Here is a 57671-nt window from a genome sequence, read left to right as displayed (position 1 = left end):
CAGGGCATCAAGGCCCGTCGCACCCGTAACGAAGGCCGCGTGCGTGCCCTGAAGGCCCTGCGTGTAGAGCGCAGCGAGCGTCGTGAGCGCACCGGCAAGGCCAATATCCAGCTGGACACCGCCGACAAGTCGGGCAAGCAGGTGATGGTGCTGGAGAACGTCAGCTTCCACCACCCGGATGGCCCGTTCCTGATCAAGGACTTCTCCATGGTCCTGCAGCGCGGCGACCGTATCGGCCTGCTGGGCGCCAACGGTACCGGCAAGACCACCTTGCTCAAGCTGATGCTCAGCGGTCTGCAACCGACCAGCGGCACCGTGGAAGAAGGCACGCGCATCGACGTGGCCTACTTCGACCAGCTGCGCCACCAGCTGGACCTGGAAAAAACCGTGATCGACAACGTCGCCGAAGGCCGCGACTTTATCGACATCGACGGCCAGAGTCGCCACGTGCTGAGCTACCTGGGCGACTTCCTGTTCAGCCCGCAACGTGCACGTACGCCGGTGAAAGCCTTGTCCGGTGGCGAGCGTGCGCGCCTGCTGCTGGCCAAGCTGTTCAGCAAGCCGGCCAACCTGCTGGTACTCGACGAACCGACCAACGACCTCGACGTGGAAACCCTCGAACTGTTGGAAGAAGTGCTGTTGACCTTCAACGGCACCGTGTTGATGGTGAGCCACGACCGGGCATTCCTCGACAACGTGGTCACCAGCACCCTGGTCTTCGAAGGTGAAGGCAAGGTGCGTGAATACGTCGGTGGTTACCAGGACTGGCTGCGCCAGGGTGGTTCGCCGCGTTTGCTGGGTGTGACCGAAAGCAAGTCCGGCAAGGCTGACTTGACCTCGGCAGTCGTGGCGCCTGTGGTTGCCGAGGCTGCACCGGTCCAGGACGCTGCACCGGCGGCCAAGAAAAAGCTCAGCTACAAGCTGCAACGGGAACTGGAAGCCTTGCCGGGTGATATCGACGCCAAGGAACAGCAGATTGCCGCGGTAGAGGCGCAAATGGCTGAGGCGAGCTTCTACCTGCGTCCCGCGGCGGAAACCGCCAAGGTCATCGCCTCCCTGGAAACATTGAACCAGGAGCTGGAAGCGTTGGTTGAGCGTTGGGCCGAGCTGGATGCCTGAGTGATTCCAGTGCATTAAAAAACCCGGTGTTCATCTGATGAACACCGGGTTTTTTATAGGAACCTATAGGAGCCGGCTTGCCCGCGATTGCCTTCTGTCAGGCCATACATCTGGTGGCTGATAGTCCGCTATCGCTGGCAAGCCAGCTCCTACAAGGGGTTATGCGTTTTTGATCAGTTTGACGGCCAGCACATCGCACGGCGCACCGTGCAGCACATCATTGGCTGTAGAACCCAGCAACAACGCCAAACCGTGACGACCATGGCTACCCACCACGATCAAGTCGCAAGCCTTTTCCTTGGCCAGATGGTGGATTTCCTGGCGCGGTTGGCCGTACGTCAGGTGGCAGTCTTCCTTTTTCAGGTGCGGGTATTTGAGAATCAAACGGTCCAGGCGCTCCTTGGCCTGGTCAAATTGTTGTTGCTGCAACTGGGAAAGGTCCATGGGCACGTCGCCACCAAAGGCCATGGCCATGGGCTCGACGATATGCACCAGCGACAGTATGGCGCCATTGGCCAATGCAGATTCCTGCGCGCGCTTGATCACCGGATCGCACTCTTCGGTCAGATCGACAGCGACCAGAATATGTTGGTAGGGCATGAGGCGTTCCTCCAAGGGACTGCAATATGTTCAGTATGGCTGCTTTCAAGCGGATGGGGTTGCGTCAGGTCAAATCCGCTCATCTAGAAATTCGGGAGTACACATATGACGGTCTGGATAGTGGTGTCAATCCTTGTGGTGGTTCTGAGCCCCCTGGCATGGCTGCGCCCGTCGCGCCACCAGAGCGGGCGCATGGCCCTGCGCATGGAGGCACGCCGCATCGGCCTGGCCATGCAATTGGCACCTCAGGAGTGGCCGCACTGGCTCAAGCCAGAGCCGCCGAGCCCCTGCGCTCAGTACTGCCGGCCACGGCGGGGCAGCACCCCGGCGATCTGGAGTTACTGGCAGTTGGAGCCGGGGGTGTGGGTCAATCAATGGCGCGAAGTGTGCGTGGATGAGAAGTTGTTGCCGCATTTTGCAACGCTGCCGGCCAACGTCTACAAGGTCGAGGCCGACAAGCAGATGATCGCCTTGTATTGGGGCGAGAAGGGTGAGGCGAGCGTGTTGAAGGCTATCGATACGCTGCTCAAGGCCTTGGCCTGACACCGACCCTGGCGGCCTGCAACAACCCCCTGTAGGAGCCCGGCTTGCCGGCGATGGCATTCTCAAGATTGGCGCAATGTTTGCGGACCCCATCGTCGGCAAGCCGGGCTCCTACAAAGGGCGTGCAAATCATGGAAAGCGGCAGGCAATAAAAAGCCCGACATCATCATCGGGCTGGAGTTGGCCAGGCAGGCCGGTAAACCTGTGGTACCCGCGTCGGATGTTCATCCAGGCGCGTTACGGTTGTCGCTAGCCTAGCGGCATATCCGCTTCTGTACAGCTTTTTCCCGCATCTTTTCTATTATTGATTTCGTGAATATTTGAATATTGATGAATCACGGGCTTAGGGCCGGGGTTCTGAAATGACTGGAAAGTCGCGTTTTTCCTAGCCTTTCGAGCGATTGACAATTGTCCGGAATTGGATGAAGGTGGGCGTACCCAAATCAAACGGGCGTATGAATTGAGCGTTTGTCTGTCAGACTGCTCATACAGAACCCCGACTATCGCATTGGCGGGTGTGCCTGGCGGATTGGCATGAGCATTGACGCAACGGTCAGTGTCCAACCAGAGGCCAGCGTCCAATGTGTACTGTTCAGCTTCCATATCGTGGAGATCAGTTGATGATTTACGAAGGTAAAGCCATCACGGTTAAGGCTCTTGAAAGTGGCATCGTCGAACTGAAGTTCGACCTCAAGGGTGAGTCCGTCAACAAGTTCAACCGTCTAACCCTGAATGAATTGCGTCAGGCCGTAGACGCCATCAAAGCAGATGCTTCGGTCAAGGGCGTGATCGTTTCCAGCGGCAAGGACGTGTTTATCGTCGGCGCTGACATCACCGAATTCGTCCACAACTTCAAGCTGCCCGATGCCGAGCTGGTGGCTGGCAACCTCGAAGCCAACAAGATTTTCAGCGATTTCGAAGACCTCAATGTTCCCACCGTGGCTGCCATCAATGGCATCGCGCTGGGCGGCGGCCTGGAAATGTGCCTGGCTGCAGACTTCCGCGTCATGTCGGCCACAGCCAAGATCGGCCTGCCCGAAGTCAAGCTGGGCATCTACCCAGGCTTCGGCGGCACCGTGCGCTTGCCGCGCCTGATCGGTGCCGACAACGCCATCGAGTGGATTGCCGCTGGCAAGGAAAACAAAGCTGAAGACGCCCTGAAAGTCGGTGCCGTCGACGCTGTGGTTGCCCCGGACAAACTGGCCGAAGCCGCACTGAACCTGATCAAGGGCGCCATCAGCGGCGAATTTGACTACAAGGCCAAGCGTCAGCCGAAGCTGGAAAAACTCAAGCTCAACGCCATCGAACAAATGATGTCGTTCGAAACCGCCAAGGGTTTCGTGGCTGGCCAGGCCGGCCCGAACTACCCGGCGCCGGTTGAAGCGATCAAGACCATCCAGAAAGCCGCGAACTTCGGTCGCGACAAAGCCCTGGAAGTAGAAGCTGCTGGCTTCGTCAAACTGGCGAAAACCTCGGCGGCCCAAAGCCTGATCGGCCTGTTCCTGAACGATCAGGAGCTGAAGAAAAAGGCCAAGGCCTACGACGAGATTGCCCGCGACGTGAAACAGGCTGCCGTACTCGGCGCCGGAATCATGGGCGGCGGTATCGCCTATCAGTCGGCGTCCAAAGGCACGCCGATCCTGATGAAGGACATCAACGAGCACGGTATCGAGCAAGGCCTGGCAGAAGCCGCCAAGCTGCTGGTCGGTCGTGTGGACAAAGGTCGCATGACTGCCGCGAAAATGGCTGAAGTGCTTAACGGCATTCGTCCTACGCTGTCCTACGGTGATTTCGGCCACGTCGACCTGGTGGTCGAAGCGGTTGTCGAGAACCCGAAGGTCAAGCAGGCGGTACTGGCTGAAGTGGAAGCCCAGGTCAAAGACGACACCATCCTGGCCTCCAACACCTCGACCATTTCCATCTCGCTGCTGGCCAAGGCCCTCAAGCGTCCGGAAAACTTCGTCGGCATGCACTTCTTCAACCCGGTGCACATGATGCCGCTGGTGGAAGTGATCCGTGGTGAGAAGTCCAGCGAGCTGGCCATTGCCACCACCGTTGCCTACGCCAAGAAAATGGGCAAGAACCCGATCGTGGTCAATGACTGCCCGGGCTTCCTGGTCAACCGCGTGCTGTTCCCGTACTTCGGCGGTTTCGCCAAGCTGGTCAGTGCCGGTGTGGACTTCGTGCGCATCGACAAGGTCATGGAAAAATTCGGCTGGCCGATGGGCCCGGCGTACCTGATGGACGTGGTTGGCATCGACACCGGTCACCACGGTCGTGACGTGATGGCTGAAGGCTTTCCGGACCGCATGAAAGACGACCGCCGTTCGGCGATCGACGCGCTGTACGAGGCCAAGCGCCTGGGCCAGAAGAACGGCAAGGGCTTCTACGCCTACGAGGCGGACAAGAAGGGCAAGCAGAAGAAAGTGGCCGACCCTTCGGTGCACGAAGTACTGGCGCCGGTCATCTACGAACAGCGTGAGGTGTCGGACGAAGACATCATCAACTGGATGATGATCGCCCTGTGCCTGGAAACCGTACGTTGCCTGGAAGACGGCATCGTCGAGACCGCTGCCGAAGCCGATATGGGCCTGGTGTACGGTATTGGTTTCCCTCCATTCCGTGGTGGTGCGCTGCGTTACATCGATTCGATCGGTGTGGCTGAGTTCGTTGCCCTGGCTGACAAATACGCTGATTTGGGCCCGCTGTACCACCCGACCGCGAAGCTGCGTGAAATGGCCAAGAACGGCCAGAGCTTCTTCGGTTAAGCGCCCAGACGACTAGAGCGAGAATATTTATGAGCTTGAATCCAAGAGACGTGGTGATTGTCGACTTCGGTCGCACACCGATGGGCCGCTCCAAGGGCGGCATGCACCGCAACACCCGTGCCGAAGACATGTCGGCACACCTGATCAGCAAGTTGCTGGAGCGCAACGTCAAGGTCGACCCGAACGAAGTCGAGGACGTGATCTGGGGCTGCGTCAACCAGACCCTGGAGCAGGGCTGGAACATCGCGCGCATGGCGTCGTTGATGACCCAGATCCCGCACACCGCCGCTGGCCAGACCGTGAGCCGCCTGTGCGGTTCGTCGATGAGCGCACTGCACACGGCCGCCCAGGCGATCATGACCGGCAACGGTGATGTGTTCGTGGTCGGTGGCGTGGAGCACATGGGCCACGTCAGCATGATGCACGGCGTCGACCCTAACCCGCACATGTCGCTGTATGCGGCTAAAGCCTCGGGCATGATGGGCCTGACTGCGGAAATGCTCGGCAAAATGCACGGCATTACCCGCGAAGCCCAGGACGCATTCGGCCTGCGTTCCCACCAGCTCGCCCACAAGGCGACCGTGGAAGGCAAGTTCAAGGATGAAATCATCCCGATGAACGGTTATGACGAGAACGGTTTCCTGAAACTGTTCGACTACGACGAAACCATTCGTCCGGACACCACCCTGGAAAGCCTGGCGGCGCTCAAGCCGGCCTTCAATCCAAAGGGCGGCACCGTGACAGCCGGTACTTCGTCGCAAATCACCGACGGTGCCTCGTGCATGATCGTGATGTCGGCGCAGCGTGCCCAAGACCTGGGTATCCAGCCGCTGGCCGTGATCCGTTCGATGGCGGTGGCGGGTGTGGACCCGGCAATCATGGGCTATGGTCCAGTACCGGCCACACAAAAAGCTTTGAAGCGCGCAGGCCTGACCATCAACGACATCGACTTCTTCGAGCTCAACGAAGCTTTCGCTGCGCAGGCCCTGCCCGTGCTGAAAGATTTGAAAGTGCTCGACAAGATGAATGAGAAGGTTAACCTGCACGGCGGTGCGATTGCCCTGGGCCACCCATTCGGTTGCTCCGGTGCACGGATTTCTGGCACTTTGCTTAACGTGATGAAGCAGAATGGCGGCAACCTCGGGGTAGCCACCATGTGCATTGGTCTCGGCCAAGGCATTTCCACCGTCTTCGAACGCGTCTAAGCGTTGGGTTGACGGAAGCCGGGGCCCAGTGCCCCGGTTTTTGTTTTTGGGCAGATTTGAATTTTTTTTTAATAAATTTTGTAAGAGGGCCAGAGCGTGAAAGTCGAACCAGGGCTCTACCAGCATTATAAAGGTCCGCAGTACCGTGTTTTCAATGTGGCGCGGCACTCCGAGACCGAAGAAGAAGTGGTGTTTTACCAAGCACTGTATGGCGATTACGGCTTTTGGGTGCGCCCATTGAGCATGTTCGTGGAGACCGTCGAAGTTGACGGCGAGCAGGTCCCGCGCTTTGCTTTGGTCCAGGCCGAACCCAGTCTTTTTTCAGGGCAATAACGGCAGGTCGCGCAGAATGCTGCGCTTGACCTCACCTTGTTGCCACTATATATAGCGTTGCCGCGACAGGCGCCAACTGCCTTTCACTTCTCGAATTCAGGAATTTTCCGATCCATGGGCAAATCGCTGGTCATTGTGGAATCCCCGGCTAAGGCCAAGACCATCAACAAGTACTTGGGCAACGAGTACGTGGTGAAGTCGAGTATCGGCCATATCCGAGACCTGCCCACCAGCGGTTCGGCTAGCGCCAGCAAGGAGCCAGCCGCCAAGCGCGGCAAGGCGGCTGCGGGCGAAGGTCCGGTACTTACCCCTAAAGAGAAAGCGCGCAAGCAGCTGGTCTCGCGCATGGGGGTGGACCCGGACCATGGCTGGAAGGCCAAGTACGAAATCCTTCCAGGCAAGGAAAAGGTCATCGAAGAGCTGCGCCGGCTCGCCAAAGATGCCGACACCATCTATCTCGCAACGGACTTGGACCGCGAAGGGGAAGCCATTGCCTGGCACCTGCGGGAAGCCATCGGCGGTGATGACAGCCGCTACAAGCGTGTGGTGTTCAACGAGATCACCAAGAAAGCCATCCAGGAAGCCTTCTCCAAACCGGGCGAACTGGACATCGACCGCGTCAACGCCCAGCAGGCCCGGCGCTTCCTCGACCGCGTCGTGGGCTACATGGTTTCGCCACTGCTGTGGGCCAAGATCGCCCGTGGCCTGTCCGCCGGCCGTGTGCAATCGGTTGCGGTGAAGCTGGTGGTTGAGCGTGAGCGCGAGATTCGTGCGTTCATCCCCGAAGAGTACTGGGAAGTCCACGCCGACCTCGGCACCGCCAAGGGTGCCAACGTGCGCTTTGAAGTGGCCCGCGAGAAAGGCGAGGCCTTCAAGCCGCTGAACGAAGCCCAGGCCATGGCCGCGCTGGAGAAGCTCAAGTCTTCCAGCTACAGCATCGTGAAGCGTGAAGACAAACCGACCAGCAGCAAGCCATCGGCGCCGTTCATCACGTCCACCCTGCAACAGGCCGCGAGTAACCGCCTGGGCTTTGGTGTGAAGAAAACCATGATGATGGCCCAGCGCTTGTACGAGGCCGGCTACATCACTTATATGCGTACCGACTCCACCAACCTGTCGGTGGACGCAGTCGCGATGGCGCGTACTTATATTGAAAGCGAGTTCGGCAAGAAGTACCTGCCGGAGAAGCCAAACGTCTACAGCAGCAAGGAAGGCGCACAGGAGGCTCACGAAGCGATTCGTCCGTCCGACGCCAACACCGAGCCAAGCAAGCTGAGCGGCATGGAGCGCGATGCTGAGCGCCTCTACGAGCTGATCTGGCGCCAGTTCCTGGCCTGCCAGATGCTGCCGGCGCAATACCTGTCCACTACGGTGAGCGTGGGCGCTGGCGACTTCGAGCTGCGTGCCAAGGGCCGCATCCTCAAGTTCGACGGCTACACCCGCGTGATGCCGCAAATTGCCAAGCCAGGCGATGATGACGTGCTGCCGGACATGGCCCAGGGCGATACGTTGAAGCTGATCAAGCTTGACCCGTCCCAGCACTTCACCAAGCCGCCGGCACGTTATTCGGAAGCCAGCCTGGTCAAAGAGATGGAAAAACGCGGTATCGGTCGTCCTTCGACCTACGCGGCGATCATCTCGACCATTCAGGACCGCGGCTACGTGGCGCTGCACAACCGTCGTTTCTATTCGGAAAAGATGGGCGATATCGTCACAGAGCGACTGTCCGAGAGCTTCTCCAACCTGATGGACTACGGCTTCACCGCCGGCATGGAAGAGAACCTCGATGACGTGGCTCAGGGTGAGCGCGACTGGAAAAACGTGCTGGACGAGTTCTACGGCGACTTCAAGAAGAAACTCGAAGTGGCCGAAAGCCCAGAGAGCGGCATGCGCGCCAACCAGCCGGTGATGACTGACATCCCGTGCCTGACCTGCGGCCGTCCGATGCAGATTCGTACCGCGTCCACCGGCGTGTTCCTCGGTTGCTCGGGCTACAGCCTGCCGCCGAAAGAGCGCTGCAAGGCCACGGTCAACCTGGTGCCGGGCGATGAAATCGCTGCGGACGACGAGGGTGAATCCGAGTCGCTGGTACTGCGTGGCAAGCACCGCTGCCCGATCTGCAGCACTGCGATGGATGCTTACCTGCTCGATGAGAAGCACAAACTGCACATCTGCGGTAACAACCCGGATTGCGACGGCTACGAGATCGAAGAAGGCAGCTACCGCATCAAGGGCTACGAAGGCCCAAGCCTGGAATGCGACAAGTGCGGCAGCGAGATGCAGCTCAAGACCGGCCGGTTCGGCAAGTTCTTCGGCTGCACCAACCCGACGTGCAAGAACACCCGCAAACTGCTGAAGAGCGGTGACGCGGCGCCGCCGAAGATGGACCCGGTGAAGATGCCCGAGCTCAAATGCGAGAAGGTCAACGACACCTACATCCTGCGTGATGGCGCTTCGGGGCTGTTCCTGGCTGCCAGCCAGTTCCCGAAAAACCGCGAGACCCGCGCACCGCTGGTGCTGGAAATCGTGCCGCACAAGGACGAGATCGATCCGAAGTACCACTTCCTGTGTGAAGCGCCGAAGAAGGACCCGGACGGTCGCCCGGCCGTGATCCGCTACAGCCGCAAGACCAAGGAGCAGTACGTGCAGTCCGAAGTAGACGGCAAGCCGACTGGCTGGAAAGCGTTCTACGACGGTGGCAAGTGGAAGGTCGAGGACAAGCGCCAGGGCGCTTGATCGACTAATCTGCGAAATACAAAGGCCGCCTGCATAGGCGGCCTTTTTTTGCGCTTGCAGTGCGCTCGGCTGATCCTTGACACTGTTAAGCCAGCATCACGCTTATTCGTTGTGGAGATTGCCGTCATGGCCAACGAACTCTATACCCGTACCAATCAGAAAATTTACTTCGCGGGTTTGTCCCTGGAAGCCCTTGGCCGTGCCGAGGAAGGGAAGGAGATGAACGCCATCGCGCTGGTCCAGGCAGGGCGTGAAGCGGCGCTGTTCCACCTTTACGGCGCCTTGCTGGGCTTGTGCCATGAAATCGCCGGGTTTTACCGCCTGCCCCAGGCCGGTTCGCCGCGTGCGGAAATGATCATGAATCGCGAAGTGCTGGATTCGATGGCGATTCCTGAGCTGGCCGAGCTGGTCGAAATGGCGCAAAGCCCTGACAGTTGGGTGGCGCGTTTGCTCAAGGCGCATGCGGATATGTTCCAGCCACCGCGTATTCCGCATGTGCCCAAGGGCGATGTGACGCAGCCGCTGATCGTGGCGGTTGCGGTGGAAGAGGAAGAACCCAAGCCGTTGAGCCGTGAAGAGCTGGAGGGCTGGCGTCAGGAACTGAAAAAGATGGCGCTGCGCTTTCGCGAAGGCCTGAACGAATGCTGATCTCCTCGTAGGAGCCGGCTTGCCGGCGATGCAGGTATCTCGGAGTGTGAGGCGCAACGCGTTGTAGCCATCGAAGCCGGCGACCATTCATCAAGCTGTCAACAAACCTGTTCAGATCCTCTGCGGGGCTGGGTGGATGACTGATATAATCCCGGCCTTTCGTGGAGAACAGACTTTTATGCCGACGTCCTTTCTGGAAATTGTTGAGTTGCCTGACGGCCGAATCGAGTTGCGCCGGGCTGAGGACGAGGGTTCTCTGGTCATTCTGGATTTTTCCGAGGACGCCAAAGTGTTCCTGCAGGGCCAGCACGTGGAAGTGGCCAAAGCCATGTTGAGCGTAGGTGTGCAGATGGCAGGTCGCCTGGCTGAAGGCGAGCCGGAGAAAGACGAAGGGCCGCGGGTTCTTCACTGAGCCCTGTGGTGAAGGAGTCTGGGGTGTTTAGACAGGCTTCTCTGGTGAGCTAGCTTGCTTGTAGTGAGCGGGCTTGCCCCGCGCTGGGCTGCGCAGCAGCCTTAAATAGATTGACGCAGTACATCAGGTATTCCACGGTGCTTGGTTTTGGGGCCGCTTCGCAGCCCAGCGTGGGGCAAGCCCGCTCACCACAGAAGCCTGCATGTCACAGGACTTCGGCCGATCAGGCACTCAACCCAATCGAATATTCAAGCTCTGAGCATCGCCCGTACGCGCGGCGCTGATCAGCTGTTGCTTGGCCGCAGCGTTCAGCGGGTTCAACCAGCTCACCACAGTATGGCTACGGCCCAGGCGCAGGGCTTCGCAGGTCAACTGCTGGGCACTTTGCGCACCGCGTGGTTGCAGCAGCAGGATACGCTCACGGTTGAGGCCGGCGTCCCGCAGCCAGGCCTGGGTCAGGCTGGCGGGTGGGGCGATCAGCGTCAGCCAGCGGGCGTCCTGCTCTTCGCTCAATTCGCGAAGGATCGGCGCCAGCAGGCTCAGGCAGCTCCCAGCTGCACCGCGCAACGACAATTCACTGAACGCCTCAGGCTCGGCGCTCCAGGGCGCTTCGATCGTTTCCTTGAGAATGGGCGCAAGGGGTTGGGCCATGAAGGCCTCGAACAGCGACAGTTGTGTGTGTTGTGGGGTGTGCACGAGCTGCATGATGCCTCCTTTAGCGGCGAATGACGCCGACGCTCAAGCCTTCGATCACCAGGTCCTGATCTTTCAGGTTCACTTCAATCGGGGCGAACTCAGGGTTCTCGGCCAGGAGCCAGACCTTGCTGCCTTCGCGCTTGAAGCGTTTGACGGTGACTTCGTCGCCGATACGGGCAACGACGATCTGGCCATTACGGGCTTCGCGGGTAGTGTGGACGGCCAGCAGGTCGCCATCGAAGATGCCCACGTCCTTCATGCTCATGCCATGGACCCGCAATAGGTAGTCGGCGCGAGGGTGGAAGAAGGTGGGGTTGATGTTGCAGGACTCCTCGACATGCTGCTGCGCCAGGATCGGCGCACCGGCAGCGACACGGCCGATGATCGGCAGGGTCGATTCGTCGGCCTTGGCTTCGAAGCCAGGGATGCGAATACCGCGAGAAGCACCGGGGGTCATCTCGATCGCGCCTTTGCGAGCGAGGGCCTTGAGGTGTTCCTCGGCGGCGTTGGGGGACTTGAACCCCAGTTCCAGCGCAATTTCCGCTCGCGTCGGCGGGTAGCCGTTGTCATCGAGGCAGCGCTTGATAAAAGCCAGAATCTCAGCTTGGCGTGGCGTCAGTTTTAGCATGTTGATCGCTCTGTCTTTTTATACAGTGACTGGGATTATATACAGTGAACTGCGCTTGGCAATCATCCTTTTCCATGACTCCGCTGGACGGTCATCGGACGCGCTTCCTACAACGTAGAGATAGCGCTGCCTACAGACCGCTGGTGATGTGATTAAATAGCGATGAAATACATGACTGCCCAGCCGGAAAGCGGACCCGCAGGCTTGACAAGACACAACCTGAAACGTATGTTTCAAACAAGTGTTTGTCAGGCGGAGTAGCCATGGCCCAGTCGGAAACCGTTGAACGCATTCTCGATGCTGCCGAGCAGTTGTTCGCGGAAAAAGGATTTGCTGAAACTTCATTGCGGCTGATCACCAGCAAGGCTGGGGTCAACCTGGCTGCCGTGAACTACCATTTCGGCTCGAAGAAAGCCCTGATCCAGGCGGTGTTCTCGCGCTTCCTGGGGCCCTTCTGCGCCAGCCTTGACCGTGAGCTCGAGCGTCGCCAGGCCAAGGCCGACCACAAGCCGACACTGGAAGACCTGCTGGAAATCCTCGTCGAACAAGCGTTGGTGGTTCAGCCCCGCAGCGGCAACGACCTGTCGATCTTCATGCGCCTGCTAGGCCTGGCGTTCAGCCAGAGCCAGGGTCACCTGCGGCGTTACCTGGAAGACATGTACGGCAAGGTATTTCGTCGCTACATGTTGCTGGTCAACGAGGCCGCCCCGCGTATTCCGCCTATCGAACTGTTCTGGCGTGTGCACTTCATGCTCGGTGCCGCCGCGTTCAGCATGTCCGGGATCAAGGCGTTGCGGGCCATTGCCGAAACCGATTTCGGCGTGAACACCTCCATTGAGCAGGTCATGCGCCTGATGGTGCCGTTCCTGGCGGCTGGCATGCGTGCCGAGACCGGCGTGACCGACCCGGCCATGGCCGCAGCCCAATTGCGCCCGCGCAGCAAATCCGTGCCAGTCCCCGCCAAGGTTTGACCGACCCGGGTGTGCGCAGCCGCTTGCATCCGCTAAGCTAGCGGCCCATGCCGAATTCAGCTATTTACTCACAACCCGTTGTGCTCACTGTGCCTGGTGAGGGCAACGGGTTGTGTGCGTTCTATAAGGAAGTTTTATGACTGCTGCCCTGCAAGGCTCTTTGATGGTCGACGTTGCCGGTACCTGGCTGACGGCCGAGGATCGCCACCTGCTGCGCCAGCCTGAAGTGGGTGGCCTGATCATTTTCGCGCGCAATATCGAGCATCCGCGCCAAGTGCGGGAGTTGAGCGCGGCGATTCGTGCCGTGCGCCCGGACCTGCTGTTGGCCGTCGACCAGGAAGGCGGTCGCGTGCAGCGCCTGCGCCAGGGCTTTGTACGTCTGCCGGCCATGCGTGCGCTGGCGGATAACCCCAACGCGCAATTCCTGGCCGAGCAGTGCGGCTGGATCATGGCCACTGAAGTGCTGGCCGTGGGCCTGGACCTGAGCTTCGCCCCGGTACTCGATCTGGACTATCAACGCAGCGCCGTAGTCGGCACCCGCGCCTTCGAAGGCGACCCTGAGCGTGCTGCCGTGCTGGCGGGCGCGTTCATCCGTGGCATGAACAGCGCCGGCATGGCCGCCACCGGTAAACACTTCCCGGGCCATGGTTGGGCCGAGGCCGATTCCCACGTCGCGATTCCCAATGACGAACGCAGCCTGGAAGAGATTCGTGCCAACGACCTGGTGCCTTTCGCACGCTTGAGCCGGCAACTGGCCGCCGTCATGCCTGCCCATGTCATCTACCCGCAAGTCGACGCCCAGCCTGCCGGCTTCTCGCGCCGCTGGTTGCAGGACATCCTGCGCGGTGAGTTGCAGTTCGATGGGGTGATTTTCAGTGATGACCTGTCCATGGCGGGTGCACATGTGGTCGGTGATGCAGCCAGCCGCATTGAAGCGGCGCTGACGGCCGGTTGCGATATGGGGCTGGTGTGCAACGATCGTGCGGCGGCTGAGTTGGCGTTGAGTGCGGCACAGCGGATGAAGGTCACACCGTCGGCGCGCATTGCGCGGATGCGTGGGCAGGCAATGGCTTCGACGGACTACAAGCAGGATCCGCGTTGGCTGGCGGCGCTGACGGCGTTGCGGGATGCTCAACTGATTGGCTGAACACCGCGGCGCGGCCTTCGCGAGCAAGCCCGCTCCCACATTCGACCGAGTTCCAGCTTTGGAATGCAGTCAAGTGTGGGAGCGGGCTTGCTCGCGAAGGCGGTCTGGAAGTCAGCGCTTTTCTTGCTTATTCGGCAGCGGCGCAAACAACGCCTCGATGTCCTCATTGCCCAACTGCCAATCTCCCGTCGTCCGCCCATCCAGCACACCCGCCGCCAGGTCGGATTTTTCCTTCTGCAGGTGCTGGATTTTCTCCTCCACCGTGCCTCGGGCAATCATCTTGTAGACGAACACCGGCTTCTCTTGCCCGATGCGATACGCACGGTCGGTGGCCTGGTTTTCCGTGGCCGGGTTCCACCATGGGTCGTAGTGGATCACCGTGTCGGCTTCGGTCAGGTTCAAGCCCACACCGCCGGCCTTCAGGCTGATCAGAAAAATTTGCAGCTTGCCGCTCTGGAAGTCCTTTACCGGCGTGCGCCGATCGCGGGTCTGGCCGGTCAGCAGCGCGTAGGCAATTCCGCGTTTTTTAAGCTCGACTTCGATCAGGCTCAACATCGAGGTGAACTGCGAAAACAACAGGATCCGCCGTCCTTCTTCAAACAGCTCTTCAAGCATTTCCATCAGGCTGTCGAGTTTGCCCGAGCTGCTGCCACGGGCGGGCAGGGTGGCTTCGTTGACCAGGCGTAAGTCGCAGCACACCTGACGCAGTTTCAGCAGCGCCTCAAGAATGATGATCTGGCTGCGTGCGACACCCTTGCGGGTGATCTCGTCGCGCACTTTCTTGTCCATGGCCAGGCGCATGGTTTCGTAAACGTCGCGCTGGGCTTCATTGAGGTCGACCCAGTGAATAATCTCGGTCTTGGGCGGCAATTCCGTGGCGACCTGTTCCTTGGTGCGGCGCAGTAGGAAAGGTTTGATCCGACCGTTGAGGTGCTGCAAACGCACGTCACTGGCGCGTTTTTCGATGGGCACGCGGTAATCGCGGTTGAAGCTTTTCACGTCGCCCAGCCAGCCCGGCAGCAGGAAATGAAACAACGACCACAGCTCACCCAAGTGGTTTTCCAGTGGCGTGCCACTCAGGCACAGGCGCTGCCGTGCATTCAGCTCGCGCGCCGCCTGGGCCGCTTTGCTGGACGGGTTCTTGATGTACTGGGCCTCATCGAGGATCAGCACATGCAGGGGCACGGCCGCGAGGTGTTCGATGTCCTTGGGCAGCAGCGCGTAGGTGGTCAGCAGCAGGTCGTAGTCGTTCAGGTTGGCAAAGTGTTTCTTACGCGCCGCGCCATACAGGGCCAACACCTTGAGTTGCGGGGTGAAGTGCGCCGCCTCATCGAGCCAGTTGGGAATCAGGCTGGTGGGCATCACCACCATGCACGGGCGGTCCAGGCGTCCGGCGGCTTTCTCCGTAAGAATATGCGCCAGGGTTTGCAGGGTTTTACCCAAGCCCATGTCATCCGCGAGAATCCCGCCGACATCAAGCTGGCGCAGTGACTGCATCCAGCTCAAGCCTTCCAGCTGGTACGGGCGCAAAGTTGCGTTCAGCCCCTCGGGCGCCACGCAGGTGAAGTCCTTGATATCCCGCAGGCGCTGGGCAAAGTTGCGAATCTTCTCGCCACCTTCCCATTGCAGCGGCAGGTCTTCGAGTGGGTTCAACCGAATTGCATCGGCCTTGGCCAGGCGCAGCGTGGTGGTGCCGGCGTCCTGCAGGTAGAACTCGCCGAGGGTAGCCAGCACCGGTTTGAGGCGGCCGTAGGGCAGGGCGACTTGCAGCGGACCATGGCCGCCGTTCGGCAGGCCGGGGATGTTCACCAGGATCAGTTCATCATCGCGCCGACGTGCGAGTTTTTCCGGGTTGAGGATCTCAGTGTGGGAGCGCATCAGGTTCAGCAGGATCGGCAACAGGCTCAGCCGCTCACCGTTGACGATAATGCCCAGCTCCAGGTCGAACCAGTCGCGCTCCGGGCCTTCATCGACGGTGGCGTACCAGTCATCGACGGCGCTCAGGTCGAAGCCGAAATCCTCATCGATCTGCAGCTCCCAGCCCTCGGCCCTCAACGTCGGCGAGGCATTGAGGGTGAAGTTCAGCCAGGCACTGTCATTGACCATCTCGAACAACTCGCCAGCACTTTCCGGCAGCGCCTTGCTCTGGCGCGTGGCGATCTTGAAACCCAACAGGCGCAGTTGTTCTCGGTACGGCTGTTCAAGCTCCGGATGGCGCTTGATGCGCAGGCTTTGGGTGTCCTGGCGCACGATGATATCGGCGTTTTTCTGCCCGCTGACATAGTTGCCCAGGTAGTTGAACGATAACGCCGCGCGGTGCTGGATGTAGCGCTGCATCTTGCCGTTGCGTGGCTCAAATGCACTGAACTCGACACTGGCGAGCCACAGGCGTGGCACGGGCACCACGTCCTCCATGACCACCTGCGGCAACGCCACGCGGTTTTCCAGTACGGCCTGGAGTTTTTCCAGCAGCTCGGCATCCTGTGCGGCGGCTGGGTAAGCCAGGGTTTCCTGGACCTTGAGCAGCACCGCCGCGATGTGTTTACAGTTGGTGTGCACCGGGCAGGTACAGCGGCTGTCCACCAGGATCAGCGTGCCCTTGGCCGACTCGCGCAGCGAGATGGTCTGCCGGTAGACGTTGCCGCCCGAGCCTTCGCAACTGGCGACGATGGTGCTGTCGCCGGACTCGACGATGCGCACGCGGTTCTCCAGGGCATAACGTCGCCCGCGCTCCAGGCTTTGCTCTTTGAAGCGATTGGCCCACGAAGGGGCCAGGGGTTTGGTCAGCGACGACGTCAGGGGCATGGCGCTGGATCAGTCCTGAATGTCGGGCGGCGGTGCGCTGGGGGGCTTGGCGGTCAGCGAGGTGATCTTGATCAGCAGCGCCAGGTGGCCGCCGTCCAGGTAGTTGAGTTGGTTGTTCTTGGTGCGCACGTCGGTCTGGCTCAAGTGCTCGCTGGCGATCACGCTACCATTGGCGTCGAACTGGTTGATCCAGAAGTTTGCATCAATGTCGGTAAAGCGCCCCAATTGCAGGCTCAACACGCCCTCGATGGGAAACTGACCGAACTGCTCCTGGCCGTCGGTGATGGCGACTTTGACCGGTTGCTCGCCGAGGTTTTGCTCCCAGGCCTTGTGCGCCAGCACGGTGTAGCTGGAGTCGGCTCGCAGCTTGTCGACGATATTGCTCAGGCGCGGCGGGCTCAACTTGTCGCCCAGGCGCACTGCGCCGGCATCCCAGTTTTCCGGGGCGGGGCGGCTGTTGATCACCGGCTCCGCATTCTGGCGCACCAGGATCATTTCAACCTGGTACGGGCTGTCGGCGAACGCCGCAGGTGCCGCTACCACCAACAACAGGCTCAAAATGCGGAACAGGCGCATTGGGGCGTCCTTCAAGCAGATTTCGGGATGAGGCGCTCGAACAACGCCTCCAATGTATTAAAGCGTTCTTCGGCACGTTCCATCGGCACCATGAACTTGAACAGCGTAGCCCCTTCGAACTTGTAGCGGTTGGGCTGGCCCTGGATCAGCTTGATCAGCACCAATGGGTCCACCGGTGTCTGTGCTTCGAACTCGATGCGCCCACCTTGCGGCCCGGCGTCGACCTTCTTGATGCCCAACTGCTCGGCCTGCAATTTGAGCAGGGTCAGACGCACCAGGTTCTTGGTCGGTTCCGGCAGCAGGCCGAAGCGGTCGATCATCTCCACCTGCAGGTCCTTGAGGCCTTCCTCATCGGTGGCCGAGGCGATGCGTTTGTACAGGATCAGTCGCGCATGCACGTCGGGCAGGTAATCCTCGGGAATCAACGCGGGCAAGCGCAGATTGATTTCTGGCCCGCCGCCCAGCGGTTGATCGAGGTTCGGCTGCTCGCCTTTGCGGATGGCTTTCACCGCGCGCTCAAGCATCTCCATATACAGCGTGAAACCCACCGCCTGGATCTGCCCGCTCTGGCCGTCGCCCAGCAGCTCGCCGGCACCACGGATTTCCAGGTCGTTGGTGGCCAATACAAAACCGGCGCCCAGGTCCTGGGTGTTGGCGATGGCTTCCAGGCGCTTTTCCGCGTCGGAGGTGATCTGCTGGCGCGGCGGCGTCAGCAGGTAGGCATAAGCTTGGTGGTGACTGCGCCCGACCCGGCCGCGCAACTGGTGCAGCTGCGCCAGGCCGAACTTGTCGGCGCGCTCGATGATGATGGTGTTGGCGCTCGGCACGTCGATGCCGGTCTCGATAATGGTCGAGGCAATCAGCACGTTGAAGCGCTTGTGGTAGAAGTCGCTCATCACCTGTTCGAGTTCGCGCTCGCGCATCTGCCCATGGCCGATGGCGATACGCGCTTCCGGCACCAGTTCGGCGAGGTCGGCGGCGCATTTCTCGATGGTCTTCACGTCATTGTGCAGGTAATACACCTGGCCGCCGCGCAGCAATTCGCGCAGCAGTGCTTCCTTGACCGTGCTTTTGTTCTGCTCCATCACAAACGTGCGCACCGACAAACGGCGTGCCGGCGGCGTGGCGATGATCGACAGGTCGCGCATGCCCGACACCGCCATGTTCAGCGTGCGCGGAATCGGCGTGGCGGTGAGGGTGAGGATGTCGACTTCGCTGCGCAGGGCCTTGAGCTGTTCTTTCTGGCGCACACCAAAGCGGTGTTCTTCGTCGATGATCACCAGGCCCAGGTTCTTGATCTTCACATCGTCCGACAGCAGCTTGTGGGTGCCGATGACGATGTCGATCTTGCCTTCGGCCAAATCGGCGATGGCGGCATTCACTTCCTTGGCCGATTTGAAGCGGCTCATCACTTCCACGGTCACTGGCCAGTCGGCAAAGCGGTCGCGGAAGCTGTTGTAGTGCTGCTGGGCGAGCAGGGTGGTCGGCACCAGGATCGCGACTTGCTTGCCGCCGTGCACTGCAATAAAGGCGGCGCGCATCGCCACTTCGGTCTTGCCGAAGCCCACGTCGCCGCACACCAGGCGGTCCATGGGCTTGGGCGCGAGCATGTCGGCACGCACCGCTTCGATAGTGGTTTGCTGGTCCGGGGTTTCTTCGAAGGCGAAGCCGGCGCTGAAGGTGGCGTAGTCGGCTTTCGGGTCGGCGAAGGCGTAACCCTCACGGGCGGCGCGACGTGCATAGATGTCGAGCAATTCGGCGGCGACGTCGCGCACCTGCTCGGCGGCTTTGCGCTTGGCTTTCTGCCAGGTTTCGGAACCCAGGCGGTGCAACGGCGCCAGGGCGTCGTCGCTGCCGGTGTAGCGCGCGATCAGGTGCAGGCTGGCGACCGGCACGTAGAGCTTGGCGCCCTCGGCGTATTCCATGGTGAGGAATTCGGCGGCCTGGTTGTCGATCTCCAGGGTCTGCAGGCCCAGGTAGCGGCCGACGCCGTGATCGATGTGCACCACCGGCGCGCCTTCACGCAGCTCGGTGAGGTTCTTGATCACGGCGTCGTTGTTGGCGTCGGCGCGTTTTTCGCGGCGGCGACGTTGCATCACGCGCTGGCCGAACAGCGGGCTCTCGGCGATCAGCGCCAGGGCCGGATCATCCAGCAACAGGCCTTCATCGAGCGGCGCGATGGTGATTGCCAGGCGCTCTTTGCTCTTGACGAAATCCGGCCAACTGTCGACGGTTTTCGGTCGCAGCTTCAGGCGCTCCAGCAGCTCCAGCAGCACCTCGCGACGGCCTGCAGACTCGGCGGTAAACAGCACGCGGCCTGGGAAGTCGCCGAGGAAGTTGGATAGCGCTTCCAGCGGTTGCGTGGCTTTGGCCTGGATCGCCAGGTCGGGCAGTGTGCCCGCGGGGAAGCGTTCGCGGCCGACACCGGTGTCGACATCCTGCTGGCTGGCGACCACGCGCGGCCAGTTTTTCAGGCGTGCGAAGCAGTCTTCCACCGGCAGGAACAGTTCGGCGGGCGGCAATAGAGGACGGGATGGGTCGACGCGGCGTTCTTCATAACGGTTACGCACGTCGTTCCAGAAGTTCTCCGCCGCTTGCTCGATACCCGGCAGCGAGAACACTTGGGTGTCCTGAGGCAGGTAATCAAACAGAGTGGAGGTCTCGTCGAAGAACAACGGCAGGTAGTACTCGATACCGGCGGGAGTAATCCCGCTGCTTAGGTCCTGGAAGATCGGGCAGCGGCGGAAGTCCACGTCGAAGCGTTCACGGAAGCGCGCCTTGAAGCGGGTGACCGCGTCTTTTTGCAGCGGGAATTCCCGCGCAGGCAGCAGCTTGACCGAGTCCACCTTGTCGATGGAACGCTGGTTTTCCGGATCGAAGGTGCGCAGCGTCTCGATTTCGTCATCGAACAGATCGATGCGGTAGGGCAACTTGCTGCCCATCGGGAACAGGTCGATCAGCGCACCGCGCACGGCAAACTCGCCGTGCTCGTACACGGTGTCGACGCAACGGTAGCCACTGGCTTCCAGGCGCGTGCGCATCTGCTCCACATCGAGCTTCTGGCCGATATCCAGCACCAGGCTGCTGCCCAGCAGGAACTTGGTCGGCGCCAGGCGATGCAGGGCCGTGGTGATCGGCACCACCAGCACGCCGTGGGCCAGTTCCGGCAAGCGGTACAGGCTGGCGATGCGCTGGGAGATGATGTCCTGGTGTGGCGAGAACAGGTCGTAGGGCAGGGTTTCCCAGTCTGGGAAATGCAGCACCGGCAAATCGGGGGCGAAGAAGCTCAGCTCCTGCTCCAACCGTTCGGCGCTTTGGCTGTCGGCGGTGAGCAGCAGGGTAAAGCGCTTGGCTGCGCTGGCAGCCTCGGCAATGGCCAGGCTCAGGGCGGCACCGGGCAGGTTGCCCCAGTGCTGTTTACCTGCCGCGGCAGGGAGAAGCGGTAGACGCAGAACGGGCACGGAAGGTTGAGCTCCAAGCGTTGCGACAAAGTCGGTAATTGTAACGGCCCAAGGTGCCGCCTGTCAGTTTCTGACTGAGCCTATTACGGTTTGTATGAAATGTAGTGGCTAAGACAAACAATGGCGTGTTTTGACTCAATATGTAGTGCCCAAATGCGCGATTGTTTAGGAGGGTTACGGACAAGTCGACAGCCTTCCCCAACGAGTGGCCTTCTGGAACCCGCGTATTTACTGGGCTGTAGCGGGGCGGTATTTTTTGGCAAGGGGTTTTTGTTGTAGGACGCGCATTGCTCCGAGGGCGGTCGGGCGGCATAATGTAGCCCCTTTTTTCAGCCCCTACATGTGGAAGGTTCCCGTGACTCAGAAGCCCGACCAGTGTCTTGGTGAATGGATCGACCGTGAAGCACTCGCAGAAGCGATGATCCCGCTTATCGGTCAGCTGTACCGCAATAACAATGTGGTGAGCTCGATCTATGGCCGCAGCCTGATCAACCAGTCCGTCATCGCGATTCTCAAAGCCCACCGCTTTGCACGCCATCGCTCTGCCGACGACAGCGAACTCTCCGTCCACGAAACATTCCCACTGCTCAAGGCCATGAGCGAGCTCAAGCTCGGCGCGGCGTCGGTAGACCTGGGCAAACTGGCCTACAAATTCCGCAAGGAAGGCGCCGGCCGTACCGCCGAGCAGTTCGTGCGTGAAGAAATGGCCGATGTGGTTGGCCAGCAAAACGCCGCCGCCCGCAAAGGCACCGACGTGGTGCTGTACGGCTTCGGTCGTATCGGCCGCCTGCTGGCACGCATCCTGATCGAAAAAACCGGTGGCGGCGACGGCCTGCGCCTGCGTGCCATCGTGGTGCGCAAAGGCGCCGAGAACGACCTGACCAAGCGTGCCAGCCTGCTGCGCCGCGATTCGGTACACGGTCCGTTCAACGGCACCATCGTCATCGACGAAGAAAACAACACCATCACCGCCAACGGTAACCTGATCCAGGTGATCTACGCGAAGAACCCGTCCGAGGTGGATTACACCCAATACGGCATCAAGGACGCCCTGCTGGTGGACAACACCGGCGTATGGCGTGACGCCGAAGGCCTGGGCCAGCACTTGGCCTGCCCAGGTGTTGATCGCGTTGTCCTCACCGCGCCTGGCAAGGGCAAGCTGAAGAACATCGTTCACGGCATCAACCACACTGAAATCACCGCCGACGACAAGATCGTGTCCGCCGCTTCCTGCACCACCAACGCCATCGTGCCGGTGCTGAAGGCAGTAAATGACAAGTTCGGTATCGTCAACGGCCACGTCGAGACCGTTCACTCGTACACCAACGACCAGAACCTGATCGACAACTTCCACAAGGGCGATCGCCGTGGTCGTAGCGCCGCGTTGAACATGGTGATCACCGAGACCGGTGCTGCCACTGCCGCTGCCAAGGCCCTGCCTGAGCTGGCCGGCAAGCTGACCGGTAACGCGATCCGTGTTCCGACGCCAAACGTGTCGATGGCCATCCTCAACCTGAACCTTGAGAAAGCCGCCACCCGCGAAGAGATGAACGAGTACCTGCGCTACATGGCGCTGCACTCCGATCTGCACAAGCAAATCGACTTCGTCAATTCCCAGGAAGTGGTTTCCACCGACTTCGTTGGCTCGCGCCACGCCGGTGTGGTGGACGCCGAAGCGACCATTACCCAGGACAACCGCGTTGTGCTGTACGTCTGGTACGACAACGAGTTCGGCTACAGCTGCCAGGTGGTTCGCGTGATGGAAGACATGGCCGGGGTCAACCCGCCTGCGTTTCCGCGCTAAGCATTAGCGTTGAATGAGAAGGCCCCGACTGGTTCGGGGCTTTTTTATGGTTGTGATAGCCTCTTCGCGAGCAAGCCCGCTTCCACATTCGACCGGGTGTCTTCAGGGCGCGCGCGGTTAAATGTGGGAGCGGGCTTGCTCGCGAAGGCGGTCGTTCAGCCAGCGCAAATCTTCAATTGAGCAACTGGGTACGCAAGCGTTCGGACAGCCCATTAGGCGCCAGCCAGAGGCTCAGGTAGGTCCTGGCAAGCTCATCGTCACGACTGCTGAACACCACCTGCCCATTGATCTCCAGGTTCAAACCACGTCCCGGATGAAAATCCAGGGCATACCGATCGCCGCTGCGGATATCGCGAAAACTGGCGTGCAGTTTGTCTATCTCGGGCTTCAACCGGGCGCTGGCCTGCTGGCGCTGCAGCGTGGCAGTGGCGGCTTTGATCACATCATTGCGGTCGATGTCGCGGAAGTAGTACAGCGTCAGGCGCAGCGTTTTTTGTTGCGCCCAAGCCTGCTTGGCGCTCAGGTCGGACGGGGCGTACAGCGCCGCCGCGTAGACATCCGCCCAGAGGTAGGTGAGCACCGCCTGGTTTTTCAGGGTCAGTTGCTGTGACTGCGCCGGGAAATCGGCTTGTTTCAGACGGTCCGCCTCATTGGCGTGCACTGTGATCGACAGCATCAGCAATAAACAGAAAGCGACATGTCGCATAATGGCCAGTCCTGCAAAGGGGCTTGCTGGCAGTGTAATTGCAATTTCCTGATGGTGTAGTAAAGGCAAGACTGGCCTACGACGCGACCAAGGGTTAATGTTCGCGGCGTTGAGCCTTATATAGACTGTGCCCCGGTTCACACACTTGAGCCAAATTGTCCTTCATGACCGCTGGCCGCGGCATGATTTAGCCCGGCGTCCAACCGTACGCCTGGCCTGTTCTGAGGAGTACGCATGGCTGTCTACAACTACGACGTGGTGGTACTGGGTTCCGGCCCGGCTGGAGAAGGTGCGGCGATGAACGCCGCGAAAGCAGGGCGCAAGGTGGCGATGGTCGATAGCCGTCGCCAGGTCGGCGGTAACTGCACCCACCTGGGTACCATCCCGTCCAAGGCCTTGCGTCACTCGGTGCGCCAGATCATGCAGTTCAACACCAACCCGATGTTCCGGGCCATTGGTGAGCCGCGCTGGTTCTCGTTCCCGGACGTGCTCAAAAGCGCCGAGAAAGTCATCTCCAAGCAAGTCGCCTCGCGCACTGGCTACTACGCCCGTAACCGCGTCGACCTGTTCTTCGGCACCGGCAGCTTCGCCGACGAGCAAACCGTCGAAGTGGTCTGCGCCAATGGCGTGGTCGAGAAGCTGGTGGCCAAGCACATCATCATCGCCACCGGTTCGCGCCCGTATCGCCCGGCGGATATCGATTTCCACCACCCGCGTATCTACGATAGCGACACCATCCTGAGCCTGGGCCACACCCCGCGCAAACTGATCATCTACGGCGCCGGTGTGATCGGCTGTGAATACGCCTCGATCTTCAGTGGCCTGGGTGTACTGGTAGAACTGGTGGACAACCGCGACCAGCTGCTGAGCTTCCTCGACTCGGAAATCTCCCAGGCGTTGAGCTACCACTTCAGCAACAACAACATCACCGTGCGCCACAACGAAGAGTACGAGCGGGTCGAAGGCTTGGACAACGGTGTGATCCTGCACCTCAAGTCCGGCAAGAAGATCAAGGCCGACGCCTTGCTGTGGTGCAACGGCCGTACCGGCAACACCGACAAGCTGGGCATGGAAAACATCGGGGTCAAGGTCAACAGCCGTGGCCAGATCGAGGTGGACGAGAACTACCGCACCTGCGTGACCAACATCTACGGTGCCGGTGACGTGATCGGCTGGCCGAGCCTGGCCAGTGCCGCTCATGACCAGGGCCGTTCAGCCGCTGGCAGCATCGTCGACAATGGCAGCTGGCGCTACGTGAACGACGTGCCGACCGGGATCTACACCATTCCCGAGATCAGCTCGATCGGCAAGAACGAGCACGAACTGACCAAGGCCAAAGTGCCTTACGAAGTGGGCAAGGCGTTCTTCAAGAGCATGGCGCGTGCGCAGATCGCCGGTGAGCCGCAAGGCATGCTGAAGATCCTGTTCCACCGTGAAACCCTGGAAGTCCTCGGCGTGCATTGCTTCGGCTACCAGGCGTCGGAGATCGTGCACATCGGCCAGGCGATCATGAGCCAGCCGGGTGAGCTCAATACCCTCAAGTACTTCGTCAACACCACGTTCAACTACCCGACCATGGCAGAAGCCTATCGGGTAGCGGCCTACGACGGCCTCAACCGGCTTTTTTGAGCGGCTCCGGCCGGTGGCCTGAGCCGGCCGGGGAGACCGATTTCAGTAATTCCCGAGAGTGGCAGTGGCCAAACCGGGAAAGTCTGTAATCAGGCTATCTACGCCGAAGTCGGCGAGCCTGCGCATCAGCGCGGGTTCGTTGACTGTCCACACGGACACGTGCAAGCCCTGGCGCTGGGCTTTTTCCAGTCGCTCAGGGGTGCACAACGTCCAGTTCAACGCCAGAATCTCACAGCCATAGTTCTGCGCGACTTTCAGCGGGTCGAGCCAGGCGTATTCGGCGACCAGCCCGCGTGACAAGTCGGGTGTGAGCTCAACCGCTGCTTTCAATACTTCCCGCGAACTTGAGGTGACGGTGACTTTGTCCATCAGGCCAAAGCGCACGGCCATTTCGCGGATCGCCAACACGGTGGTGGCGGCCCGGGTGCGCGAAGCGCTTTTGACTTCCAACTGCCAGTGATCGAAATCGCACGTTTCGAACAGCTCCTCCAGGCGCGGGATCGGGCACGGCTTGACCCAGCCCGGGCCGCCTTTGCGCGCGTCCATCTTCACCAGGTCGGCCGCCGAGTACTCGACGACTTTGCCGCGTCGGTCGGCGGTGCGCTTGAGGGTCGGGTCGTGGATGACCATCAGCTCGCCGTCCATGGACAGGTGCAAATCCAGTTCGCAGCGGCGTACGCCGTGCTTGAGGCACTCCTGGAAGCTGGTCAGGGTGTTTTCCGGTGCTTCGCCTTTGGCACCGCGGTGGCCGTAGATCAGGGTCACAGTTGCTCCTTTATGCCAGGTCGTCCGGCAGGGTGAATTCGAGAGTTCAAGTGTCTTGGGCGTCGCTCTGTTCCCGCGCCAGGCGCCGTTCCTGGGCCTGTTTCTGCAGGATGTAGCGCGCCAGCAGTTGGCGTTGGGCGTCAGTCATGGATTCGAATTCGGTGCCGACGTCAAAGCCGCCGCCCTTGGGGTCGCAATGGGTGACCCGCGCGCGCAGCAGCAGGCCGAGCGCCTGGGGCATCAGCACCAGCTTGACCGCCAGGTGGGCACCGGCCGGCAGGGGGGTTGGGTGTTGGAAATCGATGCCGCCTTCGGAAATGATCACCGGCTGCGGTGCGCCGACCTCATCCAACAGGCCGCGCGCCATGATCTGGCTGAGCAGGTCCAGGCGTTTGTTCTGCACCCGCAGGAAGGCGGCGAGGGTGCGGTCCTTCTCACTGAGCTGGCGCAGCAGGTGCTGGGCTTCGAATTCGCTCAGGTGCAGTTCGCTGAGCAGATTGAACAGCGGTGAATCATCCAGCAACACTTCCTTGCTCGCTGCTTCGGGGGCAGACAGGCTTTTGATTTGGAGTGCGATCATGTCGTCGATACGGTAGTATTCGCGGCGCTCTTCTTCATCTAATGTCGACATGGCGAACCCCAGGTAACGGTAATGGTCTGAGTGTAAAGCTGCTTACCAGACCCCGCCACCGGGACGTCTTCTTTTCCTCCGAACAAGCCCCGACATGTTCAGACCTCTCTTCGTATTTATCGGCACGCGTTATACCCGTGCAAAGCGCCGCAATCATTTTGTGTCGTTCATTTCTCTCACCTCGATGATCGGGCTCGCCTTGGGCGTGGTCGTGATGATCGTGGTGCTGTCGGTGATGAATGGCTTCGATCATGAGATGCGCACCCGCGTGCTGGGCATGGTGCCCCACGCGACCATCGAGGGCGATGCGCCCATCAGTGACTGGCAAAGCCTGGCCGACAAGGTCAAGCAGAACCCCAAGGTGCTGGCCGTTGCGCCTTTTACCCAGATGCAGGGGTTGCTGACCAATGACGGCAAGGTGCAGAAGATCCTGCTCAATGCCATCGACCCGGCCCAGGAGCGCAACGTCTCGATCATCGACAAGTTCATGCTGCAAGGCAAACTTGACGACCTGGCGCCCGGCAGTTTCGGCATCATCATCGGCGACAAGGCCGCGGCCAAGCTCGGCGTGGGCCTCGGCGACAAGCTGACCTTCGTCGCGCCGGAAGTCACCGTGACCCCGGCCGGCATGTTCCCGCGCATGAAGCGCTTCACCGTGGTGGGCACCTTCCACGTGGGCGCCGGCGAGATCGACGGCTACCTCGGCCTGACCAACCTCACCGACCTGGCCCGCCTGCATCGCTGGCAGCCGGACCAGGTGCAGGGGCTGCGCCTGAAGTTCAACGACCTGTTCGACGCGCCGCGCGGCGCCTGGGAAATCGCCCAGCACTTGGGCGAGTCCCAGTACTACGCCCGCGACTGGACCCGTACCCACGGCAACCTCTACCAGGCCATCCGCATGGAAAAAGCCATGATTGGCCTGCTGTTGCTGCTGATCGTCGCCGTGGCCGCCTTCAACATCATCTCCACGCTGGTGATGGTGGTGAACGACAAGAAGGGCGATATCGCCATCCTGCGTACCCTCGGCGCCACGCCGGGGCAGATCATGGCGATCTTCATGGTGCAGGGTACCGTGATCGGCGTAGTCGGCACCTTGATCGGCACGGCCGTGGGCATTCTGGCCGCGCTGAACGTCAGTGCCGCCATCGCCGGCCTCGAAACCCTGATCGGCCATAAGTTTCTCAACGCCGACGTCTACTTCATCGACTACTTGCCGTCCCAGGTTCAGGCCCAGGACGTGTTGATGGTGGGCGGCGCTGCGTTGGTCCTGAGTTTCCTTGCCACCCTGTATCCAGCCTGGCGCGCGGCACGTACCCAGCCAGCACAGGCCTTACGTTATGAGTGAATCGGGCATGAGTGAAAAAGCAATCCTGAGCTGCCGCAACCTGGGCAAATCCTACGAGGAAGGCCCGGAATCGGTGGTGGTGTTGTCCAACCTGCAGCTTGAACTGCATCCGGGCGAGCGCGTGGCGATCGTCGGCAGTTCCGGCTCCGGCAAAAGTACCTTGCTGAACCTGTTGGGCGGCCTCGATACGCCGTCCCAGGGCAGCGTGTGGCTGGCCGGTGAAGAACTGTCGGCCTTGGGTGAAAAGGCCCGTGGCCAACTGCGCAACCGTTCGCTGGGCTTTGTGTACCAGTTTCACCATCTGTTGCCAGAGTTCACCGCCCTGGAGAACGTGTGCATGCCGCTGTTGATCGGCAAGACCGCGATCCCGGAAGCCCGCCAGCGTGCCCAGGCCCTGTTGGAGCGCGTTGGTCTCGGCCATCGCCTGCAGCACAAGCCGGCGGAACTGTCCGGCGGCGAGCGCCAGCGTGTGGCGATTGCCCGTGCCCTGGTGAACAACCCAGGGCTGGTGATGCTCGACGAGCCCACCGGCAACCTCGACTCCCACACCGCCCAGGGCATCAAGGATTTGATGCTGGAACTGAGCACCCAGATGCGCACCGCGTTCCTGGTGGTGACCCATGACATGAGCATGGCCCGCCAGATGGACCGCGTGTTGCACCTGCAGGAAGGTCATCTGGTCGCCATCTGACCCGTTTCAAGCCCGGTGCTTCAAGCGCCGGGTTTTTTCATTTTTTCAGGCGGTGCACGCGAATGTTCAGACCGTTATCGATTTTTATCGGCACGCGCTATACCCGCGCCAAGCGCCGCAACCGTTTTGTCTCGTTTATCTCGATGACTTCGATGATCGGCCTCGCCCTGGGCGTGTTGGCGATGATCGTGGTGTTGTCGGTGATGAATGGCTTCCAGCGCGAAATGAGCTCGCGCATTCTCGGCATGGTGCCGCACGCGACCATCGTCGGCGTGAACCCGATTGACGATTGGCAGCCGGTGGCTGCTGCCGCGATGAAGAATCCGGAAGTGACTGCCGCCGTACCTTTCACGCAGATGGACGGCATGTTCTCCTACAAGGGCGCCATGCAGCCGATTGAGATCAGCGGCATCGATCCGGCGCAGGAAGGCAAGGTGTCGATCGTGGCCCAGCACATCGTGCGCGGCAAACTGGATGACTTGAAGCCCGGCGAGTTCGGCGTGGTGGTCGGCGAAATCACGGCCCGGCGCTTCCGCCTGAATGTGGGCGACAAGCTGACCCTGATCGTGCCGGAAATCAGCACGGCGCCGGGTGGCATCACCCCGCGCATGCAGCGCTTGAACGTGGTCGGCATCTTCAAGGTCGGTGCCGAGCTGGATGGCTCCATGGCCATGATCCACATGGCCGACGCCGCAGAGATCCAGCATTGGCAGCCGAACCAGGTGCAAAGCGTGCGCCTGGCGGTGAAAGACCTGTACGCGGCGCCCAAGGTCTCGGCGGACATTGCCGCCAGCCTGGGCACGGGCTACAAGCCTGATGACTGGACCCACACCCAGGGCAGCCTGTTCAGCGCGATGAAGATGGAAAAGACCATGATCGGCCTGCTGTTGCTGATGATTGTCGCCGTGGCCGCGTTCAACATCATCGCGACCTTGATCATGGTGGTGAACGATAAGGGTGCGGACATCGCGATCCTGCGCACCATCGGCGCCACACCACGGCAGATCATGGCGATTTTCATGGTGCAGGGCACGGTGATTGGTGTCGTTGGCACCTTGATCGGCGGCATCCTGGGCGTGATTGCGGCGCTGAACGTGAGTGAGCTGGTGGGCTGGGTCGAGCGCGTCACCGGGCAGCATATCTTCAGTTCGGATGTGTATTTTGTCAGCAACCTGCCTTCGGAACTGCAGGGTGGGGATGTGCTGCTGATCTGCACGGCCGGGTTTGTGTTGAGCTTTCTGGCGACGATTTACCCGGCGTATCGGGCGGCGAAGATTGAGCCGGCGCATGCCCTGAGATATTCGTAGACTTCAACACCGCTTTCGCGAGCAAGCCCGCTCCCACATTTGAATGTATTCACAAATCAAAATGTAGGAGCGGGCTTGCTCGCGAAGAGGCCGGCCCGGCTTGCATCAATCTCCGGTAGGCAACTCAATTACAAATCTTGTCCACCCCGCCTCAGATTCACCATAAATCCTCCCCCCATGCGCCCGCACAATCGACTGGGTAATCGCCAGTCCCAATCCCGCATGTTCACTGCTGCCTTCATGCCGAGCCGGGTCCGCCCGGTAGAACCGATCGAACAACCTCGGTAACAACTGCGTAGGGATACCTTCGCCGGTGTTCTCGACCGTGAGGGTCACGCCGTCTTGCATGCGTACCCGCACTTCACCGCCCGGCGGGGTAAACCGCAGGGCGTTATCAAGCAGGTTCGACAATGCGCGGCGCAACATGCCGCGATCACCCATCGTGTGGGCTGTGCCTTCGCGCACCAGGCTGACTTGGGCGTCGTCGGCCAATAACGCAAAAAACTCCAGCAACGCATCGACTTCATCGGCCAGCGCCAAAGGCTCGCGCTTGGGCATCAGCAACCCATGATCCGCCTTGGCCAGATAGAGCATGTCATTGACCAACTGCGCCATCCATTGCAACTCTTCCAGATTGCTGTGCAGCGCCTCGCGATAATCCTCCAGCGGGCGTGGCTGGGTGAGGATCACCTGGGTCTGGGTGAGCAGGTTCGACAACGGCGTGCGCAGTTCGTGGGCGATGTCGGCGGAGAAGGCCGAAAGGCGTTGGAAGGCATCGTCCAGGCGGCCAAGCATGGCGTTGAAGGTTTGGGCCAGTTCGGCCAGTTCCACTGGCATGTGTTGCTGGGGCAGGCGCTGGGTCAAGGAATGGGCCGACACACTCGCGGCCACTTCCCCCATGCGCCGTAACGGTCGCAAGCCACTGCGGGCGGCCCAGGCGCCGAGCAGGGCGGTGGCCAGGGCTGACAGGCCGACGGTGAGCCAGATCAAATGCTGCATACGCTGCAGGAAGTGCTGGTGGTGGGTGATATCCAGCACTAGGGTCAGCTGTGGCGAGTCCGCTTGGCTTGCCCGCAACGGCGCGTTGTAGACCCGGTAGTCGGTGCCGGCGTTTTGCAGGCTGTGCAGGCCGGGTGCGGTGGGCAGATTGACGCCGGGCGCACCGTCGAACCAACGCTGGCCTTGGGCGGTAATGCGCAGCGCCAGGTCAGGTTGGCGATTGAGCTCGGCGCGCAGTTGGGTTTCACGTTGCGCGAACACCTGTGGCGAGTCGACACCCTGTAAGGTGCTGCGCAGGTTCACCAGCTTGCTGTCGAGTTGTTGCTGGTCCAACTCAATGAAGTGGGCCTCGCTGGCCCGGTTGAACAGCACGCCCGCGATCAGCGAGACCACCGCCGTGCAGGCCGCAAACAGCAACGCCAGGCGGCTGGCCAGGGACAGGCGCTTGATCAATTGACGCGCTCCTCCAGCACATAACCCATGCCGCGTACGGTGTGGATCAGTTTATTCGGGAAGTTGTCGTCGACTTTCAGGCGCAAGCGGCGGATCGCCACTTCGATAATGTTGGTGTCGCTGTCGAAATTCATGTCCCACACCTGGGAGGCGATCAGCGATTTGGGCAGCACTTCGCCTTGGCGGCGCAGCAGCAGTTCGAGCAGGGAGAACTCCTTGGCCGTCAGGTCGATGCGTTGGCCGTCCCGCTCGACACGGCGACGGATCAGGTCCAGGCGCAGGTCGGCCAGTTGCAGCGCGGTTTCCTGCGGCGTGCTGCTGCCACGGCGCAACAGGCTGCGCACGCGCGCCAAGAGCTCGGAGAAGGCGAAGGGTTTGACCAGGTAGTCGTCGGCGCCCAGCTCCAGGCCGTGTACACGGTCTTCCACGGCGTCGCGGGCGGTCAGGAACAGCACCGGGACGTCCAGGCCGGCAGTGCGCACGGCCTGGAGGATCTGCCAGCCATCACGGCCAGGCAGCATCACATCAAGTATCAACAGGTCGTAGTCGCCGGTCAGTGCCAGGTGCTGGCCGCTGGTGCCTTCGGCCACCAGTTCGGTGGTAAAACCCGCCTCCGTCAGGCCCTGGCGCAGGTATTGGCCGGTTTTGAGTTGGTCTTCGACGATCAGCAGTTTCATGGGCAGCTCTTGGCAACGGGTGACGACGGCTTTATACCTTGGGTGTCAGGGCAGGGGGACAACCTGACAAAGTTGTAATCTAGCAGTCAGTTGGCTGGCAGCAGCGCACTCTTAGAGTGTGCCCCAGGTCAGTCAGATATTTTTGGAGAGAAGAGATGGCATTGCGTACACCCCTGTTGCTCGCGGGTTGCCTGCTGGCGTTGAGTTTTGATGCCGTGGCCGATGCTGCACACACCTACGCGTTCGGCGAAGCTGCGCCCGCCAGCAAGGCCACGCGGACCGTAGAAGTGACCCTGCAGGACATTGCCTTTTCGCCCAAGTCCATTGACGTGAAAGCCGGTGAGACAGTGCGCTTTGTGCTCGTCAACAAAGGCCAGTTATTGCACGAATTCAACCTGGGCGACGCGGCGATGCATGCCGAGCACCAGAAGGAAATGCTGCAGATGCAGGCCAGCGGCATGCTTACCGCCACTGGCATGGGCAAGATGGACCACAGCGCCATGGGCCATGGTGCGATGAAACACGACGATCCCAACAGCGTGTTGGTCGAACCCGGCAAAACCGCCGAGCTGACCTGGACGTTCACCAAGGCCACGGGCCTGGAGTTTGCCTGCAACCTTCCAGGGCATTACCAGGCGGGCATGCTCGGCACGCTTAACGTCGATTGATCCGCTGGCGCTTAGGCGCGAGGGCAAAGGCTGGTAGACTGGCGCGGTTTATTTAGCCAGGTTTCCGCCATGCATCCCGCAGCCGAACATTCGCCGCTGGGCAAGTCCAGTGAATACATCTCCACCTACACGCCGTCTTTGCTGTTCCCGATCCCGCGTGCCGCCAAATGGGCCGAACTGGGCCTGAGCGCCGAGACCCTGCCTTACAAGGGCGTGGATTTCTGGAACTGCTTTGAGCTGTCCTGGCTGTTGCCGTCGGGCAAGCCGGTGGTGGCCATCGGCGAATTCAGCATCCCGGCCGACTCGCCGAATATCATCGAGTCGAAGTCGTTCAAGCTGTACCTCAACTCGTTGAACCAGACCGCGTTTGCCGATGCGGCAAGCCTGGAAGCGACCTTGCGCACCGACCTCAGCGCCGCTGCCGGTGCGCCTGTGAGCGTGCGTATCCGCAGCCTGGCCGAGATCGAGGCAGAAGGGGTGATGGCTTTGCCGGGTGTGTGCATTGATGATCTGGATATCAGCGTCAGCAACTACGAGCATCCGCGCCCGGAACTGCTGCGCTGCGATGCCTCGCGCGTGGTCGAGGAAAGCGTGCACAGCCACCTGCTCAAATCCAACTGTCCGGTGACCAGCCAGCCGGACTGGGGCAGTGTGGTGGTGGAATATCGGGGTTCGGCGCTGGATCACGCGAGCCTGCTGGAATACATCGTGAGCTTTCGCCAGCACTCGGACTTCCATGAACAGTGTGTGGAGCGCATCTTCCTGGACTTGCAGCGCTTGCTGAAGCCGGAGACGTTGACGGTGTATGCGCGGTATGTGCGGCGGGGTGGGTTGGATATCAACCCGTACCGCAGTACTGAGGATGTGGCGTTCCAGAATGTGCGGCTGGCTCGCCAGTAGCTATCACGTAAATCAAATGTGGGAGCTGGCTTGCCTGCGATGGTGGTGTATCAGTCACCTGATGGATGACTTAATGATCGCTATCGCAGGCAAGCCAGCTCCCACATTTTGCTTCTGTGCTGGGCGGGGGACTGTATTAGATCCCCATGCTGCCCAGCGTGTTCATGATATTGCGCAATGTTCCGGAAATGACCGGGTGCTCAGCATCGAACTCGATGGCCGCTTGATTGACATCGTCGGAAATACTGGGTGTTTGAGTGGCAGGCTCAAGTTCGAGTTGTAATTCAAACTTGGCAATCAAGGCTTCCAGCGCTTCACGCTTTTCTTCCGACAGCGGCGGTTCCTGTTCCAACTGCCCGCGCAGGATCTCGACCTGTTCTTCCAGTTTTTTGCGATCAGGCATGACGTGTTTCCTTTTATCGATAGGCACTGGCATAGACCGCGGCACGCCGAGAAAGGTCTACGGGCTGACCTGTAGATTAATCCACTGGCGTCGACTGTGCATGATCCGTGTCAGGGCTTCTCGCCTTTAAGCTGGCGCAGGCTGATGTCGGCCAGGCACGTGCCGAGTTCGCCCAGGTGATCGATCACCGAGTGCACCCCCAGCGCGTACAGCGCGAGGGTGGCCTTGCCGCGCTTGAATTCGCGTTCCTGTTCGCTCAGCGCCTGCCATTGTTCGGGCGCCATGCCGCACAGCGAGCCGCAGGAGGCCAGGCCGATGGTCCACAAACCGGCATTGAGGCCTGATTGCAGCAGGCGTGGTTCGCCGCTGACCAACACGCAGCCCTCCAGGCGTTCGATATTCAGTGCCATCAAGGCTTGCCAGCAAGCATGGGGCGCGGGCCAGCGAATGGAGGAGGGCGGCGTGGCCTTGACCCAGTCGGGCAGCGTGGCGGCCAGGGGGGCGGTGACGGCGGGGGGGAGTTCATCCAGCCAGGCGCAGGGCACGCCTTGTTCCTTGAGGCTGCGCAGGATCTTCAGCGCCCCCGGCGTGGCTTGGGAGTCGGGAGAAGGGGAATCGGAGCGTGCCTGGGAACCGAAGTCCACCAGGCAGCCACTCAGGCCAAACAGAACGGCGGTCAAGGCGGGAGCGCTGGCGATGGCTATCTCGGCGTGAGGCATGTCGACATCCCTGAAATAGCGTTAACGCTATCGAGTCGGGATGACAAGCCGATGACAGGATTGTTAATTGTAGGAATTTTGTCCATTTTAGGTCTGACGTTTCCTAGTTGCTGCTTAATTGGCGACTTCCGTCATATACTGACCGCCTTATTCAGGGCATAGCGCCCATGACAGACCATTCAAGGAGCAAAAGCTATGCGCTGGAGCCACTACTTCGCTCAGCTGTCAGTGTGTGCCACTGTCCTGCTGGCCCCGTTTGCCGCGCACGCAGCGTCGGAAGACGACCCGTGGGAAAGTATCAACCGCCCGATTTTCACCTTCAACGATACCGTGGACACCTACGCCCTCAAGCCATTGGCCCAGGGCTATCAGTTTGTAACACCGCAATTCGTCCAGGATGGCGTGCACAACTTCTTCCGCAACATCGGCGATGTCGGCAACCTGGCCAACAACGTGCTGCAGCTCAAACCCCATAATGCCGGTGTCGACACCGCCCGCCTGCTGGTCAACACCACCTTCGGCGTGCTGGGCTTCATCGACGTAGGCACCAAAATGGGGCTGCAACGCAGCGACGAAGACTTTGGCCAGACTCTCGGCTACTGGGGTGTCGGCAGCGGCCCTTACGTGATGCTGCCACTGCTGGGTCCGAGCACCTTGCGTGACGCGCCGTCCAAGTACGTGGACAGCTACACCCAACCGTATCGCTACATGAACGATATCGGCTGGCGCAACAGCACCTTCGGCCTGAACATCGTTGACACCCGTGCCAGCTTGCTCGACAGCGAGAAGCTGATCACCGGTGACAAGTACACCTTTATCCGTAACGCTTACCTGCAGAACCGCGAGTTCAAGGTCAAGGACGGCAAGGTCGTCGACGACTTTTAAGTCGTGACGTTTTGAAATGAAAAAAGGCGACCCTCAGCGGTCGCCTTTTTTGTGCGCGGTGTTCAGCGCATTTTCAGGATCCTGAGGCCCAGGTGCTGGTCGTCACCGCTGGCTTTGGTCCAGACCACCTCGGTGTCCGCCTCCAGGCCCTTGAGGGCGGCGTGCTCCGAATCGATGCGCACGGTCAACAGGTCGCCTACGTTGAACTGGCGAGGCGCCTGCACCTGCATGCCGGAGCTGGACAGGTCTACGCAAACCCCAGCGATCTCCTGGCCTGCGTGGATCAAAGACACATCGGCATCCACACGCATGCGGATGAAATCGCGTTTTTCGGCGTAGTCGCGCTCGTGTTCGCTCATGGGCTTCATCCTTACTTTGTGTTGTGGTCGTGCCTGTTCTTATAACTCCCGGTGATTTGCGGTGTAAAGACGCCCGGCGACCATCGGCATGAGCTTGAAACCCCTCACGGATGGGAGTACCGTCTGCGCCTTAGAAGGGCACCTCTGCTTTACCTTTGTGCATGGGCCAAATCCCAATGCTTTGTAGGACAGAGAGGCTAGAAAGCGAATCCAGTACGTGAGCCCGGCCATTGCCGAGCCGCCTACGCCAACCTAATTCTGGCGCCGTTTGCCCACATGCAAAAAACCAGTGCCACGCTGCTGATAATCGATGACGACGAAGTAGTGCGCGCGAGCCTCGCGGCCTATTTGGAAGACAGTGGCTTCAGCGTCCTGCAGGCCAGTAATGGCCAACAGGGTCTCCAGGTGTTCGAGCGCGACCAGCCCGACCTAGTGATCTGCGACCTGCGCATGCCCCAGATGGGCGGCCTGGAGCTGATTCGCCAGGTGACCGAGCGTGCGCCACAGACGCCGGTGATTGTCGTGTCCGGTGCCGGCGTGATGAACGATGCCGTCGAGGCCCTGCGCCTGGGCGCTGCCGACTACCTGATCAAGCCCCTGGAAGACCTGGCCGTGCTGGAGCACTCGGTGCGCCGCGCGCTGGACCGGGCCCGCCTGCTGGTCGAGAACCAGCGCTACCGCGAAAAGCTCGAAACCGCCAACCGCGAACTCGAAGCCAGCCTGAACCTGCTCCAGGAAGACCAGAATGCCGGTCGCCAGGTGCAGATGAACATGTTGCCGGGCAGCCCGTGGACCATCGACGAATTCAAGTTTGCGCACCAGATCATCCCGTCGCTGTACCTGTCGGGTGATTTTGTCGACTATTTCCGCGTTGATGAGCGCCGGGTGGCGTTCTACCTGGCCGACGTGTCCGGCCACGGCGCTTCTTCAGCGTTTGTCACCGTGTTGTTGAAGTTCATGACCACACGGTTGCTGTTCGAATCCAAACGCAATGGCACCTTGCCGGAGTTCACCCCCTCCGAGGTGCTGGGCCACATCAACCGAGGCCTGATCAGCTGCAAGCTGGGCAAGCACGTGACGATGGTCGGCGGCGTTATTGATGAAGAAACCGGTCTTTTGACCTACAGCATCGGCGGTCACCTGCCGATGCCGGTTTTATACACTCCAGACAGTGTGCGTTATCTGGAAGGGCGTGGTCTGCCGGTGGGCTTGTTCAATGAAGCCACCTACGAAGACCACATCCTGGAACTGCCGCCGACTTTCAGCCTTACGCTGATGTCCGATGGCATCCTGGACCTTCTTCCAGAGCCTACACTCAAAGAGAAAGAAGCTGCCTTGCCCCAAAAGGTCAAGTCGGCGGGCGGCAGCCTGGATGGCCTGCGGCAGGTTTTTGGATTGGCCACGCTAGGGGAGATGCCGGATGATATCGCCCTATTGGTGTTGAGCAGGAATCTTTGATGAGTACCGGAAGAATCCAGTTCGCCGAGCAAGACGGGACCTTCGTCCTGAAGTTTGTCGGTGAAGTGCGCCTGACCTTGTGTTCGGCGCTGGATGCGACGATTGAGCGGATCTTCACAGCCTTGAATTTCTCGGCGATCGTGATCGATCTGACCGAAACCCGCAGCATCGATAGCACCACGCTGGGCCTGTTGGCCAAGCTGTCCATTTTGTCTCGGCAGAAGGTCGGCCTGTTGCCGACTGTCGTCACCACCCACGAAGACATCACTCGGCTGCTGCAGTCCATGGGCTTTGATCAGGTGTTCAACATCGTTGACCGCCCGATCCCCTGCCCGGAATGCTTGACCGACCTGCCGTCCCAGGACCAGTCCGAGGAAGTCGTGCGGGTCAAGGTGCTGGAAGCGCACAAGATCCTGATGGGCTTGAACGAGTCCAACCGCGAAGCCTTCCACGACCTCGTCAACGCGTTAGAGCGCCACTGATCTGCTCGGCTGCTGGAAACCGTCCAATGTGGGAGCTGGCTTGCCTGCGATAGCTGTACGTCAGCCACCTATGTATTGCTGACCCATCGCTATCGCAGGCAAGCCAGCTCCCACAGTTGATCCGAGGTCGGCCTGAGGTACGGGACACAAGCATAAAAAAGGGCGGCACCCGCAAGGGTACCGCCCTTTTTGTCGCCGCCTGCTTTACAGCTTGGCAGTCAACAACGCTTCAAGCTTCTCTTGGTCGCGAGCAAACTGACGAATCCCCTCCGCCAACTTCTCAGTCGCCATCGCATCCTCGTTGGACTCCCAACGGAACTGCGCTTCAGTCAAATGCACACGCGCTTCACCGGCATGGCCTGGTGACAACTTGCGCTCCAGCTTGCCTTCATCGGCCGCCAGCTTCTCCAGCAAGTCGGGGCTGATGGTCAGGCGATCGCAGCCTGCCAGCTCTTCGATCTGGCTCAGGTTGCGGAAGCTCGCACCCATCACCACGGTCTTGTAGCCGTTGGCCTTGTAGTAGTTGTAGATGCGGGTCACCGACTGCACGCCCGGGTCTTCAGCACCGGTGTAGTCGTTGCCATTGGCCTTTTTGTACCAATCGTAGATACGGCCCACGAACGGCGAGATCAGGAACACGCCAGCCTCTGCACACGCCACAGCCTGGGCGAACGAGAACAGCAGGGTCAGGTTGGTCTGGATGCCTTCTTTTTCCAGCTTCTCCGCCGCGCGGATGCCTTCCCAGGTGGAGGCGATCTTGATCAGCACGCGGTCGCGGCCAACGCCGGCTTTGTCGTACAGGTCGATCAGACGGTGCGCACGCTTGAGAATGGCAGCTTCGTCGAATGACAGGCGGGCATCCACCTCGGTGGAAATGCGGCCCGGCACCACTTTGAGGATCTCTTGACCCACCGCCACCGCAAAACGGTCGCTGGCCAGGCCTACGTCACCGTTGCAGTCCTTTACGGCTTCGTCCAGCAGATTGGCATAGCCTGGGATCGAAGCGGCCTTGAGCAGCAGGGAAGGGTTGGTGGTGGCGTCTTGCGGCTTGAGCTTGGCGAGGGTAGAAAAATCGCCGGTATCGGCTACGACAGTGGTGAATTGCTTGAGTTGTTCCAGCTTGGAAGTCATGGGCGTGCTCTGTCCTGTGGGTCTGATGACATTACCCGAGCGCCGACAGGCGCTCAAGGGCGCAAATGCGTTCGATCGTTTGCGAGGGCAATAACGTGAAAACAGCCGTTTGAATCACCGGCCTTGGTGCTAGATAGGAGGCCAAAACGGGCAGCAGGTTCAACCCAATTCGAGCTGCTGTAGGCGCTGGCTTGTCAGCGATGAGCATAGGTACCTACATAGCTCTGGGTACGGCGCCGGATCTGTGGAGAGTAAGCTCTTCCCCGCCGTCGGCCTGACACACACGACCGCTATCTATGTGTTGCCCCGCAATCCAAATGTGGGAGCTGGCTTGCCTGCGAAGGCGGCCTGACAGCCGACCGCTATCTATCTGTTGCCCTGCAATCCAAATGTGGTTGCTTCAGAATCGTGTAGATACCTACGCAGCGATGAGCGCAGGCAGCCCACCCAATCGTCAACCGCAACTCACCGCCCTTCCAACAACGCCCCAGCCTGATCCAGCAACGCCAACGGATCACTCGCCTTGTGAATATCCACCGACAACAACTGCCTGAACTTGCGCGCCCCTGGGAAACCGGTGCCCAGCCCCAGGATGTGCCGAGTGATATGGTGCATCGAACCACCGGTCGCCAAATGCTGCGCAATATAAGGCCGCAATTGCACCAACGCCTCCGCCCGACTGATCACCGGCGCGTCACTGCCAAACAGTTGCTGATCCACCTCCGCCAGCAGATACGGATTGTGATAAGCCTCCCGGCCCAGCATCACGCCATCAAACGTCTGCAAATGCACATGGCACTGCTCCAGCGTCTTGATCCCGCCGTTAAGCACTATCTCCAACTCCGGAAAGTCCCGCTTCAACTGCGCTGCCACGTCATAGCGCAGCGGCGGAATGTCGCGATTCTCCTTCGGCGACAACCCCTCCAGAATCGCGATCCGCGCATGCACGGTAAAACTGGTGCAACCCGCGTCCTTGACTGTCCCGACGAAATCACACAGCTCGGCATAACTGTCCCGCCCATTGATTCCGATGCGATGCTTCACCGTCACCGGAATCGACACCGCATCGCGCATTGCCTTCACACACTCCGCCACCAACGCCGGGTGCGCCATCAGGATCGCGCCGATCATATTGTTCTGCACGCGGTCGCTGGGGCAGCCGACGTTCAGGTTCACTTCGTCGTAACCAGCCGCTTCGGCCATACGCGCGCACGCGGCCAGGTCGGCGGGGACACTACCGCCCAATTGCAGTGCAAGCGGGTGCTCGGCTTCGTTGTGGCGCAAGAAGCGGTCGTGGTCGCCGTGCAGGATCGCGCCGGTGGTGACCATCTCGGTGTAGAGCAGGGCGTGCTTGGAGAGCAGACGCAGGAAGTACCGGCAGTGGCGGTCGGTCCAATCCATCATCGGGGCAACGGAGAAGCGGCGGCAGAGTGGGGCGGTGTGTAGGGGCATGGGGGATCTGAGTTAGCGAGGCGAATGGGGCGCAGTTTATCAGGGATGGGTGTTGGGTGCCGGGGGTGTGCGCTGCGTTTCTCACCTCTTCGCCCGGCGTTGCCGAGCATTCCGCCCAGACGCCTTCCCCAAGCGTCAACCTGAACCAACCCTGTCACTCAGCAAAATTTCATGATTCCCAACGGCCCTGAGGCCTACGATCACTCTTAATAGGGGCCCCTCGCGCCTCCAGCCCACAGGGAATTGAACAATGATCTCGAATCTCGTCAAAGTCGTGATGATCGCCGGCGCGTTGCTGTTGAGTGCGTGTTCGTCGGGGTCGTCGGGTGTGAGCAGCGACCCTTGTTTCACTGGGGGATGCCAGGCGTTCGGCGACCATAGCCCTGGTAAGGCGGCCAAGATGAGTTTTGGCGGCAGTGGGTTGGGCAGCAGTTATGGGGAGTATGGGTCGGGGTTGTTGCATGATGACTGATTAAGCATGGGGCTGCTGCGCAGCCCAACGCGGGGCAGCCCGCTCACCACAAAGGGGAGGGGGTTTAGGCTTTGGCCTGGGCAAGCACAGGTAGATGCCCAAGCTCACGCCATGATGGATCTCGCCAGTGGGGGGTTAGCGGGCAGTGACCGTGCCTCTATGGAATATCTCGCGTCGAGCGCGGCGGCTGATGTTTTCGTGTTTGCTCAGCGCATAGAGTTCATCAAAACGACTGCGATCAATCCCTTCATAGTTGCCCAATGCGTCCATGACCATCTGATCGTAATCCTGCTCGATCACGAACCGGAAAATTTCCCGCCGATAGAAAAAACCAAACTGAAAGGCCAGCACCTCGCTCAAGTGTTCGGTCGGGCTGAGGAAGCAGTTTTCCAGGTCGATGGCTTTGGTGTGCTCGGGTTGCGCCAGGTTGACCATCACATTGTTGGCCCAGAAATCCATGTGCACGACACCCTTGCCGTGCAGGGCATGCAGTAATTTGAATGACACGGTGATCAGGCTGCGGATGTCGCGCTTTTGCTTGAGCCATTCCAGTCCGTTGAGGTAGCCGTCGAGCAGCTCGGTGAAGATGAAGAATTCCTGGATCAGGCCAAACACCGACTTTCTGTAGCCGAAACCATACAGGCTGGCGACAGGAGCGCCGCGTTTGTGTGCGGTGTAGGTGTTGAGAACTTCTTCGACCGGCCAGTCGAACGTGCCGTCGCGCTTGGAGCGGCCGAACGTGACGCGCAGTTTGGGCCGGAGGCTATCGAGTGGTTGGGATTTGGCGAACAGGTCGTTCTCCATCCCTTTCAGCGGGGCGCTGACGCGGTCTGTCAGTTGGTAGCGCGTGTCGATCAGGTTCTGAATCGCTTGCTGGGTGCTGTCGTCAGCGCCTTGCGTAGTGAAGACCGTAGCGTTGCGATGGGTGAGTGTCGATGGGAAGCTCTTTAGCACGCAGCTGTCGGGAAAGCTCAAAACACATCCTTGTCATTCATAAATATGACAAATATGTTACAGGTTGGCGGCATTGGATCCAACCTGAACCTTTCCTGAACGGAAATTAAATAAGGGCGTCAATCGCCTTTTTTTTCTTGATTCGGCTTGAGCGTCCTGAGTCATTTCGATTGTGGGCGAATGGTGTGTGGGTCAATTTCAGCAAAAAATTACCGTGAAAAATATCAGGCATGGTGCCCTAATGGCTTAGGGCTATTATGTTAATTTCGTAAGTACTCTTGATGAAAACAACCTTTTTCGCGAAATTGTTTATTGTTTTTATTGCTTCCCTGCTGGTCTGCGTTGTTTATTTTCTTATCTATGAGTTCCCGTGGCGTTGTTCATGCTCAGTGTGACTGTTTGTATTGTCGAATGAAGAACCTGTCGAGTACGAAGACACTGCCTAAAACCAGTCCTAAAAAGGCACCCATAAAGGCAAACTTTTTGGTGCTTTTATTCGTGGAGGTATTTACATCATCAAGCGTGTTGAATGCTTTTAGCGTATTGCCTGCGGCCACTGCTGGCAGGTTAAGCGCTACCGCTTCGGTGTTGGCAATATCCATGGCGGATTTCAGCTGGGCAGACGCCGCCGCTGCCGTCGTTGCGGTGGTTGATGCAACATACAGGACTGGCTCATTCCCACCCGATTTAGGTGGAGCGTCTTTCAAGGTAACGGATTTGGCTGCCATCACACCCATGGCAGAGTAGAAAATATCATTCTGTATGGTGCTGTACAGCTTGGTTTCCAATGACAGTGGACTGGCTTTGGCTGGCGCATCCTTTTCATTGATTTCTTTATATAAGCTTAGAGCGACGGTTTGGTGATGTAAGTGCTGGCAGTCCACTGTTCAGGCGAAGTTGCAGAAAGGGCCAGAGAAGCAACAGTGCCCACTGCGGTGGTTACAATAACTGTAATCTTGCTATGCCACAGAGCTTGAACAAGTGGTATCAGATCGATTTCATCATCATTGGAACGGACGTTTGAATTCGTTGGACTGCTCACGAAAAATTCCTTTATTTGCATTCTCAAATTGTAGAGAAAAAACACAATGCGCCCATGTAAAAGTACGCTTTGTATTAGATGCAAATAGTTTTTGCCTGGTGGGTTCGGCGGGCCTCTCTTATAGAGTTGCGCCGACCCACTCCACCTGCCGTAGGATCATTCCTGCGATGCATTCATTCAGATACCGCCGCTCAATGCCCGCCGTGCATTCTCCGTGCGATGAGATAAACGCCGAGCCCCACCAACGCCGTCACCGCACCGATGTATCCGGTACTCGTCCATCCCAACCCAGCCGTGATCGCCATCCCGCCAAACCACGGGCCCAGCGCGTTCGCCAAGTTGAACGCGGCATGGTTGGAAGCCGCCGCCAGGCTAGGGGCTTCGTGGGCGATATCCATCAAGCGGATCTGCAACGGCGCTGCCAACGACACCATGGTGCCGACCAGCCCGATGCCAAGCAGCACGCTCCACAGCGACCCTGCGGCAAACGGGAAGAACACCAGCACCGCCATCGACCACACCAGGATCAAGCCGACTGCGCGGAATTGCATACGGTCAAACAGCTTGCCCCCGGCGATATTGCCGATAATCCCACCGACGCCAAACGCGGCCAGGCCAAACGGAATCCACTGGGGCGACACTTTGGTCACTTCGAGCATGGTCGGCGCCAGGTAGCTGAATACGCAGAACATGCCCGCAAAGCCGATGGCACCAATGGCCAGGGCCATCCACACCTGCGGCTTGGTAAAAGCCCGCAGTTCCTTGCGCGGGTCGCTGCGCTGTTCGTCTTGGCGGTGGGGCACGAACTGCCAGACCAAGGCGATGGTGCACAGGGCAATTACGCTTACCAACGCGAACGCCGAGCGCCAGCCCAGGTGCTGGCCCAGGAAAGTGGCGATGGGGTTGCCGAGTAGCATGGCTAACGTCAGTCCCATCATCACCCGTGCTACGGCGCCGGCGCGTTTATCGTTGGGCACCATGCTGGAGGCGACCACCGCAGCAATACCGAAGTAGGCACCGTGGGGCAGGCCGCTGATAAAGCGGAACGCCACCAGCGAGCCGAAGGTCGGCGTGAACGCAGTGGCCAGGTTACCCAGGGCATACAGCCCCATCAGTAACAACAGCATGTGTTTGCGCAGCAGCTTGGCGCCGAGGATCGCCAGCAGTGGCGCGCCGACCATCACGCCCAGGGCGTAGGCGCTGATAGCGTGGCCGACCTGGGGTTCGCTTAAGCCGAGGTTTTGGGCAATGTCGGGCATCAAGCCCATGATGGCGAATTCGCCAGTGCCGATAGCGAAAGCACCCACGGCCATGGCCGCTTCCATTTTGGCGGCACTGCGCGCGGGCAGCACGTGCCCGGGAGTTTGGTGGATAGACATGGATCGCTCTGTTGAGATGGATAACACGAAGGAGAGCCGCCGATGCTACGCACGCAGCGGCGAACCTGTCTAGAACAGCGATTTACGGCAGAGTTCAACGGCGCTTTGAGATCCGTCTTATTCTCCGGCTCGCATGCGCGCCGTACGCTTGCGATGATGAAACTCAAACATTTCCTGCAACCTCTCGACTCGTCCTTCTCCACGCCCAAAGCGGCCCGCAAGCTGTTGCGCCTGTTCGCCCTGGCGTTGGTGCTGGGTGTGTACGCGGGCGCCTACAGCTATTTGCGCGCCGCGCTCAGCGAGGAGATTTCGTTGCGGCGCAGCTATATGAATGAGGCGGTTTCCGATGCCCAGAGTTTCTTTGTCAGCCGCCAGACGCTGCTGAAAAGCCTGGGCCTGTCGACGGTGCGGCATGTGACGGCGCCCGTGGGCAACCTCAATAACGTGCCCGCCGAAGAGGTGCATATTACCCTGGGCGAGGCGGGCAATATCTGGAGCCTGTGGCTGACCCGGCGCATGCTCGACTATCTGGAGGCCAATCAGGTCAATCTGATTTATGTGGCCCAGCGTGCCGAGCCTGGGGTGGAACGCTTGTATACCGTCGGCCCTGCACCGCAGTCTGTGCCACAGACGGTGTTGCAGCGGCTGATGGCGGTGGATACCGGCAACGAGTCGCTCAGCGATGAGCTGTGGCTCACCGAGCAAAGCCGGCAGGATTCGCCGCTGTATATCTTTACGCGTCTGGACGAGCGCAGCCCTGCCTCGGGTTGGCTCGGCCTGGAAGTGGACGCCCCCGACCTGATCAACGCCCTGCAGCATGAAAAAGCCGGGGACTTCATGTTGCTCGACGGCACGGGCCAACTGATTTTCAGCAGTACGCCCCAGCAACCATCGGCGGCGACGGCGCTGCACCAGTATCACGCCACGGCCTGTTTCGGCTGGGAGGGCAGTCGCTGGTTGCCGGACCGCCTGGCCATCCGCAAACACTTGGGTTTTTCCCAATGGCAGATCGTCTACAGCCTCGAGCTGGGTTCGTTGTTGCCCAGCCTGGCCGTGCCGATGCTGGTGTGCCTGCTGCTGTGCGTGCTGGTGAGCGTGTTGATGGTGCGCCTGGTACGACGTATCGATCAGCGATTGATCATCCCGGCGGCCAATCGCATTGAAGCCTTGGTGGAAAGCGAGGCATTCAGCAGCGCAGTGATTCGTATCGCGCCTGTTGCCCTGTGCGTACTGCGCCGCAGTGACGGCGAGGTGGTGCTGGAAAACCCCCTGTCGCGCCAATGGCTGGGCAATGCTCGGGAACGCGAGCAACTGTGTCACGACTGGATTCGCCGGGCCTTTCACGCCGCCGAACAAAGCAACACCGAAGAACTGCAAATGGCCGACGGCCGCCACTTGTTCCTGAGTTTCGCACCCACCCGCTACCAGCGTGAAGAAGTGTTGATTTGCGCGTTCAGCGATATCAGCGAGCGCAAGCAGGTGGAGCTGGCCTTGCAGCAGGCACGCACCCTGGCGGATGCGGCCAATGAGGCCAAGACCTTGTTCCTGGCCACCATGAGCCATGAAATCCGTACGCCCTTGTACGGTGTGTTGGGCACCCTGGAATTGCTCGCCCGCACCGACCTCAACAGCCAGCAGCGTGGCTACCTGAATGCCATCGAGGGCTCGTCGGCGAATCTGCTGCAATTGATCTGCGATGTGTTGGATGTGTCGAAAATCGAGGCGGGGCAACTGTCCCTCGAACTCAGCGTGTTTTCCCCGCTGGAGTTGGTGCAAGAGGTGATTCAAGGGTATGCGGGAGCGGCCCAGAGCAAGGGTTTGCAGTTGTTTGCCTGCCTCGACCCGCAACTGCCGGACCATGTGCGAGGCGACGTCACGCGTATCCGCCAGATTCTCAATAACCTGCTCAACAACGCGCTGAAGTTCACCGAGAGCGGGCGCATCGTATTGCGCTTGCGCCTGGAGAGCCGCGAAGGCGAGCGCGCCCTGTTGCAGTGGCAAGTGGTCGACACCGGCAAGGGGATTGCCGCGCACGACCAGCAGTACCTGTTCGAGCCTTTTTTCCAGGCCAGTGGCAATGCCAATGTGGTCGCGGGCACCGGCCTTGGGCTGTCAATCTGCAAGCGCCTGGTGCACTTGATGAACGGCACGCTGCGCGTGGTCAGCGAGCCAGGGCTGGGCAGCAGTTTTACCTTCACCCTGCCGCTGGAACAGGTTGACGAGTACGCCGATGAGCCGTGGGCGTTGCCGTTGCTGGGCGAGCGGGTCTACGTGGTGTCGCCGGTGCGCGAGTTGGCCGAGAGCATGGGCGGCTGGTTGCGACGCTGGGGCGCACGGGCGCAATTGGGTGTCCCGCACTCGGCCGAGGCCGATCCCGGCGCGGTGCTGGTTGAGCTCTATCCCGGCCCGGTCGATCCGGGCCAACGGCTGCATTGGGGTGGCCCGCGGGTGATAGTGGGCACCGATGAGCATGGCGTCTACCCAGGGCCCGTGGCCTGCTGGCAGATCGGCTTGAACAACCTGCAGGCCCTCAATCGCGCGGTCAGCCGGGCACAGGGCATCGAGGAAAACCGTTCGCCCATCCCCTGCGAGGCACCGGCCGAGATCAACCTCAACCTGCGCCTGCTGGTGGCCGAAGACAACCTGATCAACCAGTTGATCCTGCGTGATCAACTCGAAGAACTTGGCTGCACGGTGGTGCTCGCCGGCGACGGCATTGAAGCCCTCTCGCTGTGGGGCGAAACCGCGTTCGACATGATCCTCACCGACGTCAACATGCCGCGCATGAATGGCTACGAACTCACCGAGCAACTGCGCCGCCTGGGATGCTCGCTGCCGATCATCGGCGCTACCGCCAATGCCATGCTCGATGAAGCCGAGCGCTGTCTCAATGCGGGCATGGACCACTGCCTGGTCAAGCCCTTCACCCTGCGCGCGCTCTACCAGTGCCTGCAGCCTTACCAGAGGAGCGTGGTTTGAGTGCCTATCGCGTGCTCATCGTGGAGGACCATCCCTTTCAACATGAGTACCTGATCAACGTGTTCCAGGCCATCGGCGGCTTTGACGTCGACGTGGTGTGGGACGGCGCGAGCGCGTTGCAGCGCCTGGCCCGCCAGCGCTACGACCTGCTGCTCAGCGACTTGATGATGCCGGGGATGGACGGCGTGCAATTGATCCAGCAACTGGCGCACCTTAAAGCCCCACCGGCCCTGGCGCTGATGAGTGTGGCCTCGCGACGCATGCTCGTTGGTGCCGGTCAGGTCGCGGGGAACCTGGGCCTGACCGTCGCCGGGTTGATCTCCAAACCGGTGCGCGAGCCCCAGGTGCGCACCCTGCGCGATTGCCTCGACAAACTCGCCGAACAGGCGCGCGCGCCGTGCTGTCATCGCGGCGTCAGCCTGCCACGGGAGAACCTGGTACGCGCCTTGGCCAACGGAGAGATCCAGGCCTGGTTCCAGCCAAAAAAGTCGTTGCAGGACGGGCGCATTGTCGGCGCCGAAGCCCTGGCGCGTTGGGTCCACCCGGTGGAGGGGCTGTTGATGCCGGGTGAGTTCCTGGGCGAAATCGAACGCCTGGGCCTGGAAACCCAACTGCTGACCTGCATCCTCGCCCAGACCCTGACGGCCCAGGCCCAGTGGGCGCAACTCGGCTACCGGCTGCCGGTATCGATCAACCTGCCTACCCATCTGCTCGACCAGTGCGACCTGGTCGACCGTCTGCTGGCCCAGGTTCAGCACCGGGATGCCGAGCCCCGGCAAATCACCTTCGAATTGATGGAAAGCTCCACCACACAGTTGTCCAGTAACTACTACGCTGGAGCATGCCGCTTGCGCATGATGGGTTTCGGCTTGGCGCAGGACGATTTTGGCAAGGGTTTCAGTTCCTACTTCAACCTGGTCTCCACGCCGTTCAATGAAGTGAAGATCGACCGCTCGCTGGTGCATGGCTGTGCAGAAAATGAAAGCCTGGCCTCCGCCTTGCAAAGCATCGTCGAACTGGGCCGCAAGCTGGGGCTGACCACCATTGCCGAAGGCGCCGAAACCCAGGCGGAACTGGCGGTATTGCGGCGAATTCGCTGCGACCAGGTGCAAGGCTTCCTGATTTCTCAAGGGGTTGCCGCGGATAAATTCAGTGCGTTGCTGATAGAAGATGGCCCTGCGCCAGCACTTATCTGAGCGGCCAGGGTCACACACTCAAGAAGCCCGAAGGAAGGGTCGCCCGGTCAGCCGGGCGTTATTGGCCAATGCCGGGATCATGCATAGGCTCCACGTCCTGATTCAGGCTTCTGCGGTACTGACGATGAAACATGCAAGCCTGCGCCTGGATAAGCTGGCACAGAGTTCCCAGCGCTTGAACACCGCCCTGTTGCTGCTCACCGGGCTCGTCCTGTTGCTGTCCAGCAGTTGCTACTGGGCGGTCTCGCGGTTGCTCGATGCCGAGCAGGAAAAGGTCGAGTTTCACTTCGCCCGCGTGGTGGAGATCATTCACGAGCACGAGGCGTTCCTGCGCAACGTCGCGGTTGGCTACAGCCGCAGCAATGCGCCGCCGCTGCCGTCGGTGCAATCCACCCAGGTGGTGGAGCTGCAGCGCGACGCCGGGCACGTGGTGGTGCAAGCCAAGGGCTTTGCCTTGTCGTTGCCATTTACCTTGTCCCACGCGGTGGGGTTCTCGGCGGATGACACGCGCCGCGCGCTGGCGTTTGGCGTGCAATTGACCGACTACTACGGCGGCTACTGGGCCAGTTCCTTTTATGCCTCGCCGCAGGTGTTCGTGTTTACGCCCAATGACGTCGCCAGCCTGGCCGTACCGGGCATTGGCGGCCTGCGCCAGCATCAGCCGTTGTTGCGCGAACACTACCGCGAGGTGGTGAGCCGCCTGCACCAGTTACAACAAAGCCAAAGCCTGTTGCTCACCGACAGCCGCGTACGCTGGATGCGTGCGCCCTTGCAGCTGTATCCACGCAGCCGCAGCGTGGTCGCGATGATCGGCCTCGATGCGCCCGCCGCCGTGCTCCCGGCCAATCAACCCCAGGGCCTGCTGACTTTGGCGGCCGTGGTGGATACCTCCCAGGTCGATGAGTTCGAGCGGGTGCTGCAGCGCTCGGTCTACAACCAGTTCACCCTGATCTCACCCCAGGGCGATGTCTTGCTCGGCAGCCTGGGTGATGAACACATGGCGCCCCTGGGCCTGAGCTTCAACAGCCAGGGGTTGCGCTTCAAGATGCTCAGCGAGGGCGGCGAGCACTGGACTGGCCTGTACGCCATCAGCTATCAGGATTTCCTGCGCTACGCCAAGTGGCCGCTGTTGGGCCTGGGCCTGACGTTTCTGGCGGCCGTGCTGCTGGGCTGGTGGATCAACCATTGGTACAAGACCCGCATTGTCAGCCCGGCCCAACGTGCCCAGGAGCGTCTGTTCGATAGCGAGGCGTTCAACCGCATCATGCTGCACAACGCCCCGGCGGGCCTGTGTGTGGTGCGGCGCAGCGACTGCCAGTTGTTGCTGGAAAACCAGCGTGCCTTGCTCCTGGGGGGCACCGCACCGCTGGTGGCCGTGCTCAAGGCCAACGACGGCCCGGAAACCCCCGGCGAGATGTGCCTGGCCGTGCAGGGCCGCTACCTGCAAATTGTGGTGGTGGCCGCGCGCTACGAAGGCGAAGACGTGTTTCTGTGCGGCTGCAACGACATCACCCGCCATGTGGACGAAACCTTGCAGTTGAACCAGGCCCGCCAGGAAGCCACGGCCGCCAATGAAGCCAAGACCGTGTTCCTGGCCACCATGAGCCATGAGATCCGCACGCCCCTGTACGGTGTGCTGGGCAACCTGGAACTGATGGCCCTGACCGCCATGAGCGAGCGCCAGCGCCAGTACCTGGAAATTATCCAAGGCTCGTCCACCGTGCTGTTTCAACTGATCAGCAACATACTCGACGTGTCGAAGATCGAGTCCGGGCAAATGGCCGTGGAAGCGGCGCCGTTCAATCCGCGGCAACTGGTGGAGGAGGCCGTGCTGGGCTTTACCGCCACGGCACGCAACAAGGGTTTGCAGATCGATGCGGAAATCGACCCGCAAGTGCCCCCCCAACTGCTGGGCGATGCGGGGCGTATCCGCCAGATCCTGCATAACCTGCTGGGCAATGCGATCAAGTTCACCGAGTCGGGGCGCGTGCGTTTGCGGCTGACCGTGCAGGCACTGCTCGCCAATGAAGTCGCCCTGCAATGGCAAGTCACCGATACCGGCGTGGGCATTCCGGAAAAGGCCCTGGATCAATTGTTCAAGCCGTTCTACCAAGTGGCGGGCGGCCAGGATGGCAACGGGGCGGGACTGGGACTGTCGATCTGCTCGCGCTTGAGTGAGTTGATGGGCGGCAGCATGCGCGTGGTCAGTGAGCCTGGGTTGGGCAGCAGCTTTTCGCTGTTCATCACCTTGCCGATCGTTGACGGTGCCCCCTTGGTGGCCAGCCCCGAACTGGTGCCGTCGTGCCTGGATGCGCCTTGCCTGAACGTGCGGGTGCTGGTGGCCGAAGACAACCCGGTCAGCCAGGCCGTGCTGCAAGAGCAGCTCGAAGCCCTCGGCGCCCAGGCCACCGTAGCGCGGGACGGCGAGCACGCCTTGCAAATCTGGGGCTCGCAGCCGTTCGACCTGGTGATCACCGACATCAACATGCCGCGCCTCAACGGCTATGACTTGGCCCGCGCACTGCGTGAACAGGGGGTGCAGGTGCCGATTATTGGCGTGACCGCCAACGCCCTGCGCGAGGAAGGCGAGCGTTGCCTGGCGGTCGGCATGAACGCCTGGGTGGTCAAGCCGCTGAGCATGAGCACGCTGCGTCAGGCCTTGATGGCGCACTGTCGCCGCGCCAGCGCCCTGGCGGTGCCTCCGGCGGAGCGTGACCGCGACGGCTGGATCGAGTTGTCCCCGTCCATGCGCCAATTGATGGGCGATACCTTGCTGGAGGATGTGCAGCACATCGAACAGGGCCTGGCCGCCGGCGATGCCGACCGGGTGCGCCAGCGCCTGCATAGCCTCAACGGTGCGCTGGCCAGTGTGCGTGCCGGGTTGCTCTCCAATGCGTGTCAGACCTGGGAAAACACGCTGTACGAAGGCCCCCTGGATCACTACGCGACCACGCAGATCAGGGCGTTGTGTGCGCGGCTGACGGCGGTGGCGCACTGCTTGCTGGCAGAGTCGAAAGCTCACTACAAGGAAGATAAATAATGCGAGAAATGAATGTCGTCATTGCCGACGACCACCCGATCGTTCTGGTGGGCGTGCGCGAGATTGTGCAACGTGATTCACGTTATCGCCTGGTGGGCGAGGCCGTCAGTTCCAGCCAACTGATCGAGCTGTTACGCACGCATCGGCCGCAAGTGCTGATCACTGATTTCAACATGCCGGGCGACGACACCTACGGCGATGGCTTGAAACTGATCGAGTACATCCTGCGGCACTTCGCCGACACCCAGGTGCTGGTGCTGACCATGATCTCCAACAGCCTGATCCTCAGCCGTCTACAGGAACTGGGGGTGGCGGGCGTGATCCAGAAAAACCACCTGCACGGCGAAATCGAAAAAGCCCTGGGCGCCATCAGTGCCCAGCGCAATTACCAGGCGCCTGCGCCTGCGGCAACGTCGGTGTTGGGCAGCGCGTACCAGGTGCAGGAGCGTTTCCAGAGCCTGTCGCCGCGGGAAATGGAAGTGTTGCGTTTATTCGTGACGGGCATGAGCGTCAGTGACATCGCGCGGCAGTTGAGCCGTAGCAACAAGACCGTCAGCGCGCAGAAAATCTCGGCCATGCGCAAGCTGGAAGTCGACAGCGACCAGGCATTGCTGACCTATTGCATCGAGGCCCGGCAGTTCCAGTAGTCAGCGGTAGGTGATCTGCATCAACAGCATCGCGCTGTAGCTGCCCGCGTCGGGCAGTTCACCCAGGGACACGGGCTTGACCCGCAGGGTCAGTTCCAAGGGTTCGTCGATTACCGGCCAGGTGCCGGTTTTACCCAGGCTGAAATCAGCCTTCGCGCCTTTATTCAGCAAACCAAGCTGCAACCCCAGCGCCGGGCGGCTGGTGAGCAGGGTGTGGCTGTCGACGCTTCCCAGCCCGGCAGAGAGCGTAAGGCTGACGTGGCTGTTGGCTTGGCAATCGAACACCAGCGGCACGTCGGTGGCGCCGGCGCTGTCGTCGGCTAACTGGTTGAGGTTGACCTTGCCCAGCTCCACCTGTTGCGTGCTTGGAAAGCGCGCCGTGCAGGGTGGGGTGATCAGCTTGCCGCTGACGTCGATCTGCGCTTGCTCCGCCGGTTGCGCGAGGGGGGCGGTGCCGGCCACGATCAGCAGAATCCAGGTGAGCGCCTTCATAGGTAATTGAGGGTCATGACCATGGACGACGTAAATGCGCCAGGCGCTAGCGTGCCACGCTCGACCAGCTTTGCCTTGAGGCTGATGTCCACGGTGCCGCTGAGGTTGCTGTACGTCTTGGTGGTGCCGGTGAGGTTCGCTGCAGTGTCGTCCGCCCAGAGTAACGACACACCGAGGTTGTCAGCGGTGGTCTTGGCCACGGTGGCGGTGTAGGTGCCGTTGTTGGCGGTGAAGCTGACGTTCAGCGATGAGCCCGCCGGGCACGTCATGCGTACCGGCAACGCTACGGTTTCGGTGGTTGCCACCTGGTCGGTGCGCACATTGCCGAACGCAGCCGTGAGGGTGGTGCCGGTGTTCAGCGCACAGGGTGGGCGGGTGAGGGTGCCGCTGACGGTGATATTCACCGTGTCGGCGGCCTGGGCGGTGGCGCTGAACAACGCCAGGGCGAACAGCGAAGTTTTCATGACGAGGGCCTCAGCGGTAATCGATGGTCAGGGTGTATTGGCTTTGGAATGCACCGGTGGGCGACTGGCCGGCGACCAGTTGCGGTTTGAAACTGAGATTGACGTTGTTGCTGCCAGTCTTCAGTTGCAGGTTGCGCACGCCGCTGAAGTCCACCGGGTTGTAGGAGTCGGTCCAGATCGCCTGCATGTTCAAGCCGGCCAGCGTGGTGCGTGATACCCCGGTTGTGGCGTTGACCACGGCCTGGCTCGGCCTCAGGGTGGCCGTGGCTTGCACGGCGGTCGCACACTTGACCGACACCGTGGTGGATTGCACCTGGCTGCTGAGGTCGGCGTTGCTGATGTTGCCGAAGCGCAGGTTGACGGCACTGGGCGAGCTCAGCGTGCATGCCGGTGTGTAGACGGTGTACACAAAAGGCATATCCAGGAACCATTCGGCCCATGCCAGGTAGTTAAGTGAGGTCACGCCAATACGTACTTGCACGTTGCGCGTGCCGGTGGTTCTGGGCGCGGTGCCCACCAGGTTGTAGCGATAGCGCACCACTGTGTTGAGGGGCAATCGCTGGCACGTACCACCCAGGCAGATTCCACTGAATTTACCAATATCAAGTTGCGGCAGAACGGTCCAGCTGGAGGGGTCTACAAACTGCAGTGCGGCATGGTTGTAGCCCGTCCCGTAGGTAATGCTGGTGTTCACGCCTGCCGCGTAGGGAAAGGCACGGCGAATCGTGCACGTGGCGCTGTACTCGACATTGATCGCTTCACCCGGCTGGAAACGGTAGCCATAGGTCGGGTAGCCCGGCGTTCCGCATTCGACGTTGCCGCCGATCAGTGCCTGCGCCTGAAATGACAGGCAGCAAAGCACGCCGGCCCACAGCGCCAGTGTCACGCGGTTGCGTATATTCACGATCATGGTCACGAATCCTTGGCGCCCGACCCACCGGCCGCGCGCTCACATTGAAGGTTGATCTGCGTAATCCCGCCCTCGGCGGGCCCGTCGTCGTTCAGTTTCAAGTCGCGGCTGCACCACGGTTGCCCGTCCACGCTGATCATCAGTCGCGCCTCTGGCGGCACGCCGGTCAGGAACACGCGACCTTTGTCCGCCACCAGGGTGTTGCCCAGCGAACGCCCGTCTATCGCAAAGAGCTCGGCGCGGGCGGCAAAGGGCGCGGCTTCGCCCTGGGTGTCGCTGATGCGGAACAGAATGCGTTTGCCGCGCCGAGTGTCGAAGTCCGCCAGCACAAAGGCGCCGCGATTGGGCGTGACTTCCTGCACCGGCTCGGCGATGTCGATGTCAGCGGACATCGACTGGGTGTCCAGGGACACGCGGTTCTTACGATAGGGCAGGGCGGACGGCACCACCGTGTAGCCATTGGCGTTGGTGCGCACCCCACGCTTGTTGGTGATCGCCACATCGGCGGCTCCTGGCGTGGCCACGATCACGTTGGTTTCGCCCAGCGGCTGGCTGAACATCAGGTTGCTGCCGTACGCCACCACTGAGCCTTCTACGCCCAGGTCCAATTGGCGGTTGCCGGTGGACTCGTTGTAAGCGCCGCGCACAATCGCACTCGGCGCGTCGTACTGGGCGGCGAACGTGCCGCCCGTCTGGCGTTGGGCGCCGTTGACTTGCTGCGCCACGCCCGCGCTGTAAGCCAGGGTGTCATCGTCAAAAGCGTTACCACTGAGGGTCGCGGTGCGTGACGCCGCGCCGCGCGCGCTCTGGTTCATGCTCGCGGTGACACGTTGGTTGCGCGGGCTGCCCAGGGGCATGCTGACACTCAGGGACAGGCTGCGATCGTTGCTGTCAGCACCTTTGTTCAGGCCCAACCCGAGGGAGTAGGAAACACTCCCGGCGCTCACGCTATAACCCAATTGGATCGAGGTGTCGGCATGGCCCCTGTCCCAATACGCGGTTTTCGACACGTTGGCGTACACCCCGCCGTAGCCGCCCAGTTGCTGGGACACGTTGGCGGTGAAGTTGCTTTTCATATGGCCGCGGCGGTAGGTGTCCAGGGTTTGCCCGGCATTGCGGCTGTTGAGCGCTTCGTTGAACGAGTAGTAGCTGCCAGTGGAATAGCGGTAGCCGATCAGGCTGAAATTGGTGTCGGTGGCCGCCAGGGATTTTGAATAGCGAAACCGGAACGACTGGCCGCTGGCGCTGGTTTTTTCATGGCCCATGGCGTCGCTGCGGGCGTGGGTCACGTCCACTGAAATCGCGCCGAAGCCGGCGAAGTCGTGGGCGAAACCCAGCAGGCCGGCGTTGTATTGGTCGCTGAGCAGGCTGGCGCCGAATAGCGTGGTACTGCCACTCAAACCTCGGCGCAGGGAGGCCTGGAGGAAGGCCGGGGTTTCTTGTGCAAAGGCCGACTGCGCCGGGCGGTACTGGCCGGCGAACAACGAATAGCTTTGCTGCCCCTCGCGCAGCATGTAGGGCACCGACGAGAACGACTGGGTGTAGACCTGGCGCTGGCCATCCGGGCCTTCCACGGTGACCTCGATGTCACCATTGCTGGCGGTGGGATACAGATCCGTCAAGGCAAACGGCCCCGATGGCACCCATTGCTCATGGATCACGTAGCCACGCTGGCGGATGATCACCCGCGAGCGGCCATTGGCGATGCCGCGCACCACCGGTGCGAATTCACGGGACTGGTCGGGCAGCATGTCCAGGTCCGAGGCGATGCCCACGCCGCGATAGGGAATCGCGTCGAACAGGTCGCCCTCAGTGGTAGCGTCGCCCAGGGTGGCAATCGCCATCATGTTGCCCATGTCCCGTTGGGCATAGGTTTCCATCGACTCCCAGCGCCCGGTGTCGCCCGTGCCTTTCTGCCAGGTCGAGAAATTGCGCAGGCGCCAGGCCCCGGCATTGATGCCACTGCGAAGGCTACCGAACTGGTTCTGGCGACGGCCGCTGTCGGACTCTGTTGTGCTGCCGCTGAAGCTGTAGTTGGTGAACGCCACGTTCTCACCGGTGCTCCACTGCCGACGGCGCACCTCAAACGCAATACTGCCCAGGTACGCCTGAGGAATGTCGATCGATAGCAACTGGCGGTTGAAGTCGTAGTCGTAGACCACCCCGGCCAGGCCTTGGTCGAAGGCCACGCAGGTGGGGTCCGCATCGCTTCGGTTTTGCAGGGCCGTTTCGGCCACGCCCTGGGCGCGCAAAAAATCCGCATCCAGGCACGGGAACAGCCCCGTGGCCGAGCGATCCGCCGTGCCGGTGGCGCGCACGAAGCGCACGTCGCGCTGGTCGACAGCGTGTTGGTTGACTAGCACATCGACCCGGTAGATTCCCGGCAACTGGCCTTCGCTCATGGCGCTGACCTGTTGTTTCACCGCCGCCGAACTCTGCCCACCGCCGATCTCGAGGAACGAGGCATCGAACTCGTAGCCGGCTTGTGCGGGGGCCAGGTGCAAGGCCACGGCAGCCACGAGCGGACAGCCGAAAGCCTTCACGGCGCGACGGCGCGTGAATGGGAATGAACGGTGCATGGGCGTTCCTGATGGGGGCGTGCGCGTGTATCAATGAATGCGGATAAGGGGGGCGGTCACGATGCTGCCGTAGTCGTCGATGTAGCTGAGCGACACGTCATCGCCCGCCTTGGCCTGGATCGGTAGTTCGCGCTGTTCCCCAGGGCGTAGCACATCCGGCGCCTGGGTGATCGGCAGGCCGTTGAGTGTGAGTTCGCTGACCACGACGTGCAGCTTGGAGGCGTTATTGAATTGCAATGCCCCCGCGGTTGACGTCCAGCCCACCTGTGCCACTGCGTCCTTGAGCGAGCCTTTGACGCCTGCGGGGCGGTAGAACAGCTTGATGGTGGTCTTGAGAGCAATCTGCAGCACGTTCTTGCCTTTCTGGTCGTCGCTCATGGCCGGAATCGCCTTGACGTTCATCAGGAACAGGCTTTCGCGGTCCTGGGGTACATCGGCGCCCCCGGTAAAGATGACGCGCAGGATGTTTTCCTTGTTCGCATCGAGTCGGAACAGCGGCGGGGTGACGATAAAGCTGTCGACACTTTCGTCATTGCCCGTGCCAAAGCGGCTGACCCAGGATTGCACCAGGTAGGGCGAGGTGTCTTCGCGATTGCTGACGGTGAGGTTGGCTTCACTGGAAGCCCCGTCGTAGATCAGCCGCGTGGCGCCGACCGTGACGGCGGCATTGGCTGCCGCGCTGTGCCAGAGCGGCAACAGGGCGAGCAAAAAACACAGGTTCAAACGCATGATGAGAGACCTTTGAAAGTCCGTGGGCCGGCGAGCGGCCCACGGTATTGACGAGCAATTACTTGTAGGTAACGTCGAAGCTGGCCAGCGCGTGCACCTGACCGGTGCCGATACCGGACGTGGTCACGGCATCGTCGCCTTCGCCGGTAGTCGTGTCGGCGACGGTACGCACGTAGGCGGCGGTGAAGTCGAAGGTGTTGGACTGCGTACGCAGGTCGTAATCGGCGGTCGCCGTGTTCAGTGGCAGCTTTTTGCCGGTACGCGAGTCGGCGATCTGAATCGCGATGCCGCGCACTTGATTTTCCCCGGTCAGACCGAGCAGGGTCGAATCGGTGGCGTCCTGCTGACCACTGAAGGTAATGGCGGCGTTCTTGCGGGTCGCGGTGCTGCAGTTGTCCAGGCTGATGGAGAACGCTTTGGGCTTGGCGGTGGAACCCACGGTGGGTGCGAAGTCGGCAATACGTACCGCGTCCAGGGTCACGGATTTATTCACGTCGCCGGTGGTGATGGTGCACGCGTTGTCGGTGACCGAACCGGTGAATTCGATCTGCCCGTCCGCAGCCTGTGCAGTGCCAGCCAGCAGCCAGCAAGCGCCGCAGGCAAGGGTGAGTTGGCTCAGTTTGTTCAGCATTGCAATGCCTCTTTTAAAGGATGGAAGGTTGTCTGCTACCCGTTG

At 60.7% G+C, this 57671-nt stretch carries 51 protein-coding genes (1 of these 51 only partly in view); 25 read left to right on the top strand and 26 right to left on the bottom strand.

The genetic code is table 11. From position 1 onward, the window contains the following. Positions 1–1119, top strand: partial view of an ATP-binding cassette domain-containing protein gene (locus CWC48_RS02615; RefSeq protein ID WP_100491285.1) — the 3' portion only. The gene continues 804 nt to the left of window position 1, outside the view; only the last 1119 of its 1923 coding nucleotides appear in the window; the start codon falls outside the window, past its left edge; its stop codon occupies positions 1117–1119. A gap of 159 nt (positions 1120–1278) precedes the next feature. On the opposite strand, the gene CWC48_RS02610 is transcribed toward CWC48_RS02615, so the two are convergent. After that, positions 1279–1719 (bottom strand): universal stress protein, encoded by a 441-nt coding sequence (locus CWC48_RS02610; RefSeq protein ID WP_078047424.1) that lies wholly within the window; start codon positions 1717–1719, stop codon positions 1279–1281. Between the two features lie 105 nt (positions 1720–1824). Here CWC48_RS02610 and CWC48_RS02605 point away from each other — a divergent pair, with 105 nt between their 5' ends. The 7 genes from CWC48_RS02605 (at position 1825) to CWC48_RS02570 (ending at position 10364) form a co-directional block, all read left to right on the top strand. Then, positions 1825–2262: a hypothetical protein gene (locus CWC48_RS02605; RefSeq protein ID WP_100491284.1), complete on the top strand. Its 438-nt coding sequence runs from the start codon at positions 1825–1827 to the stop codon at positions 2260–2262. A 620-nt stretch (positions 2263–2882) separates the two neighbouring features. Further along, on the top strand, positions 2883–5030 hold the full coding sequence (gene fadB, locus CWC48_RS02595) for a fatty acid oxidation complex subunit alpha FadB (RefSeq protein WP_100491283.1): 2148 nt from the start codon (positions 2883–2885) through the stop codon (positions 5028–5030). Positions 5031–5059: 29 nt separating this feature from the next. Next, a complete protein-coding gene (fadA, locus tag CWC48_RS02590) occupies positions 5060–6235 on the top strand; it encodes an acetyl-CoA C-acyltransferase FadA (RefSeq protein WP_016975260.1) in 1176 nt (391 codons plus the stop codon). Between the two features lie 96 nt (positions 6236–6331). Further along, positions 6332–6568, top strand: a complete 237-nt coding sequence (locus tag CWC48_RS02585; RefSeq protein WP_078047427.1) for a DUF1653 domain-containing protein — start codon at positions 6332–6334, stop codon at positions 6566–6568. A gap of 114 nt (positions 6569–6682) precedes the next feature. After that, entirely contained in the window at positions 6683–9304 is a 2622-nt protein-coding gene (topA, locus tag CWC48_RS02580; RefSeq protein WP_099494401.1) for a type I DNA topoisomerase, read from the top strand. 126 nt (positions 9305–9430) lie between these two features. Then, positions 9431–9952 (top strand): DUF6586 family protein, encoded by a 522-nt coding sequence (locus CWC48_RS02575; RefSeq protein ID WP_058425064.1) that lies wholly within the window; start codon positions 9431–9433, stop codon positions 9950–9952. A 178-nt stretch (positions 9953–10130) separates the two neighbouring features. Beyond that, complete coding sequence (locus CWC48_RS02570; protein WP_014717511.1) at positions 10131–10364, top strand: hypothetical protein; 234 nt, start codon at positions 10131–10133, stop codon at positions 10362–10364. Between the two features lie 231 nt (positions 10365–10595). On the opposite strand, the gene sulA is transcribed toward CWC48_RS02570, so the two are convergent. Both sulA and lexA read right to left on the bottom strand, forming a co-directional pair. Next, positions 10596–11069, bottom strand: a complete 474-nt coding sequence (gene sulA / locus CWC48_RS02565; RefSeq protein ID WP_012722849.1) for an SOS-induced cell division inhibitor SulA — start codon at positions 11067–11069, stop codon at positions 10596–10598. A gap of 10 nt (positions 11070–11079) precedes the next feature. Then, on the bottom strand, positions 11080–11688 hold the full coding sequence (lexA, locus tag CWC48_RS02560) for a transcriptional repressor LexA (RefSeq protein ID WP_003172575.1): 609 nt from the start codon (positions 11686–11688) through the stop codon (positions 11080–11082). A 263-nt stretch (positions 11689–11951) separates the two neighbouring features. Here lexA and psrA point away from each other — a divergent pair, with 263 nt between their 5' ends. Both psrA and nagZ read left to right on the top strand, forming a co-directional pair. Beyond that, complete coding sequence (psrA, locus tag CWC48_RS02555) at positions 11952–12659, top strand: transcriptional regulator PsrA (protein ID WP_100491282.1); 708 nt, start codon at positions 11952–11954, stop codon at positions 12657–12659. Between the two features lie 148 nt (positions 12660–12807). Beyond that, a complete protein-coding gene (gene nagZ / locus CWC48_RS02550) occupies positions 12808–13806 on the top strand; it encodes a beta-N-acetylhexosaminidase (RefSeq protein WP_177409521.1) in 999 nt (332 codons plus the stop codon). Positions 13807–13917: 111 nt separating this feature from the next. Here the strand turns inward: nagZ and CWC48_RS02545 are convergent, their stop codons facing one another. Genes CWC48_RS02545 through mfd form a run of 3 tightly spaced genes read right to left on the bottom strand, consistent with a single transcriptional unit; the run spans position 13918 to position 20648 of the window. Then, the gene (locus tag CWC48_RS02545) at positions 13918–16611 is read right to left on the bottom strand and encodes a DEAD/DEAH box helicase (protein ID WP_100491280.1); all 2694 of its coding nucleotides are present in this window, start codon (positions 16609–16611) and stop codon (positions 13918–13920) included. 9 nt (positions 16612–16620) lie between these two features. After that, the gene (locus CWC48_RS02540; RefSeq protein ID WP_100491279.1) at positions 16621–17187 is read right to left on the bottom strand and encodes a CsiV family protein; all 567 of its coding nucleotides are present in this window, start codon (positions 17185–17187) and stop codon (positions 16621–16623) included. Positions 17188–17198: 11 nt separating this feature from the next. Beyond that, positions 17199–20648 carry a transcription-repair coupling factor gene (gene mfd / locus CWC48_RS02535; protein WP_078047433.1) on the bottom strand — a complete coding sequence of 1150 codons (3450 nt, stop codon included), beginning with the start codon at positions 20646–20648 and terminating at the stop codon, positions 17199–17201. A gap of 340 nt (positions 20649–20988) precedes the next feature. Between mfd and CWC48_RS02530 the strand changes: the two genes are divergently transcribed. Continuing rightward, positions 20989–22452, top strand: coding sequence for a glyceraldehyde-3-phosphate dehydrogenase (locus CWC48_RS02530; RefSeq protein ID WP_078047434.1), 1464 nt, complete (start codon positions 20989–20991; stop codon positions 22450–22452). A 172-nt stretch (positions 22453–22624) separates the two neighbouring features. Here the strand turns inward: CWC48_RS02530 and CWC48_RS02525 are convergent, their stop codons facing one another. Next, positions 22625–23158, bottom strand: a complete 534-nt coding sequence (locus CWC48_RS02525; protein ID WP_100491278.1) for a chalcone isomerase family protein — start codon at positions 23156–23158, stop codon at positions 22625–22627. A 234-nt stretch (positions 23159–23392) separates the two neighbouring features. Here CWC48_RS02525 and sthA point away from each other — a divergent pair, with 234 nt between their 5' ends. Further along, entirely contained in the window at positions 23393–24787 is a 1395-nt protein-coding gene (sthA, locus tag CWC48_RS02520; RefSeq protein ID WP_078047436.1) for a Si-specific NAD(P)(+) transhydrogenase, read from the top strand. A gap of 42 nt (positions 24788–24829) precedes the next feature. Here sthA and CWC48_RS02515 read toward each other — a convergent pair whose 3' ends face one another. Together CWC48_RS02515 and CWC48_RS02510 are read right to left on the bottom strand one after the other, a co-directional pair. Continuing rightward, positions 24830–25552, bottom strand: coding sequence for a glycerophosphodiester phosphodiesterase (locus CWC48_RS02515; RefSeq protein ID WP_025856983.1), 723 nt, complete (start codon positions 25550–25552; stop codon positions 24830–24832). A 46-nt stretch (positions 25553–25598) separates the two neighbouring features. After that, positions 25599–26183, bottom strand: coding sequence for a PilZ domain-containing protein (locus CWC48_RS02510; RefSeq protein WP_078047437.1), 585 nt, complete (start codon positions 26181–26183; stop codon positions 25599–25601). 94 nt (positions 26184–26277) lie between these two features. Between CWC48_RS02510 and CWC48_RS02505 the strand changes: the two genes are divergently transcribed. From CWC48_RS02505 to CWC48_RS02495, 3 genes are all read left to right on the top strand, one after another. Then, positions 26278–27528 (top strand): lipoprotein-releasing ABC transporter permease subunit, encoded by a 1251-nt coding sequence (locus CWC48_RS02505; protein ID WP_078047438.1) that lies wholly within the window; start codon positions 26278–26280, stop codon positions 27526–27528. A gap of 7 nt (positions 27529–27535) precedes the next feature. Beyond that, positions 27536–28219 (top strand): lipoprotein-releasing ABC transporter ATP-binding protein LolD, encoded by a 684-nt coding sequence (gene lolD, locus CWC48_RS02500; RefSeq protein ID WP_177409467.1) that lies wholly within the window; start codon positions 27536–27538, stop codon positions 28217–28219. A gap of 62 nt (positions 28220–28281) precedes the next feature. Continuing rightward, a complete protein-coding gene (locus tag CWC48_RS02495; RefSeq protein WP_078047440.1) occupies positions 28282–29526 on the top strand; it encodes a lipoprotein-releasing ABC transporter permease subunit in 1245 nt (414 codons plus the stop codon). A gap of 105 nt (positions 29527–29631) precedes the next feature. Here the strand turns inward: CWC48_RS02495 and CWC48_RS02490 are convergent, their stop codons facing one another. Together CWC48_RS02490 and CWC48_RS02485 are read right to left on the bottom strand one after the other, a co-directional pair. Then, entirely contained in the window at positions 29632–30978 is a 1347-nt protein-coding gene (locus CWC48_RS02490; protein WP_100491277.1) for a heavy metal sensor histidine kinase, read from the bottom strand. Then, complete coding sequence (locus CWC48_RS02485) at positions 30975–31655, bottom strand: heavy metal response regulator transcription factor (RefSeq protein WP_100491276.1); 681 nt, start codon at positions 31653–31655, stop codon at positions 30975–30977. The genes CWC48_RS02490 and CWC48_RS02485 overlap by 4 nt, the downstream gene beginning before the upstream one ends. Positions 31656–31810: 155 nt before the next feature. On the opposite strand from CWC48_RS02485, the gene CWC48_RS02480 reads away from it, so the two are divergent. Further along, positions 31811–32323 carry a plastocyanin/azurin family copper-binding protein gene (locus CWC48_RS02480; protein ID WP_100491275.1) on the top strand — a complete coding sequence of 171 codons (513 nt, stop codon included), beginning with the start codon at positions 31811–31813 and terminating at the stop codon, positions 32321–32323. 69 nt (positions 32324–32392) lie between these two features. Then, the gene (gene queF, locus CWC48_RS02475; RefSeq protein WP_100491274.1) at positions 32393–33223 is read left to right on the top strand and encodes an NADPH-dependent 7-cyano-7-deazaguanine reductase QueF; all 831 of its coding nucleotides are present in this window, start codon (positions 32393–32395) and stop codon (positions 33221–33223) included. Between the two features lie 136 nt (positions 33224–33359). On the opposite strand, the gene CWC48_RS02470 is transcribed toward queF, so the two are convergent. Then, on the bottom strand, positions 33360–33626 hold the full coding sequence (locus tag CWC48_RS02470) for a DUF4404 family protein (RefSeq protein ID WP_034102566.1): 267 nt from the start codon (positions 33624–33626) through the stop codon (positions 33360–33362). 110 nt (positions 33627–33736) lie between these two features. Then, the gene (locus CWC48_RS02465) at positions 33737–34345 is read right to left on the bottom strand and encodes a phosphatase (RefSeq protein WP_100491273.1); all 609 of its coding nucleotides are present in this window, start codon (positions 34343–34345) and stop codon (positions 33737–33739) included. A 195-nt stretch (positions 34346–34540) separates the two neighbouring features. Here CWC48_RS02465 and CWC48_RS02460 point away from each other — a divergent pair, with 195 nt between their 5' ends. Then, positions 34541–35230, top strand: a complete 690-nt coding sequence (locus CWC48_RS02460) for a VacJ family lipoprotein (protein ID WP_078047447.1) — start codon at positions 34541–34543, stop codon at positions 35228–35230. Positions 35231–35292: 62 nt separating this feature from the next. Here the strand turns inward: CWC48_RS02460 and CWC48_RS02455 are convergent, their stop codons facing one another. Next, positions 35293–35589: a PilZ domain-containing protein gene (locus CWC48_RS02455; protein WP_099494412.1), complete on the bottom strand. Its 297-nt coding sequence runs from the start codon at positions 35587–35589 to the stop codon at positions 35293–35295. 276 nt (positions 35590–35865) lie between these two features. Between CWC48_RS02455 and rssB the strand changes: the two genes are divergently transcribed. Together rssB and rssC are read left to right on the top strand one after the other, a co-directional pair. After that, the gene (gene rssB / locus CWC48_RS02445) at positions 35866–37047 is read left to right on the top strand and encodes a two-component system response regulator RssB (RefSeq protein WP_100491272.1); all 1182 of its coding nucleotides are present in this window, start codon (positions 35866–35868) and stop codon (positions 37045–37047) included. Beyond that, entirely contained in the window at positions 37047–37529 is a 483-nt protein-coding gene (gene rssC, locus CWC48_RS02440; RefSeq protein WP_003172602.1) for an anti-sigma factor antagonist RssC, read from the top strand. Before rssB ends, rssC begins: the two co-directional genes overlap by 1 nt. Before the next feature lie 204 nt (positions 37530–37733). On the opposite strand, the gene tal is transcribed toward rssC, so the two are convergent. Continuing rightward, positions 37734–38660, bottom strand: a complete 927-nt coding sequence (tal, locus tag CWC48_RS02435) for a transaldolase (protein WP_099494413.1) — start codon at positions 38658–38660, stop codon at positions 37734–37736. Positions 38661–39125: 465 nt separating this feature from the next. Then, positions 39126–40112, bottom strand: a complete 987-nt coding sequence (gene dusA, locus CWC48_RS02430) for a tRNA dihydrouridine(20/20a) synthase DusA (RefSeq protein WP_078047451.1) — start codon at positions 40110–40112, stop codon at positions 39126–39128. Positions 40113–40362: 250 nt separating this feature from the next. Here dusA and CWC48_RS02425 point away from each other — a divergent pair, with 250 nt between their 5' ends. Beyond that, positions 40363–40584, top strand: coding sequence for a hypothetical protein (locus CWC48_RS02425; RefSeq protein ID WP_078047452.1), 222 nt, complete (start codon positions 40363–40365; stop codon positions 40582–40584). A gap of 135 nt (positions 40585–40719) precedes the next feature. Here the strand turns inward: CWC48_RS02425 and CWC48_RS02420 are convergent, their stop codons facing one another. The 4 genes from CWC48_RS02420 to CWC48_RS02410 all read right to left on the bottom strand — a co-directional run bounded on the left by CWC48_RS02420 (position 40720) and on the right by CWC48_RS02410 (position 43959). Beyond that, positions 40720–41559 carry a hypothetical protein gene (locus tag CWC48_RS02420; RefSeq protein WP_078047453.1) on the bottom strand — a complete coding sequence of 280 codons (840 nt, stop codon included), beginning with the start codon at positions 41557–41559 and terminating at the stop codon, positions 40720–40722. Between the two features lie 365 nt (positions 41560–41924). Continuing rightward, entirely contained in the window at positions 41925–42326 is a 402-nt protein-coding gene (locus CWC48_RS30495) for a hypothetical protein (RefSeq protein WP_256581594.1), read from the bottom strand. A gap of 56 nt (positions 42327–42382) precedes the next feature. Then, complete coding sequence (locus CWC48_RS30490; RefSeq protein WP_256581593.1) at positions 42383–42580, bottom strand: Wzz/FepE/Etk N-terminal domain-containing protein; 198 nt, start codon at positions 42578–42580, stop codon at positions 42383–42385. 191 nt (positions 42581–42771) lie between these two features. Beyond that, positions 42772–43959, bottom strand: coding sequence for an MFS transporter (locus CWC48_RS02410; RefSeq protein ID WP_078047454.1), 1188 nt, complete (start codon positions 43957–43959; stop codon positions 42772–42774). 156 nt (positions 43960–44115) lie between these two features. Here CWC48_RS02410 and CWC48_RS02405 point away from each other — a divergent pair, with 156 nt between their 5' ends. From CWC48_RS02405 to CWC48_RS02390, 4 genes are all read left to right on the top strand, one after another. After that, positions 44116–46938: an ATP-binding protein gene (locus CWC48_RS02405; RefSeq protein ID WP_100492493.1), complete on the top strand. Its 2823-nt coding sequence runs from the start codon at positions 44116–44118 to the stop codon at positions 46936–46938. Further along, a complete protein-coding gene (locus tag CWC48_RS02400) occupies positions 46935–48134 on the top strand; it encodes an EAL domain-containing protein (protein ID WP_078047456.1) in 1200 nt (399 codons plus the stop codon). The genes CWC48_RS02405 and CWC48_RS02400 overlap by 4 nt, the downstream gene beginning before the upstream one ends. 124 nt (positions 48135–48258) lie before the next feature. Next, complete coding sequence (locus CWC48_RS02395; protein ID WP_100491271.1) at positions 48259–51174, top strand: ATP-binding protein; 2916 nt, start codon at positions 48259–48261, stop codon at positions 51172–51174. After that, on the top strand, positions 51174–51821 hold the full coding sequence (locus CWC48_RS02390; RefSeq protein ID WP_100491270.1) for a response regulator: 648 nt from the start codon (positions 51174–51176) through the stop codon (positions 51819–51821). Before CWC48_RS02395 ends, CWC48_RS02390 begins: the two co-directional genes overlap by 1 nt. Here CWC48_RS02390 and CWC48_RS02385 read toward each other — a convergent pair whose 3' ends face one another. Genes CWC48_RS02385 through CWC48_RS02360 form a run of 6 tightly spaced genes read right to left on the bottom strand, consistent with a single transcriptional unit; the run spans position 51822 to position 57626 of the window. Further along, positions 51822–52313 (bottom strand): fimbrial protein, encoded by a 492-nt coding sequence (locus CWC48_RS02385; RefSeq protein ID WP_100491269.1) that lies wholly within the window; start codon positions 52311–52313, stop codon positions 51822–51824. Then, positions 52310–52777, bottom strand: a complete 468-nt coding sequence (locus CWC48_RS02380; protein ID WP_078047460.1) for a fimbrial protein — start codon at positions 52775–52777, stop codon at positions 52310–52312. Before CWC48_RS02380 ends, CWC48_RS02385 begins: the two co-directional genes overlap by 4 nt. A gap of 10 nt (positions 52778–52787) precedes the next feature. Continuing rightward, positions 52788–53687 carry a fimbrial protein gene (locus CWC48_RS02375; protein WP_078047461.1) on the bottom strand — a complete coding sequence of 300 codons (900 nt, stop codon included), beginning with the start codon at positions 53685–53687 and terminating at the stop codon, positions 52788–52790. Between the two features lie 2 nt (positions 53688–53689). Next, a complete protein-coding gene (locus tag CWC48_RS02370; protein WP_078047462.1) occupies positions 53690–56266 on the bottom strand; it encodes a fimbria/pilus outer membrane usher protein in 2577 nt (858 codons plus the stop codon). 30 nt (positions 56267–56296) lie between these two features. Next, positions 56297–56995 (bottom strand): molecular chaperone, encoded by a 699-nt coding sequence (locus CWC48_RS02365; protein ID WP_078047463.1) that lies wholly within the window; start codon positions 56993–56995, stop codon positions 56297–56299. A 58-nt stretch (positions 56996–57053) separates the two neighbouring features. Further along, a complete protein-coding gene (locus CWC48_RS02360; RefSeq protein ID WP_078047464.1) occupies positions 57054–57626 on the bottom strand; it encodes a fimbrial protein in 573 nt (190 codons plus the stop codon). Positions 57627–57671: the final 45 nt, after the last annotated feature.

It is taken from the genome of Pseudomonas sp. S10E 269 (genome assembly GCF_002798465.1).
Classification (GTDB): Bacteria; Pseudomonadota; Gammaproteobacteria; order Pseudomonadales; family Pseudomonadaceae; genus Aquipseudomonas; species Aquipseudomonas pergaminensis.
The sequence above is the reverse complement of the archived record's forward strand: the minus strand, read 5'-3'. Positions and strand labels throughout refer to the sequence as shown.

What these genes read in the sequence shown, in the direction of transcription:
- CWC48_RS02570 (WP_014717511.1), top strand. Translation starts at nt 10,131, where the DNA reads ATGCCGACGTCCTTTCTGGAAATTGTTGAGTTGCCTGACGGCCGAATC.
- CWC48_RS02380 (WP_078047460.1), bottom strand. Translation starts at nt 52,777, where the DNA reads ATGAAAACTTCGCTGTTCGCCCTGGCGTTGTTCAGCGCCACCGCCCAG.
- CWC48_RS02460 (WP_078047447.1), top strand. Translation starts at nt 34,541, where the DNA reads ATGCGCTGGAGCCACTACTTCGCTCAGCTGTCAGTGTGTGCCACTGTC.
- CWC48_RS02545 (WP_100491280.1), bottom strand. Translation starts at nt 16,611, where the DNA reads ATGCCCCTGACGTCGTCGCTGACCAAACCCCTGGCCCCTTCGTGGGCC.
- CWC48_RS02405 (WP_100492493.1), top strand. Translation starts at nt 44,116, where the DNA reads ATGAAACTCAAACATTTCCTGCAACCTCTCGACTCGTCCTTCTCCACG.
- CWC48_RS02360 (WP_078047464.1), bottom strand. Translation starts at nt 57,626, where the DNA reads ATGCTGAACAAACTGAGCCAACTCACCCTTGCCTGCGGCGCTTGCTGG.
- CWC48_RS02365 (WP_078047463.1), bottom strand. Translation starts at nt 56,995, where the DNA reads ATGCGTTTGAACCTGTGTTTTTTGCTCGCCCTGTTGCCGCTCTGGCAC.
- CWC48_RS02480 (WP_100491275.1), top strand. Translation starts at nt 31,811, where the DNA reads ATGGCATTGCGTACACCCCTGTTGCTCGCGGGTTGCCTGCTGGCGTTG.
- fadB (WP_100491283.1), top strand. Translation starts at nt 2,883, where the DNA reads ATGATTTACGAAGGTAAAGCCATCACGGTTAAGGCTCTTGAAAGTGGC.
- CWC48_RS02540 (WP_100491279.1), bottom strand. Translation starts at nt 17,187, where the DNA reads ATGCGCCTGTTCCGCATTTTGAGCCTGTTGTTGGTGGTAGCGGCACCT.
- CWC48_RS02455 (WP_099494412.1), bottom strand. Translation starts at nt 35,589, where the DNA reads ATGAGCGAACACGAGCGCGACTACGCCGAAAAACGCGATTTCATCCGC.
- CWC48_RS02465 (WP_100491273.1), bottom strand. Translation starts at nt 34,345, where the DNA reads ATGCCTCACGCCGAGATAGCCATCGCCAGCGCTCCCGCCTTGACCGCC.
- CWC48_RS02375 (WP_078047461.1), bottom strand. Translation starts at nt 53,687, where the DNA reads ATGATCGTGAATATACGCAACCGCGTGACACTGGCGCTGTGGGCCGGC.
- CWC48_RS02410 (WP_078047454.1), bottom strand. Translation starts at nt 43,959, where the DNA reads ATGTCTATCCACCAAACTCCCGGGCACGTGCTGCCCGCGCGCAGTGCC.
- CWC48_RS02605 (WP_100491284.1), top strand. Translation starts at nt 1,825, where the DNA reads ATGACGGTCTGGATAGTGGTGTCAATCCTTGTGGTGGTTCTGAGCCCC.
- CWC48_RS02610 (WP_078047424.1), bottom strand. Translation starts at nt 1,719, where the DNA reads ATGCCCTACCAACATATTCTGGTCGCTGTCGATCTGACCGAAGAGTGC.
- topA (WP_099494401.1), top strand. Translation starts at nt 6,683, where the DNA reads ATGGGCAAATCGCTGGTCATTGTGGAATCCCCGGCTAAGGCCAAGACC.
- sthA (WP_078047436.1), top strand. Translation starts at nt 23,393, where the DNA reads ATGGCTGTCTACAACTACGACGTGGTGGTACTGGGTTCCGGCCCGGCT.
- queF (WP_100491274.1), top strand. Translation starts at nt 32,393, where the DNA reads ATGCATCCCGCAGCCGAACATTCGCCGCTGGGCAAGTCCAGTGAATAC.
- CWC48_RS02575 (WP_058425064.1), top strand. Translation starts at nt 9,431, where the DNA reads ATGGCCAACGAACTCTATACCCGTACCAATCAGAAAATTTACTTCGCG.
- lolD (WP_177409467.1), top strand. Translation starts at nt 27,536, where the DNA reads ATGAGTGAAAAAGCAATCCTGAGCTGCCGCAACCTGGGCAAATCCTAC.
- dusA (WP_078047451.1), bottom strand. Translation starts at nt 40,112, where the DNA reads ATGCCCCTACACACCGCCCCACTCTGCCGCCGCTTCTCCGTTGCCCCG.
- lexA (WP_003172575.1), bottom strand. Translation starts at nt 11,688, where the DNA reads ATGCTAAAACTGACGCCACGCCAAGCTGAGATTCTGGCTTTTATCAAG.
- CWC48_RS02425 (WP_078047452.1), top strand. Translation starts at nt 40,363, where the DNA reads ATGATCTCGAATCTCGTCAAAGTCGTGATGATCGCCGGCGCGTTGCTG.
- rssC (WP_003172602.1), top strand. Translation starts at nt 37,047, where the DNA reads ATGAGTACCGGAAGAATCCAGTTCGCCGAGCAAGACGGGACCTTCGTC.
- CWC48_RS02370 (WP_078047462.1), bottom strand. Translation starts at nt 56,266, where the DNA reads ATGCACCGTTCATTCCCATTCACGCGCCGTCGCGCCGTGAAGGCTTTC.
- CWC48_RS02395 (WP_100491271.1), top strand. Translation starts at nt 48,259, where the DNA reads ATGAAACATGCAAGCCTGCGCCTGGATAAGCTGGCACAGAGTTCCCAG.
- CWC48_RS02495 (WP_078047440.1), top strand. Translation starts at nt 28,282, where the DNA reads ATGTTCAGACCGTTATCGATTTTTATCGGCACGCGCTATACCCGCGCC.
- CWC48_RS02530 (WP_078047434.1), top strand. Translation starts at nt 20,989, where the DNA reads ATGTGGAAGGTTCCCGTGACTCAGAAGCCCGACCAGTGTCTTGGTGAA.
- CWC48_RS02390 (WP_100491270.1), top strand. Translation starts at nt 51,174, where the DNA reads ATGCGAGAAATGAATGTCGTCATTGCCGACGACCACCCGATCGTTCTG.
- rssB (WP_100491272.1), top strand. Translation starts at nt 35,866, where the DNA reads ATGCAAAAAACCAGTGCCACGCTGCTGATAATCGATGACGACGAAGTA.
- psrA (WP_100491282.1), top strand. Translation starts at nt 11,952, where the DNA reads ATGGCCCAGTCGGAAACCGTTGAACGCATTCTCGATGCTGCCGAGCAG.
- CWC48_RS02510 (WP_078047437.1), bottom strand. Translation starts at nt 26,183, where the DNA reads ATGTCGACATTAGATGAAGAAGAGCGCCGCGAATACTACCGTATCGAC.
- sulA (WP_012722849.1), bottom strand. Translation starts at nt 11,069, where the DNA reads ATGCAGCTCGTGCACACCCCACAACACACACAACTGTCGCTGTTCGAG.
- CWC48_RS02525 (WP_100491278.1), bottom strand. Translation starts at nt 23,158, where the DNA reads ATGCGACATGTCGCTTTCTGTTTATTGCTGATGCTGTCGATCACAGTG.
- CWC48_RS02485 (WP_100491276.1), bottom strand. Translation starts at nt 31,655, where the DNA reads ATGAAACTGCTGATCGTCGAAGACCAACTCAAAACCGGCCAATACCTG.
- CWC48_RS02385 (WP_100491269.1), bottom strand. Translation starts at nt 52,313, where the DNA reads ATGAAGGCGCTCACCTGGATTCTGCTGATCGTGGCCGGCACCGCCCCC.
- fadA (WP_016975260.1), top strand. Translation starts at nt 5,060, where the DNA reads ATGAGCTTGAATCCAAGAGACGTGGTGATTGTCGACTTCGGTCGCACA.
- CWC48_RS02505 (WP_078047438.1), top strand. Translation starts at nt 26,278, where the DNA reads ATGTTCAGACCTCTCTTCGTATTTATCGGCACGCGTTATACCCGTGCA.
- tal (WP_099494413.1), bottom strand. Translation starts at nt 38,660, where the DNA reads ATGACTTCCAAGCTGGAACAACTCAAGCAATTCACCACTGTCGTAGCC.
- CWC48_RS02470 (WP_034102566.1), bottom strand. Translation starts at nt 33,626, where the DNA reads ATGCCTGATCGCAAAAAACTGGAAGAACAGGTCGAGATCCTGCGCGGG.